Source organism: Jiangella endophytica (assembly GCF_003427025.1).
GTDB classification, from domain to species: Bacteria; Actinomycetota; Actinomycetes; order Jiangellales; family Jiangellaceae; genus Jiangella; species Jiangella endophytica.
In genome coordinates this window covers 1-50841 of record NZ_QVAI01000031.1, presented here as the reverse complement: position 1 = coordinate 50841, position 50841 = coordinate 1, and the positions used below count along the sequence as shown (strand labels likewise).

Annotated in this window: 51 protein-coding genes and 2 pseudogenes; 18 read left to right on the top strand and 35 right to left on the bottom strand. The window is 69.2% G+C overall.

Annotated features, from left to right (window positions below):
* Positions 1-947 (bottom strand): ATP-dependent nuclease (locus DZA62_RS33655; protein WP_116953349.1); only part of this gene is annotated, 947 nt, incomplete at its 3' end.
* Positions 948-1223: 276 nt separating this feature from the next.
* On the opposite strand from DZA62_RS33655, the gene DZA62_RS37370 reads away from it, so the two are divergent.
* Positions 1224-1349, top strand: a complete 126-nt coding sequence (locus DZA62_RS37370; RefSeq protein WP_269813959.1) for a hypothetical protein — start codon at positions 1224-1226, stop codon at positions 1347-1349.
* 388 nt (positions 1350-1737) lie between these two features.
* Here the strand turns inward: DZA62_RS37370 and DZA62_RS33650 are convergent, their stop codons facing one another.
* From DZA62_RS33650 to DZA62_RS33595, 12 genes are all read right to left on the bottom strand, one after another.
* Positions 1738-3006 carry a hypothetical protein gene (locus tag DZA62_RS33650; protein ID WP_116953348.1) on the bottom strand — a complete coding sequence of 423 codons (1269 nt, stop codon included), beginning with the start codon at positions 3004-3006 and terminating at the stop codon, positions 1738-1740.
* Positions 3007-3012: 6 nt separating this feature from the next.
* Positions 3013-3336, bottom strand: coding sequence for a hypothetical protein (locus DZA62_RS33645; RefSeq protein WP_116953347.1), 324 nt, complete (start codon positions 3334-3336; stop codon positions 3013-3015).
* A complete protein-coding gene (locus tag DZA62_RS33640; RefSeq protein WP_116953346.1) occupies positions 3333-3929 on the bottom strand; it encodes a hypothetical protein in 597 nt (198 codons plus the stop codon). The genes DZA62_RS33645 and DZA62_RS33640 overlap by 4 nt, the downstream gene beginning before the upstream one ends.
* 27 nt (positions 3930-3956) lie before the next feature.
* Complete coding sequence (locus tag DZA62_RS33635; RefSeq protein ID WP_116953345.1) at positions 3957-4457, bottom strand: single-stranded DNA-binding protein; 501 nt, start codon at positions 4455-4457, stop codon at positions 3957-3959.
* A gap of 70 nt (positions 4458-4527) precedes the next feature.
* Positions 4528-6285 (bottom strand): type IV secretory system conjugative DNA transfer family protein, encoded by a 1758-nt coding sequence (locus DZA62_RS33630; RefSeq protein ID WP_116953344.1) that lies wholly within the window; start codon positions 6283-6285, stop codon positions 4528-4530.
* Complete coding sequence (locus tag DZA62_RS33625) at positions 6282-6755, bottom strand: hypothetical protein (protein ID WP_116953343.1); 474 nt, start codon at positions 6753-6755, stop codon at positions 6282-6284. The genes DZA62_RS33630 and DZA62_RS33625 overlap by 4 nt, the downstream gene beginning before the upstream one ends.
* Before the next feature lie 104 nt (positions 6756-6859).
* On the bottom strand, positions 6860-7330 hold the full coding sequence (locus DZA62_RS33620) for a hypothetical protein (RefSeq protein WP_116953342.1): 471 nt from the start codon (positions 7328-7330) through the stop codon (positions 6860-6862).
* Positions 7327-8814 carry an ATP-binding protein gene (locus DZA62_RS33615; RefSeq protein WP_116953341.1) on the bottom strand — a complete coding sequence of 496 codons (1488 nt, stop codon included), beginning with the start codon at positions 8812-8814 and terminating at the stop codon, positions 7327-7329. Before DZA62_RS33615 ends, DZA62_RS33620 begins: the two co-directional genes overlap by 4 nt.
* Before the next feature lie 4 nt (positions 8815-8818).
* Positions 8819-9247 (bottom strand): hypothetical protein, encoded by a 429-nt coding sequence (locus DZA62_RS33610; protein WP_157988081.1) that lies wholly within the window; start codon positions 9245-9247, stop codon positions 8819-8821.
* A 65-nt stretch (positions 9248-9312) separates the two neighbouring features.
* Complete coding sequence (locus DZA62_RS33605) at positions 9313-10767, bottom strand: SCO6880 family protein (RefSeq protein WP_116953339.1); 1455 nt, start codon at positions 10765-10767, stop codon at positions 9313-9315.
* Positions 10757-12229 (bottom strand): conjugal transfer protein TrbL, encoded by a 1473-nt coding sequence (locus tag DZA62_RS33600; protein ID WP_116953338.1) that lies wholly within the window; start codon positions 12227-12229, stop codon positions 10757-10759. The genes DZA62_RS33605 and DZA62_RS33600 overlap by 11 nt, the downstream gene beginning before the upstream one ends.
* A 16-nt stretch (positions 12230-12245) precedes the next feature.
* On the bottom strand, positions 12246-12563 hold the full coding sequence (locus DZA62_RS33595; protein ID WP_116953354.1) for a DUF6112 family protein: 318 nt from the start codon (positions 12561-12563) through the stop codon (positions 12246-12248).
* Positions 12564-12824: 261 nt separating this feature from the next.
* Between DZA62_RS33595 and DZA62_RS36125 the strand changes: the two genes are divergently transcribed.
* The gene (locus DZA62_RS36125; protein WP_157988080.1) at positions 12825-14132 is read left to right on the top strand and encodes a chymotrypsin family serine protease; all 1308 of its coding nucleotides are present in this window, start codon (positions 12825-12827) and stop codon (positions 14130-14132) included.
* Between the two features lie 271 nt (positions 14133-14403).
* Here DZA62_RS36125 and DZA62_RS33590 read toward each other — a convergent pair whose 3' ends face one another.
* The 6 genes from DZA62_RS33590 to DZA62_RS33565 form a co-directional block, all read right to left on the bottom strand.
* Entirely contained in the window at positions 14404-15582 is a 1179-nt protein-coding gene (locus DZA62_RS33590) for a lytic transglycosylase domain-containing protein (RefSeq protein WP_116953337.1), read from the bottom strand.
* A gap of 10 nt (positions 15583-15592) precedes the next feature.
* Entirely contained in the window at positions 15593-16291 is a 699-nt protein-coding gene (locus DZA62_RS33585) for a hypothetical protein (protein ID WP_116953336.1), read from the bottom strand.
* Positions 16292-16344: 53 nt separating this feature from the next.
* Positions 16345-17229, bottom strand: a complete 885-nt coding sequence (locus tag DZA62_RS33580) for a ParB N-terminal domain-containing protein (RefSeq protein WP_456298832.1) — start codon at positions 17227-17229, stop codon at positions 16345-16347.
* Between the two features lie 124 nt (positions 17230-17353).
* Positions 17354-18046, bottom strand: a complete 693-nt coding sequence (locus tag DZA62_RS33575) for a hypothetical protein (protein ID WP_116953334.1) — start codon at positions 18044-18046, stop codon at positions 17354-17356.
* A gap of 119 nt (positions 18047-18165) precedes the next feature.
* The gene (locus DZA62_RS33570) at positions 18166-18822 is read right to left on the bottom strand and encodes a DUF2637 domain-containing protein (RefSeq protein ID WP_116953333.1); all 657 of its coding nucleotides are present in this window, start codon (positions 18820-18822) and stop codon (positions 18166-18168) included.
* Positions 18819-19739, bottom strand: a complete 921-nt coding sequence (locus DZA62_RS33565) for a bifunctional DNA primase/polymerase (RefSeq protein ID WP_116953353.1) — start codon at positions 19737-19739, stop codon at positions 18819-18821. The genes DZA62_RS33570 and DZA62_RS33565 overlap by 4 nt, the downstream gene beginning before the upstream one ends.
* 498 nt (positions 19740-20237) lie before the next feature.
* Between DZA62_RS33565 and DZA62_RS36120 the strand changes: the two genes are divergently transcribed.
* The 3 genes from DZA62_RS36120 to DZA62_RS33550 all read left to right on the top strand — a co-directional run bounded on the left by DZA62_RS36120 (position 20238) and on the right by DZA62_RS33550 (position 22718).
* A complete protein-coding gene (locus DZA62_RS36120) occupies positions 20238-20408 on the top strand; it encodes a hypothetical protein (protein ID WP_157988079.1) in 171 nt (56 codons plus the stop codon).
* A 649-nt stretch (positions 20409-21057) separates the two neighbouring features.
* Positions 21058-22179 (top strand): tetratricopeptide repeat protein, encoded by a 1122-nt coding sequence (locus tag DZA62_RS33555; RefSeq protein ID WP_408620189.1) that lies wholly within the window; start codon positions 21058-21060, stop codon positions 22177-22179.
* 53 nt (positions 22180-22232) lie between these two features.
* Complete coding sequence (locus DZA62_RS33550) at positions 22233-22718, top strand: SAM-dependent methyltransferase (RefSeq protein ID WP_116953330.1); 486 nt, start codon at positions 22233-22235, stop codon at positions 22716-22718.
* A gap of 4 nt (positions 22719-22722) precedes the next feature.
* Here the strand turns inward: DZA62_RS33550 and DZA62_RS33545 are convergent, their stop codons facing one another.
* The gene (locus tag DZA62_RS33545; RefSeq protein ID WP_157988077.1) at positions 22723-23025 is read right to left on the bottom strand and encodes a helix-turn-helix transcriptional regulator; all 303 of its coding nucleotides are present in this window, start codon (positions 23023-23025) and stop codon (positions 22723-22725) included.
* Between the two features lie 66 nt (positions 23026-23091).
* Between DZA62_RS33545 and DZA62_RS33540 the strand changes: the two genes are divergently transcribed.
* The 3 genes from DZA62_RS33540 to DZA62_RS33530 are packed head-to-tail and all read left to right on the top strand — an operon-like array spanning position 23092 to position 24217.
* The gene (locus tag DZA62_RS33540; protein WP_157988076.1) at positions 23092-23352 is read left to right on the top strand and encodes a hypothetical protein; all 261 of its coding nucleotides are present in this window, start codon (positions 23092-23094) and stop codon (positions 23350-23352) included.
* Positions 23353-23378: 26 nt separating this feature from the next.
* Positions 23379-23936, top strand: coding sequence for a hypothetical protein (locus DZA62_RS33535; protein ID WP_157988075.1), 558 nt, complete (start codon positions 23379-23381; stop codon positions 23934-23936).
* On the top strand, positions 23933-24217 hold the full coding sequence (locus DZA62_RS33530) for a hypothetical protein (RefSeq protein WP_116953326.1): 285 nt from the start codon (positions 23933-23935) through the stop codon (positions 24215-24217). Before DZA62_RS33535 ends, DZA62_RS33530 begins: the two co-directional genes overlap by 4 nt.
* 11 nt (positions 24218-24228) lie before the next feature.
* Here DZA62_RS33530 and DZA62_RS33525 read toward each other — a convergent pair whose 3' ends face one another.
* Positions 24229-25218, bottom strand: a complete 990-nt coding sequence (locus DZA62_RS33525; RefSeq protein WP_232827675.1) for an ArdC-like ssDNA-binding domain-containing protein — start codon at positions 25216-25218, stop codon at positions 24229-24231.
* Positions 25219-25683: 465 nt separating this feature from the next.
* Between DZA62_RS33525 and DZA62_RS33520 the strand changes: the two genes are divergently transcribed.
* Positions 25684-27162 carry a ParB/RepB/Spo0J family partition protein gene (locus DZA62_RS33520; protein ID WP_116953324.1) on the top strand — a complete coding sequence of 493 codons (1479 nt, stop codon included), beginning with the start codon at positions 25684-25686 and terminating at the stop codon, positions 27160-27162.
* A gap of 85 nt (positions 27163-27247) precedes the next feature.
* Here DZA62_RS33520 and DZA62_RS33515 read toward each other — a convergent pair whose 3' ends face one another.
* Positions 27248-27658: a hypothetical protein gene (locus DZA62_RS33515; protein WP_157988074.1), complete on the bottom strand. Its 411-nt coding sequence runs from the start codon at positions 27656-27658 to the stop codon at positions 27248-27250.
* 313 nt (positions 27659-27971) lie between these two features.
* Here DZA62_RS33515 and DZA62_RS36115 point away from each other — a divergent pair, with 313 nt between their 5' ends.
* From DZA62_RS36115 to DZA62_RS33500, 4 genes are all read left to right on the top strand, one after another.
* The gene (locus DZA62_RS36115) at positions 27972-28358 is read left to right on the top strand and encodes a hypothetical protein (RefSeq protein WP_157988073.1); all 387 of its coding nucleotides are present in this window, start codon (positions 27972-27974) and stop codon (positions 28356-28358) included.
* Positions 28306-31824: a MobF family relaxase gene (gene mobF, locus DZA62_RS33510; RefSeq protein ID WP_116953352.1), complete on the top strand. Its 3519-nt coding sequence runs from the start codon at positions 28306-28308 to the stop codon at positions 31822-31824. The genes DZA62_RS36115 and mobF overlap by 53 nt, the downstream gene beginning before the upstream one ends.
* Positions 31825-31939: 115 nt before the next feature.
* Positions 31940-32572: a DNA/RNA non-specific endonuclease gene (locus DZA62_RS33505; RefSeq protein WP_198664486.1), complete on the top strand. Its 633-nt coding sequence runs from the start codon at positions 31940-31942 to the stop codon at positions 32570-32572.
* 121 nt (positions 32573-32693) lie between these two features.
* Positions 32694-33152, top strand: coding sequence for a hypothetical protein (locus tag DZA62_RS33500; protein ID WP_116953321.1), 459 nt, complete (start codon positions 32694-32696; stop codon positions 33150-33152).
* A gap of 7 nt (positions 33153-33159) precedes the next feature.
* On the opposite strand, the gene DZA62_RS33495 is transcribed toward DZA62_RS33500, so the two are convergent.
* Complete coding sequence (locus tag DZA62_RS33495; RefSeq protein WP_116953320.1) at positions 33160-33948, bottom strand: hypothetical protein; 789 nt, start codon at positions 33946-33948, stop codon at positions 33160-33162.
* Positions 33949-34226: 278 nt separating this feature from the next.
* Between DZA62_RS33495 and DZA62_RS33490 the strand changes: the two genes are divergently transcribed.
* Positions 34227-34850, top strand: coding sequence for a hypothetical protein (locus DZA62_RS33490; protein WP_198664485.1), 624 nt, complete (start codon positions 34227-34229; stop codon positions 34848-34850).
* 174 nt (positions 34851-35024) lie between these two features.
* Here the strand turns inward: DZA62_RS33490 and DZA62_RS33485 are convergent, their stop codons facing one another.
* From DZA62_RS33485 to DZA62_RS36110, 5 genes and pseudogenes are all read right to left on the bottom strand, one after another.
* A complete protein-coding gene (locus DZA62_RS33485; RefSeq protein WP_116953318.1) occupies positions 35025-35471 on the bottom strand; it encodes a hypothetical protein in 447 nt (148 codons plus the stop codon).
* A 699-nt stretch (positions 35472-36170) separates the two neighbouring features.
* On the bottom strand, positions 36171-36683 hold the full coding sequence (locus DZA62_RS33480) for a hypothetical protein (protein ID WP_157988071.1): 513 nt from the start codon (positions 36681-36683) through the stop codon (positions 36171-36173).
* A gap of 305 nt (positions 36684-36988) precedes the next feature.
* Positions 36989-37323 (bottom strand): annotated as a pseudogene (locus tag DZA62_RS33475) (transposase); the annotation flags it as partial.
* A gap of 75 nt (positions 37324-37398) precedes the next feature.
* Entirely contained in the window at positions 37399-38097 is a 699-nt protein-coding gene (locus tag DZA62_RS33470) for an NADPH-dependent F420 reductase (protein ID WP_116953316.1), read from the bottom strand.
* A 319-nt stretch (positions 38098-38416) separates the two neighbouring features.
* The gene (locus DZA62_RS36110; RefSeq protein ID WP_157988070.1) at positions 38417-38563 is read right to left on the bottom strand and encodes a hypothetical protein; all 147 of its coding nucleotides are present in this window, start codon (positions 38561-38563) and stop codon (positions 38417-38419) included.
* A gap of 84 nt (positions 38564-38647) precedes the next feature.
* Between DZA62_RS36110 and DZA62_RS33465 the strand changes: the two genes are divergently transcribed.
* Positions 38648-39697: an LLM class flavin-dependent oxidoreductase gene (locus DZA62_RS33465; RefSeq protein ID WP_116953315.1), complete on the top strand. Its 1050-nt coding sequence runs from the start codon at positions 38648-38650 to the stop codon at positions 39695-39697.
* Positions 39698-40029: 332 nt separating this feature from the next.
* Here the strand turns inward: DZA62_RS33465 and DZA62_RS33460 are convergent, their stop codons facing one another.
* From DZA62_RS33460 to DZA62_RS33430, 7 genes are read right to left on the bottom strand one after another with little or no spacing between them, the layout of a single operon-like run.
* Positions 40030-40968: a quinone oxidoreductase family protein gene (locus DZA62_RS33460; protein ID WP_116953314.1), complete on the bottom strand. Its 939-nt coding sequence runs from the start codon at positions 40966-40968 to the stop codon at positions 40030-40032.
* Entirely contained in the window at positions 40959-41579 is a 621-nt protein-coding gene (locus DZA62_RS33455; protein ID WP_408620187.1) for a flavin reductase family protein, read from the bottom strand. Before DZA62_RS33455 ends, DZA62_RS33460 begins: the two co-directional genes overlap by 10 nt.
* 50 nt (positions 41580-41629) lie before the next feature.
* A complete protein-coding gene (locus tag DZA62_RS33450) occupies positions 41630-43036 on the bottom strand; it encodes an LLM class flavin-dependent oxidoreductase (protein WP_198664482.1) in 1407 nt (468 codons plus the stop codon).
* A gap of 2 nt (positions 43037-43038) precedes the next feature.
* Positions 43039-44784: a dipeptide ABC transporter ATP-binding protein gene (locus DZA62_RS33445; protein ID WP_198664481.1), complete on the bottom strand. Its 1746-nt coding sequence runs from the start codon at positions 44782-44784 to the stop codon at positions 43039-43041.
* Positions 44781-45686, bottom strand: a complete 906-nt coding sequence (locus tag DZA62_RS33440) for an ABC transporter permease (protein ID WP_116953311.1) — start codon at positions 45684-45686, stop codon at positions 44781-44783. Before DZA62_RS33440 ends, DZA62_RS33445 begins: the two co-directional genes overlap by 4 nt.
* 2 nt (positions 45687-45688) lie before the next feature.
* Positions 45689-46642, bottom strand: a complete 954-nt coding sequence (locus tag DZA62_RS33435) for an ABC transporter permease (protein WP_116953310.1) — start codon at positions 46640-46642, stop codon at positions 45689-45691.
* 22 nt (positions 46643-46664) lie between these two features.
* Positions 46665-48290 carry an ABC transporter substrate-binding protein gene (locus DZA62_RS33430; protein ID WP_198664480.1) on the bottom strand — a complete coding sequence of 542 codons (1626 nt, stop codon included), beginning with the start codon at positions 48288-48290 and terminating at the stop codon, positions 46665-46667.
* Between the two features lie 325 nt (positions 48291-48615).
* Here DZA62_RS33430 and DZA62_RS33425 point away from each other — a divergent pair, with 325 nt between their 5' ends.
* From DZA62_RS33425 to DZA62_RS33415, 3 genes and pseudogenes are all read left to right on the top strand, one after another.
* The gene (locus DZA62_RS33425; protein WP_232827673.1) at positions 48616-49035 is read left to right on the top strand and encodes a winged helix-turn-helix transcriptional regulator; all 420 of its coding nucleotides are present in this window, start codon (positions 48616-48618) and stop codon (positions 49033-49035) included.
* Between the two features lie 281 nt (positions 49036-49316).
* Positions 49317-50549 carry an acyl-CoA dehydrogenase family protein gene (locus DZA62_RS33420; RefSeq protein ID WP_116953307.1) on the top strand — a complete coding sequence of 411 codons (1233 nt, stop codon included), beginning with the start codon at positions 49317-49319 and terminating at the stop codon, positions 50547-50549.
* Positions 50542-50841, top strand: a pseudogene (locus DZA62_RS33415) (nitrilotriacetate monooxygenase); the annotation flags it as partial. The gene DZA62_RS33420 and the pseudogene DZA62_RS33415, both read left to right, overlap by 8 nt.

Sequence of the window (50841 nt, the reverse complement as noted above, 5' to 3'; positions counted from 1 at the left end):
GCTTGACCGGTGACGTCGCTGCGGCGCGCCTGCTGCCGCAGGAAGTCCAGGAGCACCAGTTGTAGCTGTGGGTGCAGGTGGGCCTCTGGTTCCTCCACAAGCAGGACGGTCAGGTCGCTGTCGTGTCGGCGGGTCAACTGCAGCACGATCATGGAGATGTAGAGCAGATTGGCGTAGCCGAGGCCGGTGGACGCGATATCGCCGATGGCGATGTCGCGCTCGGCAAGCTGTAGTCGCAGGAGCCGCGCGATGCGGCGCAGCTCAACTTCGCGACGGTTGAGTTCGAGCCGGTGCTGCCGGTTGGGAGGGGTGGTCTGGGTGAAGAAGGTCTCGATCGAGTGCCGCACCTCCTCGGCGAGAGGATGGCGTGCGACGGTGTCAAAGGCGGTGTTGGCGCTGTCTATAAAGTTGGTCTTTTTCTCCGCGTCGCTGCCAATCAGGATCTGGAGGACTTCGTGGAGTTGGGCTTGATCGCCGCTGTCGATGTCGCGTACAGCGTCCCGTAGGGGTGGGAGGTACACGTGCGCGATGCGGCGCCGAAGGTTGGGCTCGGGGTCTTCGCCGAACGTCTCGCCGACGCTCCAGCTCAGCATGCTGCGCCGTGGCGTATCCGGCGCGGTTGCGAAGGAGGCGGTGTAGATAAGGTCGTCGTGGTTATCGACCAGCTGCGCGAGGTAGATGGCCTTCTCGGGCTCGGTGAGCTCTGAGTAGCGGGCCGTGATGGAGACTGGGGATCCTTCGACTGCGTGATGATTGAGGTCTCTGTCGGGCGAGAACCACGCGGTCGTGCGCCCCGAAGCCGGGTAGGTGGCCAGTCGGAGTGCGTCGATGATGGCGCTCTTGCCGGAGGCGTTCTCGCCGACCAGGACCGTGAGATCTGCGGTCAGTTCGACCGAGGTACTACGGCAGGCACGGAAGTTGGTCAGCTGCAGGGCAGCGAGTCGCATTAGACCCCCCGGTCGTGTTGCCGGCCGGGAATGCCCGATTGCCGGCCTTCAATTGTATGGCCCGTCTGATGCGTCGCGAGACGCGCCACGCCCCTCGTCGGGCTAGCGGAAAGCGGAAAACGGTCCCGTGCCGCAATGCTCGAATTGCGGCAGATCCCAGTGTTGGCACTCGCGTCAATCTGGGCGGAGCTGACGCTCCACTGGCGGCGGGGTTCGCGGCTGCATGAGTCCGTGCCGCTACACCCCGGCTACGTAGGCGGTTAGGAAGTGCACGCCGTGGCGGTCGAGGTTGCCGCGGGCGCGGTCGTAGTACTCGGTAGTGCGAGGATCGGCGGGCCGGGCGAGTATCTGGACGTCGCGGAGCGGTACGCCGGCGTCAAGAGCGTGGTGATGGCGGCGTGACGAGGTGAATGGGGGCTGATGTGCCTGGAGATGCTGGCGGCCTTTTGCGATCCGGGCGACCATCCGTAAGCATCGCGGCGGTCGATCGGGTTGCCCGAGTTCGGCCGTAGAACGAGAGGTCCCTCTGTGCGTTCGCCTCGGCAGGCCTCGAGAACCCGAAGTACAGGTGCGGTCAGCGGCATGGCAGCGGGCTTATCGCCCTTGCCGACGATGTGCAGCACTCTGGGCGGAATGACGGGCCGCCGGGACGAGCTGGCCGTGGTGTTGCAGGCGGGCACGACGCCGTAGGGAGTCGGCCTGTGGATGTGAGTAGCCGTCTTGGGCGCTGAACGCGGTTGTCCTTGCGACGGTTCACTCCTGCCCCTTCGCCCAGGTCGTGTTGCTCCTGCTACCGAGTCGCGTCCAGGTGGGCAGGGCGGGGGTCCGCAGGTGGGCGAGCGGTAGCCGGCGGCCCCGCGAGGACGTGCCGGGGCGCTCGCACGGTGGCTGCTGGCTGCTCGGTAGGTGGTAGCGCATGTGCCAGTTGTTCTGCTTGCTGGACAGCGCGTTGTGCTGCTTCGACGATGCGGGGCTCGGTGGTGTCGGACGTCAGTCGCCATGGGTGGCGGCCGCCTTTGAGGTACTGGTACCACTGGCCTTCGCTGACGTGATGGTGGATGACCTCGTGCAGGGCGTGGACGATGTCGAGAGCGGGGTGGATGGCGAGGTAGGCGGCTGCCCGTTCGGCTTGGGTGGCTTCGTGTGGGCCGTCGAGGAAGCGCCAGCAATCGTGCAGAAGCTGCAGTTGTTGGCGGGGCCGGTCGTCGCCGGGTGCGCTGGAGCGGACTCTTTCGGCCAGCCGGCTCAGCCTGGCCAGGGAGGTGGCGAGCGGGCGTAGCTGCGGCTGCGCTGGGCTGTAGAGGGTGTCGGTCTTGATGAGGCGGCCGATGGTGAGCAGTGCTTGGGCCTGGCTGCGGGCGACGGCGCGGACCGTGGCGGGTTCGAGGCGGTGTGCGGTGCGCAGCAGGTAGGCGAGCCGGGCCGTACCGCCGGAGAGGTCGGCGGCTGACCGGATGCGCAGGAGCAACTGGTGACTGCGTGACGGCAGCGGCGCCGGGTCGGTGTCGAGCGCTCCGGGTGGTGCGAGCCGGCGGACCTGGTCGGCGGCGAGGGCGAGGGCGGCTGCTTGGTCCATCGCTGCGGGGTGGTCTCGTGCGGCGTCCTGCTCCAGGTGGGCGATGGCTTCGGCGATGGCTGCGACGTCGGTGATGATCGGCCAGGCGCCGGTTCCGTGCGGGTGCGCTTGGGGGTAGACCATCTCCCATTCGTGCTCGGTGAGGACTGCGTGGCGGTGGACCTCTCGCCAGGAGCGCCCGGCGTCGGTCGTCGTCGCGTAGTCGATCCATCCCGTGCCCGGGCCGGCGGTGTCGGCGAGGCGGTGCACCTCGGTGCGTAGTACGTGCTGGAGGGTCGCGACGGTGCGTGAGCTGAGGTCAGCGGTCGGTGTATCGCCGAGCGGCGTGAAGGTGACGTCGCGGAGGATTCGCCAGCAGAGTTGCCGGACGGCGATCCGCGCGGCGTCGACGACCTCGAGTTCCTGCCGGTCGACGGAGGACGGGGTGGTCAGGAGGTGTGCCAGGTGTTCGGAGAGCCGTTGGACGTCCGCTTCGTAGGCCATCGCGCGTCATCCCGATCGGCGGCGGGTGAGGACCCGGACGGCATGGGCGATGCGCAGGCGTTCCCCGACCGACACCTCTGCGGCGCCAGCGGCGGCGCTCAGCGTATTCAGGATGTGCGGCAGCACCGCCGGCAGCGGGGTTGGCGTGCGGTCGTGGATCGGCTGTGAATAGGGCGAGGTGATGTCGGTGAGGATGTCCAGTGCCTCGCCCGCGGTGAGCCGGTCGTCGAGTTCGTGATCGGCAGCGGGGTCTCCCAGGTGGCGTTCGGCCGCCCGGAGCCAACTGCACGCCTCCTGCAGCGGCTCAGGCAGGTCAGCGTCGCTGGTCATGGCTGGACTTCGTCGTCGAGGAAGGCGGCTTCGGCTTGTCTGCGCCGGTTGACGTCGTCGAGGACGTGGCGGACGAAGTCGTCTTCGCGGTGGGTGATGCGGGATTCAGCTTCGATCGGTGGCGGGTCTTCGCCGGGCCAGCTGGTCTGGCGGGTGGGGCGGTCGCGGTCGAGGCGAGTGCCGGAGACGGCGACCCACTCGTGCAGGCGCTGCCGGGTGGCGGCGAACTCGGCCATCCAGACCAGTGGTGCGGACGGGTCCTGGTACGGGTCGTAGGCGGCGAGCCAGCGCTGGTGCAGCGCGGACAGCTCCCAGACGAGTTCGGGGTGGCGGTGCCAGTACGGCGGGAGGATCGCGGCGCTGAGCCCGAACTCGCGTCGGAGCCAGTGCACCCACTGGTTGAGGGCGAGCCATTCCTGTTCGGCCTCGTCGGCGCTGAGCGTCCGCCAGTTCAGTGGCTGCGCCGGGGCCGGTGACTCCGGCGGTGCGCCGGCATGGTCTGTCGGGCCGGCGGAGACGTCGTCCGGGTCGCCGAAGACGAAGTCGCCCGGGATCGGGTCGGGTCGGTTGTCGGGGTCGGTCGGTTCGGGCATGGCTCTCCTCGGGGCGTCGTTGTCGCTCTAGCGGCCTAGGCCGTCGGCGGAGGGCGCCGGCGGGGGTGGGGGTGGGGGTGAGGGTGGGGCTTGTGGCGGCGAAGCTGGTGCCTGGGCGGGTGCGGAACGGTTCTGGAGGTCGGGGCCGGATGCGGCTGCGTCGCGCTCGGTGTTGCGGGGTCGTCGATGGACCTCGTAGGTGGTCGTGTTCGGGTCGTGCATGAGCCGGTAGGCGACGAACTGCTCCGCCTTCTTGGGCTGGCCGTCGACGGTCCGGTCGTATTGGCGGAGGTATCCGATGGCAGCGAATTCGTCGCCCTTCTGGAACCGCTCGTGGGAGAGTTCGGCGGCGCGGTCGAACTGGACCAGGTCGTGGTAAGTCGGTGGCAGTCGGTTGAGCCTGCCGCTGGGCAGCGATTGGAAGTGGTTGATGCCGATGCGGATGTACAGGCGTGGTTTGCCGTCTGCGTTGTAGGTGAGGTCGGGGTCTGAGGCGATGAATCCGTAGATGCCCTCGTAGCGCTTCACGCCGTTGCCTCCTGCGTGTCGACGGGAGCGGATCGGTCGCTCGTCAGGTGGGGCGCCTCGACCGGAGGAGTCAGGAGGGCCGGAGGAGGTTCTCGACGGCGGCGCGGTCGCGGGCCAGCTGCTTTCCGTCGGGGCGGCTGGTCCATGGCCGGAGCCTGGTGATGATCGGCGGCGTGGTGCGCAGCAGCACGACGGCGGTGCCGAACGGCAGCATGCGCAGCATGTCCGCGGACATCACCGGCATGCGCCGGACGGAGCGTTGGGTGGAGCGTCCGCCGCCGCGTTCGACGGTGATGGATTCGGTGTGCTCGTCTCGTTCCCCGAGCAGCGCGGAGAGGTCCTGCAGTTCGCGGCTGTCGGACCCGCCACCGAGGATGATCTTGACGATCGCGGAGTCCCAGATGGCGGCGGCGTTGTGGTCGCCCCAGTTCTCCCGCGCCCGGGCCATGGACTGCAGGACGGGCATGGTGGTGATGCCGGTGCCGCCGCCGTCGGCCATGAGGGTCGGCAGTGACGGGAGTGGTGCGCGGTTGCCGATCTCGTCGAGGGCGAGCAGCAGCGGCGGGTCGAGCCGGGCTCCGGGGGAGCGGGCGGCGAGGCGGCGGGCGGTCTGGGTGAGGTCTTCGACGAAGGCGGCGACCAGAGCGGCCGATGCGTTGGCTCCGGCGCCGGTGGCGAGCAGGTAGAGCGTGCCGCGGTCGCGGAGGAAGGCTTCGGGGTCGAAGGACTCGCCGGGCCGTGGGCTGACGGCGTCGAGCACGCCGGGGTCGGCGAGCGGTGCCATGGCGAGCGAGACGCCTTGCCAGATGGAGTCGCGGGTGCGGGGATCGGCGGACAGCATGGCGTCGAGGGAGTCGGCCCAGCCGTCGGCCGCCGCGGGGTTGGTCTGCAGGATTCGCACGGCGTCACCGGCGGCGACCGGGTTGAGCGCCCATCGGTAGAGGGTGGCGGTGTCGCGGCCGTCCAGCGCTGCGGCGTGCAGCAGGGCCTGCAGGGCGGCGGTGGTCTTGCCCTGCCAGAAGTCGCCGGAGGTGACGGTGGAGAAGTTGGTCGCCGTGGCGAGTCCGCCGGCGCGGATCATCGCGGTGAGCGCGTCGTCGCAGCCGCGCACGGGTGACCAGCGCAGCCCGGCCGGCAGCCCGGGCACGAGCCGTTCGGGGTCGAAGACGGCGACCGGGCCGCTGCGTTCGCGGGCCCGCAGGGTGGCGGTGACGTTATCCGGCCGGGTGGAGGTCGTGAGGACGGCGCCGGGCGCGTCGAGGATGGCGGAAATGACGATGTTGACGCCCTTGCCCGAGCGTGGTGGCCCGATCAGCAGGATCGAGTCCTCGACGGTGACCCAGACGTCCTGGCCGCGGCTGGTGCCGATCCGGTAGCCGACGTCGGCGGGTCGCGGGTGCTGAACCGATGGGCGGAGCACGGCTGCTCGTCTACGCAGGGCCGCCGCCGAGGCGGCCTGTGTGACGTCGGAGCGCGTCGCCCCGCCGGGCAGCCGGGAGAGCCGAGCCCGAACCGAGCTGGGCCGGGCGCGAACCATCCGCCACACCGCAACGGCCCCGACGCCGACCATGGCCACTGCCGCGGCCACCACAGCCCAGTAGAGCCCGGCACTCAGCCCCGGACTGCCGTAGGCGTCGTCGACCTCGAGCGGACGCCGCAGGGCAGCCACCGCGCCGGCGAGCCCGGCATCGGGCTGCGGACGGCCGGTGATGGCGGCGGTGATGCTCGCAGCGCCGCGGAGCAGCCCGAGTCCGGCTGCGGACGCGGCGAGGAGTCCGAGCCCAAGATTCGTCAACGCGTCATCGGTCGTGCCGGCCCGGCCGGTCATCGCGGGCCGACGACGAACGTCGTCCCGGAGACGCGACCGAACAGCAGGAGCTCCATGCCGCCGGCCAGCTCTCTGGTGGTGCTCAGAGTGACGACGCCGTTGTCGTTGGCTGTCTCGGTGCGCTCGACGACGGCGATGACGACCTGCTCACCGGGCAGGAATCCGCGATGATGCACCGCGAAGGCAGCCTGGTCGGTACGCGACGGCCGCGGATCGGGTCCGTGCGGTGATGGGTCGATGATGTCGGAGTGGACGCCGCCGCCGGGGTCGGTCACGTCGACCCGGACCGGGCCACCCGCCACGTCGATGGTCGCCGCGATTCTCTGGCCGAGCTCCGCCCTCGACACTGGAGAGCCGGCGACGGGCTCGCCGTCGAGCGTGAGCGTGAAGCCGTCGTCGTCCGGGGTGACTGTGAGCCGGGGGAGCACGACCGGTGCCGTGGACGGGGTCCGGCTGCGTCGCCAGCTCATGTCGCGCTCATCGCGCTGGGTCGTCTGTGGTGTCTCACGTCCGCTAGGTAGTCGCGGCCGACCGTGAGGTCGGCGAGCGTTGCAGGCCCCGCAGGACACGGGCGTCAGCGGCCGATGTCTGGCGGTGGTCGGCGGGTGGCAGCGTCGGCACCGTGCGGGGGCGTCGGCGGCGTCTGCTGTGGACGGAGCTTCGTGCGCGGCCGGGCTGGTGGAGCGTGCCCGGCGTTGAACTCGACGAGCGCGAGCGCGAGGGCCGCATCGAGGGCCGCGACCGTCGCCTCGGCGCTCTCGACCGGCACGTTGAGCGCTCGCGCCACCTGGTCAGCCGTCAGTTCACGGCGTCCCGGCCCGGTGACCGTGGCCCCGTCGCTAGTCGCTGCGAATCGCACGAAACCGCGCCCCTTCACCGGGTAGGCGTAGATCGAGACCGTGTCCATCTCCCAGGCGGTTCCCGTTCCGTGGAAGCGGAAGTCGTCCCAGCCGACGTGCTCGGGTTCGAAGCCGGGCAACTCCTCCACCGCGTCGAGAGCCCTCACCACCGGTGCGTCCCAGGGCGACACCTGCCGCCGGTTCACGGCGCACCCGCATCGCGGCCGGGCACCATGCGTGCGGTTGTGTCGAACAGCGCGAGCTCGCTGGGATGCAGCTGGTGCTGGACGACGAACGCGCGGTCCTTGATCCGCCACAGACCCTGCCCGGTGCCGAGCGACGGCAGTAGTCGTTGCTCGGTCCCGGTCAGCCCGAGCAGTGTTCCGGTGACGCCGAGCTGGTCGGACTCCTGTCGGTAGATGATCCGCGTCTCCGCGTTCGCCAGCAGCGACGTGGCGAGCGCCCGGGCCGCGCTGCCGGCGTCGCCGACGGTGTCCAGGTCGGACAGCTTGTGGAACACGAGCATGTTGGCGATGCCGTAGTGGCGGGCGAGCCGCCAGTGCGCATCCATCCGCCGTAGCAACGCCGGGTGCGACATCAGCCGCCAGGCCTCGTCGTAGACGACCCAGCGCTGCCCACCGGCCGGGTCGAGCAGTGCCGATTCCATCCAGGCGGACGCGCACGTCATCAGCACCGAGAGCAGTGTGGCGTTCTCCGTGACTCGGGACAGGTCGAGGGAGATCATCGGCAGCGACGGGTCGAACGCGATCGTCGAGGGGCCGTCGAACAGGCCGGCGAGGTCTCCGGCGACGAGCCGGCGCAGCGCGTGGCCGACGTGCCGGCCGTCGTCGGCGAGGCGCGCGTCGCCGGCCGGATCGGGTGACAGGATCCGGTCGACCACCATTGGCAGCACCGGCACGTCCGATGCGGCTACAGCGGACGTCAGCGCGGCATCGACAGCGGTGTGCTCCAGTGGCGTCAGTGGCCGGGCGAGAACGGTCTCCGCGAGGGCGCCGAGCAGGTCCCGGCGGCGCGCACCGACGGTGCTGCGCCATTCCTCGTCGGACAGATCGGTTGGCCGGTGGCCGTGATCGAGCGGGTTGAGCCGGGTGCTGAGCCCGTGCCCGAGCCGGATGGCCCGGCCTCCGACGGCTTCGGCGACCGGTGAGTGTTCGCCCTTGGGGTCGCCGGGGACGTAGACGCGGCGGCCGAACGCGATCGACCGCGTGTAGAGGCTCTTGGCGAGCGACGACTTCCCGGACCCGACGATGCCGGCGAGCACGACGTTGGGTGCGGTGATGACACCGCGGGCGTAGAGCACCCAGGGGTCGTAGGCGACGGCGGCACCCGAATAGAGGTCCTGCCCGACGACGACACCGTCGGACCCGAGTCCGCTCTCGGCGAGGAACGGATACGCCGCCCCCAGCGTGGCGGAGGTGTCCTGGTGCCGGGGTATCCGCAGGCGCCGGTTGGTCCGCAGCGCGAGCGGTCCGGGATCGCCGGAGCGGGGGAGCAACGGGGTCGATTCGTGGTCGTCGTTCCAGTAGTCGTCAGCGCCGGCGCTGTGGGCTTCCTCCTGTTGCCGCCGCAGCTGGGTCGACGCGGTGCGGCGTGACCGGCGCTGCGCGCGTCGCTCACCCGCCGGCCGGATGAGGGGAGTGGTGAAGAGTCGTCGCTGATCGTCAGCCATGGAGTCAGCGCCCGAGGCCGTCGGACTGGGTCCGCGCCGAGACCTGGTCGTGCGTCGCGACGGAGGATGGGGTGGGCCGATCGGGGCCCTGCGCCCAGAGGATCCGTCCGTTGCGGTTCCAGCCCTTGTCGACGTGAGCGCCGGCACGGGCGACGGACAGAGCAGCGAACCGCAGATCGTCGGCGACCTGCCGCGATGTCTCCGCGCCGCCCGGTGGGGGCGCATCGATTGCGTAGGCCCGGTCAGCGTTGCGTTCGTGCCAGGCAGCGAGCTGGTCCAGCGATTGCCGCAGCGACCAGAGGGTGGAGGACAGCGCGCCGAGCACGCGGTAGGTAGCCTCCGGGCTGTCCATGTCCTGGGTGAGGTGGGCGAGAGCACGGGCCGCCTCGGCCGCTTCGAGTGGGTCTGCGACGGCTGCGTTGTAGCTGGGCACGGAGCTGCTCCTCGTGATCACGGTTGGATGGACTGGTCACGTGGAAGGTGCGGCGCACCGGCCGGTCAGATGGGCCGGCATAAGGGGAGCGCCGCAGCGGCGAAGGCCTGAGCCTGCTGGCCGACCAGGCGGCGGGTCTCGCAGGAGGCCTGGACGGCGGCCTGCTCCAGTTGCGCGACGACTGATTCGAGTTCGTCGACGGTGGGTGCCGAGAGGGCGATGAGCCCGGTGTAGCGCAGCATGCCGTGACCGGCGACCAGGTCGGATTCCTGCTGCAGGACGTCGTGGTACTCCGCGGTCTGCTGGGCGTCCTCGATCTGCCCCAGGCGGGCACGCTGAGTCGCGTCGGAGACGTACTCGGTGCGCCGCTTACGGATGTCGCGGGCGGCACGGTCCGTGCGCAGTGGGTCGCACAGCAACGTGACGCTGCGGCGCACGCCGCTGGTCAGCAGGACAGGGTGGAGGAAACCGGGGAAGACCTGGGTACGCGGCCATTCGGAGATCCACAGGACGGCGTGATGGGCGCTGTCGGAGCGGAGCCGGTCCCAGGTCTCCTCGACAGCAAGCGGCCCTGCTGTGGTGAGGTCGCGGCCGATGTCACTCGTGCGCTGGAGGGCGGTACTGACGGCCGGGTCGTATGCCGTGCGAAGCGCGACGGCGAGATCACCCGGGGTGAACCACGGCGACGGGGTGAGGTCTGCGGACCGCAGTGCCGTGATCAGCGTGGCCATCTCCTGGCGCAGGACGTGCGCCGCGCCACGCAGACCACCGCCGGCCGAGCGGATCTCGCGCGCCGCGGCCTTGAGGTCCAGCGCGAGGGACACGGTCGTGACGTGCTGCTCACCGACGGGACCGGCCCGCTCGACCAGCTCCGTGTAGGTCTGGGCGACCCAGGAACCGTCGTCGACGCCGTGCTCACGCCACCAGGCGGTGAGCCCGGCGCCGGCGTCCGGCAGTGTCCGCTCGAGCACTTGGAGCCGGGCGATCCGGCCGGATCGGCAGCAGGTTGCGAGGACCCGGCTCCAGCCGGCGACCCGGCGCTGCTGGTCCGCCGGATCCAGCAGGACGAACGACGGATGCTTCACCTCGAGCACGACGGTGAGCGTCGCGGCATGCGGGTCGTGCACCATGACCGCGCCGGACTCCGGGTCGTCATAGTGGCGCAGCGCCGCCCCGTCACCCGGCAGCGCGAGCGTGCCCGCCGGTCGCGGCTTGACGATCCGGCGGCGGTAGCCGAGCTGGCGGACGACGGTGCGCAGCAGCCAGTGCCCAGTCAGAGGGAGCCACTCGACGAGTTTGCGGCCGCCGAGCGGAACCCAGGTGAGCAGGCCGAGACTGATGAGGAACGGGGAGCTGAGCACGAGGCCGGTACCGCCGGCAATGTAGAGGCTCACCACGCCGATGGCGATGCCCAGCGAGACGGTGACCAGCTGCGTCGCGGAGAGGCCGAGCAGGACGCCGCGCCGGGTCAGCCGCGAGAACTTGACAGCGACGAGGTCCGTGCCAGCGTCAGCCGCCATTCTGTGCTCCACCGTCCGAGGGCTTCGGCTCCGGTCTCACCGGCGGCGTCTGCGGGGTCGGTGTCGGCGGCTGCGCCGGTGGCGCCTGGTCAGGAGCCGGGAGGGACGTCGTGGATGACGGCGTCGGATCCGCGCCGGGGCGCGATGGTTCTGGACCGCTGTCCGGCGCCTTCTCATGCGGCCCGTCTGCCGGCGCCGCGCGATCTCGGTGACCCGAGGGTGGCTCCGTCTGATCCGTGCGCTCGGGCCCGGCAGCGGCGGGCTCGGAGCCGCCGTGGCTGCGAGGGGCCTTCCCAGCGGCGGCCCCTTCGCCACCGTCCGCCTGCTCGGCCTGCGCGGCGGGACCCGCCTTCGACAGTGCGGCGCCGGCCGCCGCAGTTGCACTCGCCGGCGGGACCATCGCGGCCGACGCGCCCGCCGGACGTGCCGTCGTCGCAGTCGCAGCTCCCGGTCCCGGTGCGCCGCCGGACCTGCCGGCTCCACCAGCCGCCGCCGGGCCACCGACGACCGTCTCCAGACCACCAAGCTGCTGAGCGGACATCGGAGCGGGACGCCCGACCGCGGCCTTCGACTCCTGCTCGGCCGACACCGCGTGATGCAGGTCGATGCCCATGAAGCTGATGAACCGGTACGTCATGTACGGGGCGAAGGCGGCGATGAACATCAGCACGATGCCGGCGATCGGATCGGCGATCGAGGCCAGATCGAAGTCCAGCGGCGACGACACCTGCGCCGTCGCCACCAGGAACACCAGCACGATGATCAGCTTGGACACGATCAGCGCCAGCACGAACGTCGCCCAGCGCCCGATCCAGCCGCGGGTCGCATCCCACGACGCTCCCGACAGCGCCAGCGGCGCTACCACGATCGCCACGAGCAGCAGCGCCTTACGGATGAGCAGCGTGCCCCAGACGATCGCCGCACCAGCGACCGCCATCCCGCCCAGCACGATCGTCAGGATCGCCCCGACGCCGGGTGCAGCCACGTTGATCGCCGTCAGGCCGAGCGCCATGGCAGCGATCCGCTCGCCCATCTCCTCCATCGTCGTCCCGGTCGCGTGCACGATCCCCACGCACAGCTGGTCGACGATCTCCAGCAGCATCGCCGTCAGCGTGATCACGACGAACGAACCCAGGACCGACTTCGCCAACCCCAGCACCGCCCGCTGCAAGGCGCCCGGCTCGCGACGGATCAGCCCGGAGACCACCTGCAGAAAGAAGAAGATCAGCATCACGAAGATCGCGACACCGAACACCACGTTGTAGACCGCGACGTACTGCTCCGATGTCAGATCGACGAGCGTCGTCGTGTCGAAGATCGCCCACACACTCTCGAACATCCACGCCGCGGCACCACCGACGGCTTGGGCCAGCCAGTTGAACGGCGCCGCGACCAGAGCGCCGGCCGCCTCACCGCCCAGATTGCAGACTTCCGCGATCACCGGGACGTCGCAGATACTCATCTCCGCACCGCCCGCATCAGGAGATGCCCTGCCCGACGTCCCAGAAGAAATTCACGAGCGTGACTGCGGCGCCGCACAGGATCGCCGCGCCACACGCCACCAGGACACCGGTCTTCCCACGGCTGGCCAGGTGGGGGTTCGACGAGTTCGCGCCGAACCCCCAGATCACCGCCGCGACGATCAGCGCCAGCACCGACAGGATCAACCCGATCGTCATCCCCGCGCCGACGATGTCCCGCAGCGCGGCGATCCCGGGTAGCCCATCGTCGTTCGGAGAAATGTCAACGAATGACAGTGGCTGCAACGGTGTGACCGATTGCTTGCTGTGATGCATGCACGAGAGGTGGGTGCGCCGCACCGCGGTTCGCTACAGATCGACACACGATCAGCCTCGGACACGCGGCTCGAACGCAGGAAGGACCCGGGGCGAGGCTGCCCGCCCGACCGCCGAGCGGCCCTGCCGCGGATTATAGATCATCCCTACTTAGGATGCGAGTGGGACAAATCCGGCCACATGATGATCAAGGGGTTGACATATCCAAGTACGTGATATGACACTCCTTGCATAGGTCTGGACTGACATGGGGGGGTCTGTGTGATTCCGTTGAAGAAGCGTCTCATCGGTGCGGCCATTGCTCTTGTAGTGCCGCTTACGGCGGCCGTGGCGATTCCCCAGGCCTCGGGCTCCAGCGTTTCTGAAGATGATTGGGAGCGCCTCGTGGTGGCGCCGTCATCCTCAGTGAAGGTCAGTGCCGGGCAAGAGCAATTGTCAATCTTCGAAGACGCGAGTGCGATGCTGGATGACCACATGGAAATCTGGGGCAAGAATCATTTCGATCCAGACGGTACGGTGGTTGTGAACGTAACGGCCGGGTGGGAGCGCGTCGTCGGTGAGGACCTCAACGAGCTCGTCACCAACGCCTCGGCGCCGATTCGGATCCGTGAGGTCGACCATAGTAGCCAGGAGCTAATGCGAGAGGTGCTGGATCCGCGACTGCCGAAGATGGATTTCGCTGGCGCATCGGTGGTCGGCGCCACGGTGGATCCTGAAGAGAACAGGCTCATCATCAGTCTCACTGAGGTAGATGAAGACTCGGTTAATGCTGCTCGGGTCGTGTTTGGCGACGACGTCCGCTTTCGGCAGGGGCAACGTTTTGAGCCCACCTTGGGCCCTGACAGGTGGAAGGATCGCTATCCGTACAGCGGGGGCGCTGGCTACGCGCCGCTGAATTTCCCCTATAGCGAAGCGAGCTGCACCAGTGGGTTCGCGATGCGTCGAGTGAGTAACAACGTGCAGTATATGCTCACGGCGGGCCACTGTATCGGCACAAGCGGACCGGCGTCATACAATGCCGCCTACAGCCTGGTCGGCGACGGCTCTGTATGGGCGAACCTGCTGGGCTCTGCTAGTGGGGCGACGAACACGCTAAACTCGAGCGGTGCGTCATGGGCTATCAATGGCCACTACTACGGGGATCTGACGGTTTGGCCAATTGATGCTGGTGACCCAACAATTTTTTGGGGCGGCAGGCGAGCCACGGCGTACAGCACGATCAAGTCTTTCAATACGGACTTTCCCTCGACGACTGAAACGAATCTGTGTCTAAGTGGTGCCAATGGCGGAAACAACTGCGGTTGGGACGTCGTCGATGTGGATGTTTCGGCGACTATCGGTGGTGCCTGGGTGTATCCACTGGTGCATGTCGCCGACTCTTCCGGGCCGTGCGTATTTATTGGGGATAGCGGCGGTCCATGGATCAAGGGTGTGTCCGGGGGGTCCCGTGCGGTCGGAATCCAGAGTGGTGCGACACGTCCGAATCAGCCGACCGGGCCATGCGAGGCCGTGTTTACGTCGATCCATACCGCATACGGCCTTTGGGGAATTGTCCCGCTCACGGGCTGACTGAAGCGCCGTTAAGTCGACGACGATCTTCCTGCGATCGAACCGCGCAGATGTCTGGACGGTCCGCACGCGAATGGCGGACGTTTCCGCAGCGTGCGGGCCGTCTCTGGCGTTGTCCGTGGTGAGTAGCAGTCACTGTTGCCGGGAATAGAGTGCAGGGCGAGCGGAGCGCCGTCCGCCGGGTCCCGATCGCGCGCATGGGGAAGACGGAGCAACGGTATCGCGGCGTGCACGAGGTTCGGCGACCAGCCGACTTTGCCTTTCATCTTGTTCAGAAGACCGTGATGTGGAGGTGGTCGTAGTGGCCGCCGGTGGGGGAGTTGGGGTCGTGCATGCCGCCGCCGTCGTAGGGGCGCCAGCCTTCGTCGTCGCGGGCGAGTGACCAGATGAGGCCTTGCCAGATGAGGTATTCGACCCGGAGGGCAGCAGCGTGCTGCTGGAGCCAGGTAGCCATGAGCCAGCCCTCGGCGACCTGAACGTCGGTGGGAAACGTGCCGATCTGATTGCCGAAGGTGACGTCGCAGGCGCGCCCGACGGGGTGTTCGGAGCTGGTGCCGGGGCGTGGTGACCAGCAGGCCCAGCCGGTCTCGGGGAATGCGCGTCTGGTCTCGGCGATCAGATGCAGCAGCTGGCGGGTGATGAGCCCGGAGCTGGTCGGATCGGGGATGAAGCCGCCCGGGACGCCGGCGAACGGCGCCGGCGGTGGCGGCAACTCGCCCACCGACCCGGGAGCGTCCGGCTTGCACACCTCGCCGCCGGGTGGTGACGCCTCCGGTGTGGCCGAGGTAGCGCGAGTCGGCGCGGGCGCCGCCGGCGTGGCCCACTCCCGCATCCGCTCCCGGACGTTGTCCAGGTACTCCCGAGTGACGGCCGGGATGTCGGGGTAGGTGGAGAGCCGGCCGGGGCCGGCGTTGTGGGCGATGACGAGCGCTTCGAGTTCGGTGAGCTCGACCGTCGACGGCCAGTCCGGGTGGGCGGCGCGGGTCGCTCGGACGTCGTCGAGGAGGTCGCAGAGGTAGCGGGCGCCGTACTCGGCGTGGGTCTCCGGTTCGCGGATGTCCCAGATGCCGTTGCCGTTGCGGTCGGTGTCCCAGTCGCCGTAGACGGTGCGCCAGATGTGCTGGTTGATCTGGAACAGTCCCCAGGTGCCGCCGTTGACGTCCATGGCGAAGACGTCTGGCCGGAACGAGGACTCCTGTGCCATGACCGCGGCCACCCAGGTCTCGGGCAGGTCGGCACATGCCTGGGTGGCGATCGCGATCCAGGGGCGGGCGGCATCGGGCACGGGTGCGTCGTCGGCGAGGTCGCCGGACGGGCTGCCCGGAGGCTCGGCGCAGCCCCCGGCGGACTGGCCGGCGGGGTTCATGAGCGCTGCGACGGCGAGCAGCCCGATCGTCGGGGCCAGCAGCACGAGCCCGGCCGCCAGAGCGAGCAAGGTCTTCTTCAGCATGGGCGGGTTGTCAGAGCGGGTTGTCGAGTTCGGACAGCCGCAGCAGGTAGCAGCGCTCGTCGAACCGCGGCGGGCAGCCGACGAAGACCGTGAACGTCACCTTCTCCCGTGTGGCGTCCTGTTGGCCGTCCCAGACGCCTTCGCGGTGACGGAAGGCGCGGACGGTCACGGCGGTGGTCCCTTCGGGAATCTGGCCGCGCGACTCGGCAACGATCTGGCCCCACGAGCTGGGCACCTGGATGCCGTAGACCTCGAGCCACTGCCTGGTCTCGTACTGGCGCAGCTGGCGCCAGACGTCGTCGGCCGGCAGGTAGGTCGCGACGTCCGTGAGGAGGCCGCTGGTCTCGACGCCGGACGGGTCGGAGTCGGCGATCAGGACGTTGGCGTAGTCGCGCGGGGTGAGCCCTGACATCGTGTCCCACGTGAACAGCGCGTTCGCGACCTCGCGGGCGTAGGGCACGGCATCGCCGGTCTCCGGCAGGACCGGAAGATCCGGCGCCGCCTGCGGCGAGTCGGTCGGATCACCGGTCGCGGGGGTCTGGGGGAGCGGTCCTACCGGATCGAGCGTCGCCGGCGGCCCGGCCTCCGGCTCGGGGTCGCCGGCCAGCCCGTACAGGCCGACGACCACGACGGCGGCGAGTGCCATAACGCCGGCGATGGCGGCGACGAGCCGGCGGCGTGCGGTCCAGTGCTGGGGGCTGGTGATCACCTGGGTGTCTCCTCGATGAGGGGTGCGTCTGAGGGTTCACCCGGGAGGTGCGCTCAGCCGCCCGCCTCGGAATCCCGCTGTTCTCGTGCGGTGATCGCCTCGCCCATGAACTGCTGGGTCGCCACCCAGGACGACGTCAGGAGCTCCCACTGCTCGTCGCTCAGGTGCTCGGCGACGGTGCGTGGGTCGACGAGGTCCCACCAGCCGTAGTGCTTCCTCACACCGGCCGTGAACCGCTTCACGAGGGCGGCGGCCTCGGCTGTGGCGCGGCTGCTCACCTGCCCCGCCGCCTTGCGGACGCGTTCGGTCGCCCGTTTCGCGGCCTGAGCAGCGGCCTGCGGATGGCGCAGGCCCGCCAGCCGGTCGAGCTCGTCTCTCGCGGCGTCGCGCGCCGCCGCGGGCTGAGTGTCGTCGTTCGCGGCCTGTTCGAGTTCATGGCGTCCCTGGGCGGTCGTGATGGCCAGATAGCGGCCGTTGACCTTGCCGTCGACGTTGATCCCGGCGAGACCGTCCTCGACCTGCGCCCGTAGCCAGGCGGGCGTGGTGTCGTCGTCGACCAGGCGCTGCAGCTCGAGGACCTGGTCGAGCATGCCGTGCGAGTCGCGGCCGGTGATCGCGCGGGCTGCCTGGACCCGGGCGTCCAACGGTTCCGTCGAATCGACGGAACCGGTGGAGCCACTCTTCGGGGCGCCGAAACGCGTGCTCGCCTGGCGCCGGCCGGCTTCCTCGGCGTAGAGCACTTTGAGCTCGCCGTAGAGCGTGGCGGCCTCGATCGGGTTGAGCCCCTTGCGCAGGCTGTTCTCGTCGCGCACGGCGAGCGCGCGCTGCAGATCGTCAGACACCTTCGCAGCCACCCACACGTCCACCTCGCGCCACCCGAGCCGACGCACCGCTTCGAGCCGCCGCAGACCGGAGATCAGCCAGCCGGCCTTGCTCACGACGATCGGGTGCAGCAGGCCGACGGTCCTGATCGACTCCGCGAGCCCGTCGACATCGCCGAGATCCGTCCGGTAGGCGCGGCCGACCTGGATCCCGTCGACGGCGTGCCGCAGGACGTACCCGTCAGCCATCGCCGGGCTCGTCTCGGATCCGCCGGGCCAGCTCTACCAGCTCGACGTCGGCCAGTAGGTCGGTGAGCGTGTCTCCGAGCAACACCCGTTCCAGCACTCCCAGTTGCCCGGCGGGCGCGGCCCCGGGGCGCGAGCCGATGAGGAGCCCGAGCAGTCGTGTCCACGCGCGTTGCCGCAGTCCCAAGCGCAGGCGGATCACGCCGTCGCGGCGCAGCACGTCTCGCGCCGACTCCTGTGATCCCAGGTCGGCCGTGCGTGAAGCGACGTACTCCACCGCCCAGCGGGCGTCGTGGTGATTCCACCCGGCGACCACGAGGAGTGCCGCGATCGTGGCGACAAGACGATCGATGCCGTCGCCGCGACCCTCCTCGCCGTCGGTGGAGATCACGTCGTACAGGAACTCTTCGTGCTCGCCGGCGCGGACCGGTGCTTCGCTGGGACGGAACTTGGGTCGGCGTGCCTTTTCCGGAGAGATCAACAACCGCTCGCCATACGCTTCGGCCTGCATCGACAGTTCCACCGCCCGGGTCACCACGCCCCACGGGTCGTCGGCGGTGCGGGCGGAGCGGCCGCGCATCGCCAGCCACGCGGCATGGGCAGCGTCCTCCGGTGGCCTCCTCCAGGCGCGGGCCACCGGCGTGTACCGGCGCGCGGCGACCCTCATCAACACCTCGACGGCGGGCATCTGCCATCCCTCCGGCCCGAGCCGATCGATGACCGTCAGGACGGCTCGTAGTCCTTCTGGCGTGCTGATGAACTGCTCGACGTCCGCCTCGAGCGAGGCCGATCCTGTGTTCTGACTTCTCATACGCGTGCTCCCTCCCTGGCGGTGAGGTGCACCAGCGCTCCCGATTCCTCTGGGCCGGGTGTCTCGGGTCGGTTGAGCCATCGGCCGACCGTCGAGGGATGCACGCCGAGCTCGGCGGCGATCCCGCGGTACGAGCCGCCGTCGGCGCGCAGGCGACGTGCCGCTTGCCTCGGGTCGGCCGCTAGCTCTGGGGAGACACGCTCGAACGTCGCCGGGCCGGACCGGGTGCGCCGCGTGAGCTCGACGGTCAGGTGGGTGATCGCCAGGAGGACGAGCGGCGGCACTGCCGAGACCGCGGCGGCCACCACCGGCGGCACCGACGCCTCGGCTGACACCACCGCATCGACCGAGTTCGCCGTCACCGAGACAGCTGCGCCTGCCAGCAGCAACGACCACGGATACCGGGTGGCCTTGCGCCCGTGCTCGTGCAGCGCGACCACCGAGATCGTCGCGACGACGATGATGCCGTCGACGATGAGCGGCCACGCCCAGGCCTGGCTGCTGTCGATCCCCGACCGGCGCGCGAGATCGGTGAGCGAGGTGAAGGACAACCAGAACGCACCCAGCGCGATCGCCACCGTGCCCGCCACGGCGGTACCGGCCACCCAGCCCGGAACCGCCTCGGGTTCAGCGCCGTCGTCGGCCGCCGTCATCGGCCGACGCCTTCGCGTGCGTCCGGCGTAACGGGGGCGGCGGCCCCGCTGATCGAGCGTGGTAGCCGGATCCCGTAGGCGAGGCCGTCATCGATCGTCCGCTCACTCTCCCTGGCCGTCCAGCCCTCGACGCCGACGTGTACGGCTGCGGCCTGCAGCAGCGCTTGCCGTGCGGTAATCGCGTCGAGTTCGCCGCCGCCCACCAGGCGGCCGAAGGTCCGCGCCGCCCTGAGGACCACGTCGTGGCGATAGCCGGGCTGGGCCGACTCCACGTCTGCGGTCACGCTCGCCACGATCGCCTGGACATACCTGCCGGCCTGGGTGGCCGAGAGTCGTAGCGGTGGCCCCGGCGTCGGTGGGGGAGGCGGGGTGAGGGCGCGGACGAGCCAAGCAGGCGGCTCAGCGACCGGACGCTCGAGCGCCAGGTCGTACGATCCGCCCGCGCGCGACGAACCCGCGCCGACGACGCAGCCTCCGCGGCCGCGGGTATCGATCCGCCAGCCCAGTGTGCCGATGGTCGTCCGATGCGCGCCGCCGCCCGGCGCCCGGAAGTACAGGTGCCGGCCACCGCTCGGCGTGGTGACCGTATAGGTGTCCGTCGGCGGTTCGGCGCCGGCATCAGCCGCGAGCATCGCCAGGACGTCGGATCCATGCTGGGCGCCTCTGAACCGCATGGGCGCCGTTGCTCCGTGTGCCGGATCGAGGTCGACCACGAGCAGCCCAGATTCGCCGGTCGCGATGCCGATGTTCCAGCGATCGGCGGCGCGCCACCAAGAGCGGAGCTGCTCATGATCCGTCGTCGCGAGTTGCTGCCATCGTTCGAACGCCGGACGCTTGCCGCCGCTTCTGATCGGGAAGACCCTCCACCCCCGATCGGCTGCCGCCAGGGCAGCGTCGAGGAACGGGTTGTCGGACATGCCTCGGACCTCCTCCGTCGCAGGCACACTCAGTTCCTGTGGCCCTCTGACCAGGAGGTACGCCAACCGATCCGCGCCGCCGACCTGCTGCGACACGAGCACACGCCCCCGCGGCCGCGTCGTCCAGCGCTTGACCGACCGCCCGACGCTACCTATAGTCATCGGCTGCCGGGTGCGATGACTTCGCCGCCCTGCAATTCAGCTGGCGCCCGAAGCCGGCGGGCGCTCTCTGCGCCGCCGCCATCGGGGCCACCTTCAAACGTCTCCCTCAGCGCGCCTCGCTCCAATGAATCCGCACTGCACCGGTGTGGAACCGGTCGACGTGCGCGCGGCTCGGATGATCCGGGCGTGGCCACTGATGAGGGGTGGCCCTGGGATCGCCGGTACACCGGCGGTGCCACGGTGGTTCATTGGGCCTGCACACGCTTAGGCGCAGGATCGGATTCGAACGTGGGGTGCACAGGACCCGCTCATCGCCGATTCGGCTGGAGAGTGACCATGTTGCGTCGCGATACCGAATACGTGCTGCTGTGGAATGCGCAGGCACACTGCTGGCTGGCTCGTCCCGTCGAGCGTGACGGCGACCGGCTGCGGCCGGTCGGCGTCGCGGCCGCCGTCGCACTGCCGGTCTGGGACGGCCGGTACACCGAAGCTGGGCCGGACGAGTGAACCTCGGTCCGGCTCCGCGGCGGTTCGCCCTGCAACGCCATCGTGACCGCTCCGGCGTTTCCGGCGTCGGTGTCGTCGCCTTCGGCACGTGGTACCCGAGCGGAGAGGCGACCTTGGCCTGGTGCAGCGGCGCGGTCCGCTCCGTGACCGTCTTCGCGTCTGTGGGCGACATCGAGCGGATCCATGGACATGGAGGCGATTCGGAGATCGTCTGGCTCGACCCGCCGACGCCCGACGACCACGTGACGTCGTGATGCCTTGTGCCGATCTGACGCGCCGCGTACTGTGGCTCAGTTCACTACCTCAGTGACCGAGTGTCACGGTGTAAGCGTGGTGTCAGATGACTGTGCAGCGTTGGACCGGGGTCGAGACGAGGGCACTGCGGCATGCCCTCCGCATGAGCGTGCGCGCATTCGCCGAGCACCTCGGGGTTGCGATCCGCACGGTGTCGAAGTGGGAGAGCCGTGGCGCCGACATCACTCTGACTCCGGACAATCAGGAGTTGCTCGACGTCGCGTTGAGCAGGTCCGTGCTGGATGCCCGCGATCGCTTCGCCGAGTTGGTCGAACCCGTGGGCGGCGTGCCGCCGGCGGCCGGGTCGACGCCGTCCGTGGTCGTCCCCGTCCTCGTCGAAGGCCGCGTCGTGCTGATGCCGGCCGATCCAGGGCTGCTCAGTAGTCTGCCGGTGTCGGCGGACGAGACGGCGAACGTTGGGAGCATCGACGTGGAGATCGAGCGCAGGCAGGCGCTGGGTGCCCTTGCGCTCGGTGCCGCTGCCGTCGCCCTTCCCGGCGCCGGGCGCGGCATGCTCGGAGGGCCATCGGGCCGGTCACGGATCGGCAAGGGCGAGGTCGACGCCGTCCTCGACATGGTCGGCCTGTTCTCCCGGATGGATCAGCGGCGGGGCGGCGGGCACGCGCGTTCGGCCGCAGTCCAGTACTTCACCGCCCAGGTCGCGCCCCTCCTCGACGGCACCTTCCACGATGATCGAGTGCGGAGCGCGATGTTCTCGGCGGCCGGCGAACTCGCCTATCTCGCCGGATGGATGGCCTTCGACGCGGGCGACCACGACGTCGCCTGGCGCGACTTCCGTACCGCGGTGCAGCTGGCCGGCGAAGCCGACGACGCACCGCTGGCTGGACACGTGCTGCGAGCGATGGCCCATCAGGCCGTCGATCTCGGCCAGCCCTCACGCGCCCTGCAGTTGGCGGGCGGTTCTGTCGACGGCGAGCGGTACGCGATGGCCGCCCCACGCGAGCGCGCCCTGCTGGGCGTCGTCCATGCGCGAGCGCTGGCCAGTGCTGGTCGAGATGCCGAGGCGGCGACGGCATTGAACCGCGCCGAGGACGACCTTGCCGCCGCCGGATCCCGTGACGCCGAGCCGGCCCGGGTGTTCTTCTTCGGCGAGGCAAGCCTGGCGCACGAGACCGCCTGCACGCTCCGTGACCTCGGCGACCTGGCCGGCGCGGAACAGCAGTTCGCCCGAAGCGTGCGCACGCGGAAGGCGAGCGCGTTCACACGGACTCATGCGGTCACGCTCGGATACCTCGGCTCGGTGCAGTTGCGCCAGGGCGACGTCGACGCCGCGTTCGAGACCTGGGCGTCGTCTCTGGACGCGATGGACGGTGTGGACTCCGGCAGAACCCGGCAGGTCGTCCTCGACATGCGCACGTCCCTAGCCCCGTACCGCCGAGCGAAGGCGCCCGCGGCCCGTGACCTGGACGCCCGGGCGACGGACTACCTCGATACGGTGAGCGAGTCGGTGTCCTGACCGGCCAGCGCCGGCCGTTGCCGGCGCTTCGTTTGCTCGCGGGAAGGGTGTCCATGACGGAGTCGTACGAGGTCGTCCCCGTTGCGCACGTCGTCGGCGGGCGGGTCGAGCCGACCGACGACTATTGGGGTGGCACTCGCTCGATCATCCGGATCGACGGCTCGCGGTTCACCACCGACGCCGTCAAAGGGCTGGACGACTTCTCGCACCTCGAAGTGGTGTTCCGCTTCCACCTCACAGACCCGGCGGACCTCAACCTCGGCGCGCGGCGCCCTCGTGACAACCCGGACTGGCCGGAGGTCGGCACGTTCGGGCACCGCAACATGCGCCGCCTCAACTGGCTTGGCGTCTCCCGGTGCCGGCTCATCCAGGTGGACGGCCTCGATCTGCATGTCGAAGATCTCGACGCCATCGACGGGACACCGGTTCTGGACATCAAGCCGTGGTTCGCCGTCATGGGGCCGCGCGGCCAGGTCAGCGAACCCGAATGGCCGTCGGTGATGCTTGCCGACTACTACGCGGTACCGGGCGAGCGCTGATCGCTCACCTTCCGCGCCATCCCTTGCCGGGCCTCTCGGCCTTCCACGCGTCGATCTCGCTGACCAGCCACAAGGGTGAACGACCGACGTAGCGAGTCGGTTTGGGCATCGTGCCGCGACTTGCCCAGGCGCTGATGGTGTCTTGCTCGACGCCGAGGTACGTGGCGAGCTCCGCTCGGTCCATGTACTCGAGTCCGTCGATCGTGATCGGCACCCACCGAGCATGGCAGGCAAGCTGGGGCTTGCCTCGTGTGCGTGTCAGACGTAGCGTGACTGGTGGTGCCAGGGGATCGATGACGTCGGTCATGGAGTGTGAGGACCTCCTCAGGAGGATTGAGTGGTGGTGCCGAAGCTCGCGTAGAGGTGTCGCGCGGTGAGCGGTAGCAGACCGCCAGAACGGATGGGCAAGGAGCAGTTCGTGGCCTGGGATCAGCCGGTCGGAGGCGATGACGGCGCGCAGATCTTCGTGCTCAACGAGGCGGAGGATCTGCTGGTCGCCAGCGGCGCGGTCGGGGCGCCTGTCCTGGACGTCGCGGACTGGGACGCCGTCCTGACCTCGCTCGGATTCACGCGCACGTCGTCGTGGACCCGGTATCGCAGGTCCATGCGTTGCACAGCCGAGCTCGCGAGCTGATCCGCACGAAGCAACGGAGGAGATCCGTGGTCAGCACACATCGAGAAGAAGAGCGTCGCGACATCATCGTGCGCCAGCCGTTCATCAGTGACGACGTCGGCGAGATCATCGCCTGGCGCGACGGCGAGGGTCCGACCATCGCCATCCACCTCGAACCCGAGGACTCCGGCCAGCGGGCGGACGTCTCCCTCACCCCGAGCGAGGCCCGCGCACTGGCCCGGCAGCTGACGGAGATCGCCGACACTGCGCAGCGGGCCGGCTGGACCCCGGCGCTACTCGCCGACGCCCGGGAGCGGTACCTGCCTGGACTGTCCGACGAGCAGATCATCGAACGGCTCGACGCGCTCACCGAACGGCTCGGCGGGCTCGTGCTCGGCTTTCGCGGCAACATCGACTGGCGGGCCGGGCGCATCCTCGTCGCCGAGACCGGCAACCAGCTGCTCGACCGAGCCGCCGGCGCCGTCGACGCCGCCGAACAACACCTGTCCAGTTACCAGCAGGCCGTCGACCAGCTCAGCAGCGTCAAGAGCGAGCTCGACCACGTTCGCCACTTCTTCACCCACGAGAGCGAGCTGCCCCGATGACCGCCACCACGTCCAACCAGGAATGCGCCCTCAAGTGGTGCAACGAGGCCGGCGAGCACCGCACGCACCGGCAGTACGTCACGTCGGTGGTGGCCGGTCGTGGCCGGTGGATGCTGGGCGTGAACCTCGTCGAGTCCGAGACCGGGCGACGTCAGATCGAACTGACGGCCGTTCCCCGGCACGGTCCGTCGGTGGTGCTGGACCTCCAGCCGGACGAGGCCGAAGCCATCGGGGACTCGCTCGTCGAGGCCGCGACGCGGCAGGCGCATGCCTCCGCCTAGGAGCTGAGAGGTCAGCGCGCAGCGGGCGGCGTGCGGGACTGCGCGCCGCCGGGCTCGGGGACGCCGGTGGGCTGATGGACGCCGCCCGCCGGCGTTTCGTTGTTCTGCGGCGTGGCCGAGGAGCCAGGGGAGCCGAGCCCGGGCGGCAGGCCGTCACCGGTCGGCGGATCGGGGAGCTGGTCGAGGATCGCGAGCGCGGTTCTCCGGACACGCTCGCCGGTCGCGCGGACGACCTGCAGGGGTTCAGCGTCGGCGACCGTATCGGACCAGGTGGAGACGTACGGCACGGAGTACTCGGCGGTGTCGAGGCCGTAACTGGCGCCGATCATCATCGCCACCGACTCGGCCTCGACTTCGGCGATGCCGCGGTGTGCGACATTGCTCGTTCCATCCGGGCTGGCATGCAGGACGACATGGGCCAGTTCGTGCGCCAGCGTCTTGACGGCGGTCGCCTCGTCGAGATCGGCCCGAACCTGAACCGTCCTGTTCCGGATGTCCGTGCGGCCGTTGACGCCGTCGATGGCTGCGGCGTCCACCCGGCTGGGGGCGTAGCCGGCCGTCTCGACCTGAGCAGCGAGCCCATCCCAGAGCCCCTCCGGCGCCTGCCCGGACAGCAGCCGCGGCGCCGGCTGCTCCGGGATCGGTTCGCCGGAGGTCTGACTGACGTCCCAGACGTAGGCAGGCTTGACGCCGACGACCTTGGTCCGGACGACCTCACCAGGTCGGGCCTTCTCGCCGAAGTCGAGCGGGCGCCAGGAGTCCGCATCGAGGGGGTTGGTGGTGGCGAAGCGGCGGGTCACGGGCGCGAGGATCGCGTACCCCGACTGTCCGCCGTTGACAGACCTGCCGAGATGCTGCCACTGCCTGAAGCCCGCGACGAAGGTTGGTATCGGCTCAGGGACCCGGCCTTCGAGGTACGCCTGCATGTGCTGGACGTAGATCAGCAGGGTGTTGCCGAACGACCGCGACCGGAACTTCGCGGCGAACTGGATCGCGCGCATCCAGTCCTCACCGGTGACCAGGCCCTCGACCGCGCCCTCGAGCTTGGCGCTGTACTCGGCCAGGCGTGCTTCGCGCGCTGCCGCCCGCTCCTTGCTTGTTGCCATGTCGCCGTCTCCCAGGTGTCGAGCGGGCGATCCCTGTCGACGGAGAGGTGGGCGAGCAGGTCCGGAACCCCTGGCAGCGGATCAACCTGAGCCACGGCCCCAGGGCTGAAGCGCCCGGCGTTGAGGGGCCTGGAGTGCCTTTCGGCTGTGAGATTGTGCGGGTCATTCCCTTCTGCGCAAGGCCTCCGCAGCACATTTCCGCCCGAGTGAACCTGCCCCCGTGAGCAGCGGAAATATCCTGCTCCGGTCTTGCCCATTCATCCCTGACCCGCTGACCGGCAGCTGCCGAAAGGCAAGTGGGGTCCGAACACAGGACAAGCACCAGGTGCGTCCCGGACCTCGCGCGAAGGGAGACCGGCGATGTCCATCGTCACCCATGCTGCCGAGACCACCGAAGCCGTCGAGCCCCAGAGCGGCCAGCCGATCGTGCCCGCCCTCGTGATGCTCGATCCTCATGAGGTCGAGCCGGAGGAGAACATCCGCTGGAACGTCGATCTGGACAAGGCGTTCGTCGCCAGCGTCCGCCAGCACGGCGTGCTCGTGCCCGTGCTGGCTCGGACCGGCAGCGACGGCAAGATCCTCATTCGCGACGGACGACGCCGTCTCATGGCGGCCCGCGAGACCGAGCACAAACTGCCCGCCTTCGTCGTCGACGTCAGCGACGAGAAGACCGCGCGGATCATCGAGCAGTACGTCACCAACTTCCACCGGCGTGCCCTGTCCACGGCCGAGGAGGCTGTCGCTTGGCAGCAGCTCGCCCTTGAAGGCATGAGCGCGGCCACGATCGCCCGTAGGACCGGGACGAAGCGCGCGACTGTCGAGGCCGGACTCACAGTTGCCAGGCATGAGGCGGCCAGCCAGGCCGTGGCCGACTACGACATCACACTGGAGCAGGCGGCCGTCTTGATCCGGTTGGAGGAGGACCCGGAGGCGGTCGAGCAACTGCGCAAGGTCGCCAAGTCCGATCCTGCCCGGTTCGACCACAGGGCACAGGAGCTTCTGGACGCGAGGGAGAGGAAGGATGAGCTCGCGAGGCTGCGCGCCGATTACGAGGCCAAGGGCGTCACCGTCGTCGACTGGCCTTCCTGGAACGACACGAATGTGGCGTTCCTCGACCGGCTCAGGACTGCCGACGGCGAACGGGTGACCGAGGAGACTCACGCGGGCACGCCTGGTTACGCGGTCGCGGTCGGTGAGAGCTGGCGTGGAGTCAGCGCCGAGCCTGTCATCGTGGCGTGGAGCGAGCACGGGCTGCGCCACGTCGATGCTCAAGGGAAGACTGCTCGCGGCCCGATGACCGAGGAAGAGAAGGAAGGCCGCCGCGTCGTAGTCGCCAACAATCGGGCCTGGGCGTCAGCCGAGAAGGTCCGGCGCGCCTGGATCCGCAAGCTGCTGGGCCGTAAGAAGCTGCCGACGGACGCAGTGGCGTTCTCGGTCAGCGTGCTGGTGGAGGAATCCTTCGCCATCGAGCGTGCGGTCAGCAAGGGCCATCCGATGGCGGGGGCTCTGCTCGGTGCCGAGGTAGGAACAGCCAGTGAATACCTGGCGCGGATGGTTGCGGAGTCGCGCAGCAAGACCGTGCACGTCCTTCTGGCCGTTGCGCTTGGGGCACTCGAATCCTCGATCGAGCGGTCGACCTGGCGGAATCCCTCCGGCAGGTCTCGCCGCTACCTGATGCAACTGGCGGCGTGGGGCTACACCCTCTCCGACGTCGAGCAGCTCGCGATCGCCGAGACGGAGCCTGTTGGCCAGGACGATCGCGTCGTCGAGGCACCAATAGCTGAGCCCACGACGACCGTCGACGCGACCTCAGCCGTGATCGGCGAACCAGTGGAGTAGCCGTCACGCTCAAGGCGTGGGCCCAGGACCCGGACGGCGGGTGCTGGGCCCATCGCTGTGCGCATGGCTTCCTGGCCCGCAACCGTCAGATCCGGCGGCGGCATTTCGTGCACTGCGGCTGGACGGTCCCCGGTTCCTTCCGAGCGGTGGCACGAAGCGGCCTTCCGTCGACTGACAGGACGAGCTTCACCGTGCGGCTCGAACTGCATGCCGCCGGGCCGCGACCATCCGCCGTCACAGGGCCGGGTGGCAACGCGTGACGCCGGCCGGCGGCGTCTTCCGCGAGCAGCGGCCGGTCGATGCGAGTGACCAGATCGACGGAGCCGGCTTGCCTGGACACGACCCGGACGTCGGCGAGCCGCTTCACCAAGGTGCCGCCGAAGAACCCGTCTTTGGCGAGGTGGTCGGACATCGCCCCGGCCAGCACGTCTGATCCCGAGTCGTCCGGGAACTCCAGGACTGCACACCGCTCGAGCGGACACTTCAATCGGATCACAAGTTGAGAATAGAACACATGTTCGATAATCGGAACGTGTTAGCCCATCCCACGGTCGGCTTGGAGTACTACACACGTCTTGCATTTGCCCGACGGGGCCTGGCGGCCCCGGGTGAGGCCGGCCGCCGGCGCGGCCGCGTCGCCGCAGTGTCGCTTTGCTGTCGCGTGCTGCGACAGAGCCGTCGCGGTAGGCTAGGGGCCTCTTCCAGGTCGGTGTACTTCTACGTTGCAGGACGCTCCTTCGGGGCGACGGAACCGGCCATCCGCATGATCCATGGGTGCCGTGTGCGCCTGCGACGTCGGAGGCTGCAACGTGAATCTTCTCGTCCATCTCGGTACCGCTGTCTACACCTGGTCGCAGGCGTTCCCGATCAACCGTCTCGTGCGACGACTCCGCCGTCGGCCCACTCTCCGGTCCGGCGGTGTGGCTGCGGTTCTGGCCGCTACCTTCTTCGCCGTCGGCGTCGTGTGTGTCCTGGTCGTGGAGTCGGGCGGGCCTGGCTGGCTGAACCTCGTCGTCCTGCTGACGTGCTGGAACGGCCTCAAGCTCGGCGCCAACGCGATCCTGGCGATCACCCGGAGCCTCGGCCGAGCAAGCGCTGATCGTCGCTACGCACCTGTGGTCGGTGACGGTGTCGATGCGCGTGATGAGCGCGGGCGCGGGGTATCGCTACCTGCTGACGTCGGTAGCGGCCGGTGACGGCGACCGGTCGCTGTCGACTCCGCTGACCCGGTACTACCAGGAGAAGGGCACCCCGCCCGGCTACTGGATCGGGACCGGGGTGAGCGGCCTGGGCGACGGTTCGCTGACGCCTGGCGACGTCGTGACGGAGCAGCAGTTGCGCCGCCTGCTGGGTAGGGGTCACGACCCGCTGACGAACGAGCCGCTGGGTCGGGCGTACTTCCAGTTCAAGCCACTCGCCGAACGCATCGCCATCCGGACGGCCGCCCTGGCTCCTGGGCTCTCACCCGAACAGCGCGACAAGCGCATCAAGGAGCTCACGGCAGAGGAGAAGGCGCGCTCGAGCCCGCGGACGGTGGCCGGCTATGACTACACGTTCTCGGTGCCGAAGTCGGTCTCGGTGCTCTGGGCGCTCGCCGATGTCGGGACCCAGGCACTGATCGTGCAGGCGCACCACGCCGCCGTCGCCGATGTGATCGAGCTGCTGGAGCGTGACGTCGCGATGACACGCACAGGTACCGATGGCGTCGCGCAGGTCGAGACCCGCGGCGTCGTTGCGACGGGGTTCGACCACTACGACTCCAGAGCCTCGGACCCGCAGCTGCACACGCACGTCGTCATCGCCAATCGTGTGCAGGGCCGCGACGGTGTGTGGCGCACCTTGGACGGCCGGCCGATGCATGCGGCGGTCGTTGCCCTGTCCGAGCACTACAACGCCGTCCTGGCCGACACGCTCACCCGCGACCTCGGCATCGAGTGGGAGCGCCGCGATCGTGGACGGGACCGCAACCCGGCCTGGGAGATCGCCGGCGTGGGCGACGACCTGGTGCAGGAGTTCTCCTCGCGGGCCGCGGACATCGAGGTGGAGAAGGACCGGCTCATCGCCGAGTACGTCAAGTCGCACGGCCGGCGCCCTTCACCACGGACGGTGTTGCGGCTGCGACAGCAGGCGACACTGGCGACGCGCCCTGACAAGGAGGTGCGATCGCTCGCCGAGCTGACCGAGCTGTGGCGCACCCGTGCGGAGCCGCTCCTCGACGCCGCTCCGGTGGCCTGGGCAGTGGACCTCCTCGCCGCGGGGAACGGGCGCGCCGTCCTGCGCGTCGACGACCTCCCTCGGGACGTGGCGGAGCAACTGGCGGCCGTCGTCGTCGAGCGGGTGGGGGACCGGCGGCCGACCTGGCGGCGGTGGAACCTCCACGCCGAGGCCTCCCGGCAGCTGATGCACCTGCGATTCGCGACGACAAGCGACCGGGAGGCCGTCATCGGGTTGGTCGTCGACACCGCCGAGCAGGCGTCACTGCGTCTGACGCCGCCGGAGCTGGCGTCGACGCCGGAGGCGTTCCAACGCGCCGATGGGTCGAGCGTGTTCCGGCCCAAGCACGGCGCGGTGTACTCCTCGGCGGCCGTGTTCGATGCCGAGGATCGGCTCTTGGGGCTGGCCGACGCCCGTACTGCGCCGACCGTCGATCTGGAGGTGGTCGCTCGTGCCGTCGGTCACCACGACGGTGGGGTCGTGCTTGCCGCGGACCAGGTGCTCGCGGTGGAGAAGATCGCCACCTCCGCACGCGTCGTCGACGTGCTGGTCGGGCCGGCCGGCACGGGAAAGACGACGACGCTCAGCGGGCTGCGCCGAGCCTGGGAGGCACAGACAAGCGCCGGCCGCGTCGTCGGTCTCGCGCCGTCAGCCACGGCGGCCGAGGTCCTCGCCGCTGATCTCGGTGTCGAGACCGAGACGACGGCGAAGTGGCTGCACGAGCACCGGCATGGACGGTGGGATCTGCGTCCGGGCCAGCTCGTCGTTCTCGACGAGGCGTCGCTGGCCGGGACGTTCGCGCTCGACGCCATCGCCACGCACGTGGCCGAGGCCGGCGCGAAGCTGGTGCTGGTGGGGGACTGGGCTCAGCTCGATGCCGTCGACACCAGTGGGGCGTTCGGGCTACTGGCGCGTTCACGCGACGACGCGCCGCGGCTCACCGACGCGCGCCGGTTCGTCCACCGGTGGGAGAAGTCGGCGTCGCTCAGCCTCCGGCTGGGTCGGTCCAGCGTCGTCGCCGTCTACGAGAAGCACGGGCGGGTAGCCGGCGGCGATCACGACGAGATGCTCGAGGCCGCCTACCGGGCCTGGCAGGCCGACCAGGACGCCGGGCGCATCACGTCGCTCATCACCGAGGACAGCGAGACCGTCGCGGCGCTCAACGCGCGCGCTCGCAACGACCGCGTCCTCGCCGGCCTCGTCGCCGATACCGGCACCACGCTGGCCGACGGCAACCGCGCCGGCCAAGGCGACATCGTCATCACCCGCCGCAACGAGCGCAGGCTCAGCACCGGCCGAGGCTGGGTGAAGAACGGCGACCGCTGGGTCGTCACTGCCTGCCACCTCGACGGCGCCGTCTCGCTGCGCCGTGCTGGCAGTACCTGGCACGGGACCGTCACGCTCCCAGCCTGGTACGTCGCCGAGCACCTCGACCTCGGCTACGCGATCACCACCCACCGCGCCGAAGGCAGCACCGTCGACACCGCTCACGTCATCGTCGGCTCCAGCTCCATGACCAGAGAGGCGCTCTACGTCGCGATGACACGCGGCCGGCACAGCAACATCGCCTACGTCGCAACCGACCGCATCCATCTGGAAGACCACCAGAAGGCAGGCATCGAGGAGCCGACGGCGGGAGACATCCTGCGCGCCGTCCTGAAACACAGCGGCAGCGAGCTCTCCGCGCACGAGACCCTCACCGCCGAACAGGACCACTGGAGCAGCCTCGCCCAACTCGCCGCGGAGTACGAGACCATCGCCGAGCACGCCCAGAGCGACCACGTCGCCACCATGCTTTCCGACGCCGGGCTCGATGAGGACCAGCTAGAGGCGGTCGTCAGCAGCGAGGCGTTCGGGTCGCTCGTGAGCACGCTGCGCCGGGCGTGGGCAGCAGGCTTCAACCCGGCCGTGGTGACACGGCAAGCGGTGCTCTCCGGGCGCCTGGACGAGGTCGACGACCTCACGACGATCCTGCGGTATCGCGTGCGACGGCTCACCGAGGCCAGTCGTGCCCCACGGGTCATGCCCGGACGGCAGCGCCTCATCGTCGGCCTCATCCCGCGGGTTGCCGGCCTGATCGCCGACGACGTCGCCGCTGCTCTTGCCGAGCTGGACGGACTCATCGAGCACCGGGCGGACGCCCTTGCCGCGGCCGCGCTCTCCGACGATCAGGAGTGGGTGCGTCGATGCGGCCGCCGCCCGCACGAGCCGGCCGCGGATCGAGCCTGGACCGACTGCGTTCGCGTGATCGCCGCCTACCGCGACCTCCGTGGCATCACCGACGATCACCCCACTGGCCCGAGGCCCACCGACGACCGCGAACTCATCGACTTCCACCGCGCGGAGCGCGCCTTCCGCGAGGCGCGCGCATTGCCGAGCGCACCGGATCGTGCTGCCGGTGTCGATCTCCATACGCCCGGCACCGACGCGGCGCCGCGCTCGACATGAGATCCTGATGCGACCGAGCAGGGGCGGTGGTCGTGTGAGTGATCGACCTATCCGGGACGGCGCGGACGGGCTGCGGCAGGTGCGCGACGAAGCCGTACCTCGCGAGGTCGACAGCGTGATCGACATCCTGACCGGCGACGCGGAGAACCTACGCCGCCTGGTCGAGCGCGCCACCCGACGAACACTCGCCCAGGACGCGGCAACCAAGCTCGATCCGGTCGTGCGCGACATGCTCACCGACGTCCGCAAACTCGGCGACGAGCTCGGCTCGGTCCTGTCGGGGGCGATCGACGAGCTGGAACAGGTGATCCGCCGGGCCGACGGCGAGGCGGCGCCGGCCTCGACGATTACCCCTTCCGCGGAGCTTCCGCCCCAGCGGCTACCCGTCATCCACATGTCGAGCACCAGCCGGGCCGATGCTGCGATCCGGCGGAACCCGCCGCCCAACCACGTCATCGTCGTCGACGACCAAGCGGTCGTGTACACCACGGACGAACAACGCCGGGTGGTCATCACCGAGGCGACACTGACGGGCTCGGCACCCGGGAAGCGGAACAAGTACGCGCAGCGGACGCTGACGGGGAAGCTCGAAGGCGACGATGCCGGCCATCTGATCGCCAGGATGCTCGGCGGCATCGGCGACAAGCTCAACCTCGTCCCGATGAGCCAGACGTTGAACCGGGAAGAGTTCGCGGCCTGGAACGCCGCTGGGACCGCGCCGTCCGCCGCGGCAAGTCCGTCGACCTGAAGCTCAAGTTGGCCTTCGAGGAGGATTCTCGGCGGCCGGTCTGGATCAGCGTCTATTACAAGATCGAGGGCGAGAAGAGCCGTAAGGTGACGCTCTACAACGACCCGCCGGAGGAGACATCGTGAGCATCCCCGATCAGCCGCTGGAGAAGGCGGTTGGAGAAGCCATGATCGCTGCGGAGGAGGTGCCGAGCGGGTGGAAGGCACTGACGCTTGACGTCACGGCCGCCGGCGACCTGATCGAGAGCGGCTTCCAGGCGGCGATGCCCGACGGCAGCACTGAGGACGTCGAAGCCCCGGACGACGCCAACCACGCCGTCCGGGCACTGCGCAAGGCCATGTACACGCCGGGCTTGGGCACGTGGTGGAATGCCACGTTCACCGTCGATGCCGGCAGCACAGTGGTCAGGGCCACCTACGACTATGACAACCCGCCGTTGGGGGGCATGGTCGACGACGACGATCCCGACGCCGGAGGCGACGCCGACGAGGCGCTGATGCTCAAGGACCACCGGCTGTTCCCCCGTGACGCGGACCATCTGCCGGTCTGGCACCCGGCCCGCGCTGGCACGTCCTCCTGAGCCCAGCTCAGAGGACGATGCCCGGATCTGGGCGATCCACGCCGTTCGGTGACTGCTCCATCGGCATGAACCGGGCGCGCCGTGGGGGAGGGTCCTGGCGGGCGGCAGGGAACGCGGCCGACGCCAGCCCGTTGTCGGAGAACGGTGACGTGCCGACGACCACGACCAGTTCGGAGGCGTCCTGCGTGTTCCGGGCCGGGTAGACGCCGGGCTCGAGGCGCAGGTGGGCCTCGGCGGCTCGCCCCTCGTAGCGCGGCGGCGTACCGAGCGGGTCGCGGGGATGGGGGATCACGACCTCTGGATCGGCGAGTTCGGCGACATCGTGGGCGACTGCGATGTCTGCGGCGTGACCGATATCGGCGGCGAGAATGTCGGGTGCTCGGCGCATGACCTCTCGCGCGACCTCGACCGCCAGGAGGTCGGCCTCGAGCCCGCTGACGTCGTTCGCCGATTCGCGGTCTGCGGTCGCGACGGAGCCCGTCACGGCCACCGTCGTCCGCAACTCCTCGACGTTGCGGTGCGCGATGTCGATCAACCAGTCGGGGTAGTCGCCGATCATGCCGAGGCTTGGCCCTTGTCCCTCGGCGACCTTGGCCAGTGACCAGGCGATCGCCTGCAGGGCGTCCGCGCTCGTCACGTCCGTGTTCGGCGGGCCGTACATGGGGCCGGACGCAGACGAACCCGAGGTGTCGCCATCGATGGACTCTGCCGTCCACCGGAACCGGGTGCGGGCACCGCTCACCGACAACCTCTCCTCTCCGTCGTAGCGCACCCACAGGTGCAGATCGCCCGTCACGGCATGCGATTCTCGTGCACCGACCAAGCCCATCGATACTCCTTCGACGCTGTCGTCCTTGCCACCACAGGTGGGTCGGCGCGGCCAGCACCGGTGCTTCGTCGGTCGGGAGGCGTAGGTTGAGCCGGTGAACGTGGCCGAGCTCCGAGCGCTGTTCGATGCCGAGGGCGTCGATCCGGACTGCTACTGCCTGGACGGCGGGCTTCCGAACGAGGCCTGCGACCAGCTCAGGGCCATGGTCCTGCGCGAGCGACGACCCGGCGCCGTCGCTGAGAGCCATGCTGGCTGCCACGATGCTCGATGCAGTGCAGCCGACGGCCGCGACTGCCCGTGCGATCCAAGCCCAGGGTGTCGCCGGTGAGCATGTGTCCTGGCCTTCGGGGAGGATCGGCGGTATGGGGGAGCTGTTCTCTGGCGAGGTGTTGGTGCACTACGGCTTCGCGCATCTGCTGACCAACGGCGCCGAGGAGCCGGGCATGCCCGATGCGGCTCGGCGAGGGCAGAGGAACGGCCTGGCCGGGGCGGCGGTCGCGCATCAGGTGTACCTCGTCACCGGGCTGCACACCGGGTCGGTGGTCTTCACTGTCGCGTGGTTACCCGCCGAGCCGCCGCTGGACGACGAGTGGGACGAGGTCGTCGAGGTCTCGCTCGACGTCGCCGAGACGATGGCGGCGATCAGGAGCTTCGACGACTGGCACCCGCTGACGCTGCCTGCCACCGGGCCGCACCGGGTCCGCTACAGCGCCGCGGGTTTCGAGGCTGGGCGGCAGGTCGACACCGCGCGCCCCGGCCCGGATCGGTATCTTCTGCAGCTCTGGCCGGCGCCCCCGGCACCCGACCGGATCGTCCGCCAGACCAGCGCGAACGCCGCGTACTGGCACGACGTCGCCTGGAAGAACTGACCGGACTTCCTCACTAACATGCCCGCAGGTCGGCGGCGTGTCGGCTCGTCATTCGCCGTGACGCCACTGGACGCATCCATGACCCAGCCACTCGCGCCACGCTTCCGCTGATCGAGGTCGCCGCGGGCGGGACGATCATCGCGCCACTGGCCCGGCTTTGGCGCGACGGGATAACTACCGCGCCGGCGAGAGTCGGATGAGCCAGCGTTCTAGGCCGGTAGCGCCGTAGGTGTGAGTCTGCCTGGAGCGTTCTCGCCCGGTCACCCAGGCCTCGACGCGGTAGCGGATCGGTTCGATGGGAATCCGAGGGGGTCCGATGATGGGGACGCTGATGTCGTTGGTGATGGCAAGCGATTGCTGCTCGAACTCGGTGGCGTCGAGCTCGTCGGCGCCGTACTCAGTCGACGTCCAGCCGTCCGGGGGCTCCGGGGTGGAGTCCCAGATCTCGATGCGCACGTCGGCGGCGTGGTCGGATGCTCCACTGGTGAACAGGCATATACCGGTGCCGCACACCAGCACGTCGGTCGTCGAAACGTTGTAGATGTCGATGTCGCCGTCGCCCATGAGACCGAAGCTGCGGTAGGTCGTCATCACCTGGTGTTCGACCGCGGTGACGAGCATCGTCGACTATCCCCTTGGTGTTGGCGGGCATGGCTCGGTGTGGTCCAGCCCGTCGCTGCGCCGGACCACACCGAGCCTAGAGGTTGCGGCTCAGGATGGGCGCGTCGTTGTCTCAGCGACGCGCTCGGCAGGGGCCATGACGGTGCCGCCTTGTGGTTGGATGCGCGCTTCGGTCCAGCGTTCGACGATCCCGGCAAGGTAGTTGGCTTCGGAGTCTGCGGTCGCGCACAACTGGGGCAGGGTCGCTCCGGGGGCGAGGGGACGACCTTCATCCCGTCCGAGCTGAGTCCGGCTTGGCACGATCCTGGATCACAGTCCGTGACGGCGTCATCGACCTTGCTCGCTCCCGCCGTCCCAGCGCACGACGAGCACTCTGGTCACTGGGACCAGCGACTGTCCGGTGGTGAGCTCGGCACATGGAACACGATCTGTGAGCGAGCAGCAAAGGAGCCGGCGCCCGCGTCCGGCGGGCGGCTGCGAAACCGCGGGCGCCCGTCGTGGCCGGCTGGACCGCCGTCTTAGGATGCTTCAACACGTCCGACCGAGAGAGACGACGTCTGGCCACGCCGCCACGGGGCGCCCCCTCGCCCGTCGACGCGGCCGAGGGGCGCTCCGTCAGGGCCGGCCGGCGGCGATCACGAGTCTTTCGTCGTACGGCAGGCTGTCGCAGCGGACCCCTGACGGTGTTCACCGTCGAGCTCAGCAGGGATCGACATACCAGACATCCCTCCAGGCAATCGGATAGATCTCGTTGTCCGCACGAAGGGCCCAGTAGAGCGCGTGACTCTTGTATCTGAACGCGGCCACGGCGTTGCCAGTCTGGTGGTTGATGACCGCGCCAGCATCCATGAAGTTCCAAATGGAGCGCTCGGGGCATTCCCGGAGCCAATAGACGGTGTGGCGGCCATCGCCTTGGCCTGCGGCGAGACAGAGATAGCCGAGTGGGCACGACTCAAGGCGGCTCTGGCGCTGGGAGCCGTTCTGATCGTGCCAAACGAACTCCGTCGCGCTATAGAACGGACTCAGTCCCGGCGTCCACGAACTCGAGCCCACCTCGCCTGCCGTCGGGCTACCCTCCAGTTGATTCAGATCGGCCGCCTCTGCAGGCGGCGCCGCCAGCGACAAGAGCGACAACAGAATCACGGCAAGGATTCCGCGGATCACCGGAATCCGGGGTCGAGCGACCGAGGCGCCGGCGTCGATTGAAAGCACTGACTTGCTCCTTTGCTCAGCGGTTTCACCGCTTCCGGGACCTGCCGTGTCACCTGGCCACGGCGGTGTCCACTCGTCGATGTGGTGCGAGCATGTCCGGCAGCGTCTTCATCGCGTCTTCATCGCGCTTTCACCTGCGCGTGGAGCTTGAGCAGGATGTCGACGGTGGCGAGCTAGGCGAGCGTTTCGCATCGCCTCGACTCCCGGCTGATCCGGCGGTGACCTGTTCGCGATTCGGCTAGCTGGGCCCAGGTCAGGATGGTGGATGGTCTTGGAGCCGGGTCGGCGCGGCGCGCCGTCGTGGGCTGGCGGGCTAGGTGGCGCTTCAGGCAGCGTCGGATCTCTTTGGTGGTGCGGCCTTCGGCTCTGCGTCGCTGGACGTAGGCGCGGACTTGCGGGTGTGGGTCATGCGGGTGAGGACGGCGATGCGCAGGGCTCGGTTCAGGCGTCTGTCTCCGTCGCGGTTGAGGCGGTGGCGCACGGTGTTCCCGGAGAATGCGGGGATGGGGTTCACCCCGGCCAGGGTGGCGAACGCGGCCTCGGAGCGTACCCGGCCGTGATGCGACCAGGCGGTCAGGCAGATGGCGGCGGTCACCGGGCCGATGTCGGTCTTGTCGAGCATGAGCGCGGCCTGGCTGGTCTGGATGAGTGCGGTCATGCGGGCAGCCCGGGCTTCTCTCTTTATCAGATGGACCTCCCTGGCCGACTCCTGGCGTCAGGTGACAATGCGCTCCGCGCGACGCAGGTTGCGGATGAGCTGCTCGCGGCTCTGCCCGTCGATGCTGTCGCTCCACATCGGCGTGCCAGGGGCACTGCGCCACGATTCGCTCAGGGGACTGTTGTCGACAGTGTCGAACCCGAGCTCGTCGTGGATACGGGTGGCGAGTTCGACGGCCTCTGGATGGTCGCTGGAGACGACCAGGGCCTTTCGGTCAGGGTCGTGGGCGGGCCTGGCCAGTCGGACCAAGGCCGGCAGCGCGTCGCTGGCGACACGAATTGGCAGGCGCGCGTGGAATTGGATGTGTGAGAGTGCCTTCGCGACCTTCGAGGTTGGGAGCTGCTCCTGACGCAACTCATGAATCGTCTTGAGGCCCGCATCGACCTCAGGGTAGTTCCCGTCGCGCCAGACCATGTAGTTGTTGTTGTCGAGAACGACCTTCCCCGCGAGTTCGTTGACCGGCAGCTTGTCGCCCGGTCGATACGGGAACGCGATGATCGCAAAGTCGGCTGCGGCTGCGGCTGCGGCCTCCGCCGCGCTGGCGGCGTGCGCCCTCGGGCCCAGCTCGCCGACGAGATCCTTCAACGTCTCTGGTCTCCGCGAGTTGGCGATGACGATGTCGTGGCCCAAAGTGATCGCCGCGCGGGCAAGCGTGCTTCCGGCCTGGCCAGCGCCAAGAATGCCGATGATCGTCACGACAGCTTTCTCCTTGCGTTTCTGGGGGCGGAAAGGACGCGCTTGCGCGTGACGACGGCAATGCGTGGCGAAGTGTCGTTGTCATTCCGGGTAGGGCTTCTGTCGAGTTGCGCCGATGATCAGGTGACCGTCGAACGTGTCCTCTTGCGACTGGTGAGCCGGACGGTTCGTTGGTGACGGTATAAGCGACGACACCCGGCCACCAGAGTTCCCTCAAGCCTGGGGATGACCAGGGCCCCTTGCCAGACGGTCACCGCCAAATGGAGCCGTTGCAGACGCGGTGAGAGTTGCGATGTACCCGCGGGGGCGTACCTGCAGGCTACTCGTAGGCCTCGCGTTCGGTGGACTTCGCCTCCTCTTCGGTCGAGCCCACGACGAACCGGAACGACGACGTGATCAGTGGCGGTGTGGCCCCGTCGGCCTTTGCGGCGAGCTCGTGGACGGTTCGGTAGAACTCTCGGGTCATCTCTTCCTTCCGGGAGGTCGGTCCTGCGTCTCGTGATACAAGTAGCCTCTTGAATTCCTACTGAAGTTATAGGAAATTGGTTGCATGGCTGGCCTTCGCATCGGCTTCGCGGTCAACATCAGGACGACAGCGCGGGGCGCCGTTGGCGTCCACCGCGTGTACGAGGACGTGTTGGACACGATCGTCCACGCCGAGAGAGCGGGACTCGACAGCGCCTGGATCGGCCAGCACCACTTCGACAACACCGACGGGCCGTTCCCGTCGCCGCTGGTGTTTCTCGCGGCGGCGGCGCAGCGCACCGACCGGATTGTCCTTGGCACCGGCATCACGACGTTGCCGTTCGAGGACCCGCTCCGGCTCGCCGAGGACGCCGCCGTGCTGGACGCACTGGCCCCGGGCCGGATCCAGCTCGGACTCGGCACCGGTGGCGCGAATCTCGACGGGTTCCGTGCTTTCGGGCTGGAACCGGAGCGGCGGCATGCGATCTTCGCGGAGAAGGTCCAGCGGCTGCACCACGTCCTCGATGGCGCGCCACTGGACGACCGGGGCGACGGACCACGGCTGTTCCCTTCCGGAGATGGCATCCGGGCGGCGCTGTGGCAGGCGGCGACCAGCGTCGACGGTGCCCGCGCGGCGGCCCGCGCCGGCGACGGGCTCCAGCAGGGCGCGTTCTTCGACCCTGCCGATGCGGGTCAGCGTCCGAAGGTCGAGGCGTACCTCGACGAGTGGGTGGCCGCCGGGCGCGCCGGCTCGCCGCGGGTGGCAATCTTCCGGTTCGTCTACTCGGGCAGCAGTAAGGAGGCTGTCGTTGATGAGGTCGAGCCGGTGCTAGGGTCGCGGCTGACGCTGCTGGCCGAGCGGGCGGCGCGCAGCGGGAACGAGTCGTTGCGGGGGCTGACCGTCCGCGACTATCTGGACCTGGTGCCGTTCTACGGTTCATCGGACGATATCGCCGAGCGTGTCCGGGCCGATCCGGCAATCGCGGCTGGTGCGACCGATTTCGTAGCGAACTTCTCCCACGCCGGCGAATTCGATGCCGATGACGTGCGGGCACGCATCGACGTCCTGGCCGGCAGGATCGGACCGGCGATCGGTTGGCGCCCTGCGCGGGAGGTTCGGGACGCGGTGGGATGACGGCCGTTGTGTGCGCTTCGTGGTGCGCGCGAGCTCTATAGCTCGCCTGCGAGGGCTCGGCCGGCGACCGCGGATCGATCAGCGGCATGCCGCGCGGCCCCATGCGTGCGCGGAGGGTCCACGTCCTGAGCGGCGAGCTATCGGTCGGTGACGAGCAGGTGTTGCCGTCGGGATCCTGGACGGTGAACTAGAGGCAGACTTTGGGCGACCCCTGGGCCGCGCTCGGGCGGCAGCCGTGCCCTTCGAGGCTCGATCGTGTCCGTTCGAGGTCGGGTCGCGGTGAAGGCGCAGGTCGCGCGTGTCAGGCCCGGCGCGGCCCGGACCCCGCTGGCTCACGGGATGAGTGCCACCTTCCCGCCTGGATGCCCGGTACGGACGAGCTCCAGTGCTTGGACGGCTTCGCTGAGCGGGAAGGTCCGCGCGACCGGCACGATCAGCCGGCCGGCGGCGGCCCAGTCCAGCAGGCGCTGCCTGACGTCGTCGCGGAAGGCCGCGCTGTCCGGTTGCGCGCCGTTGATCGACGGGATGCCCAGGGATCGGCTGTGTTCCGAAGCGACGATCGTGACGGTGCGGCGGCGATCGGGGACGAGCTCGACGGACGTGTCGATGGCCTCCTGGGTGCCGACGGTGTCGAGGGCGGCCGCCACGCCGTCCGGGGCCGATGCCCGGACGCGCTCGACGATGCCGGGGCCGTAGCGGATGGGCACCGCGCCGAATTCCCGGAGCAGGTCGAAGTTGTGCTCGCTCGCCGTGCCGACGACCGACGCGCCGATGATCCGCGCCTGCTGGAGCAGGCTGACGCCGACGGCTCCGGAGGCACCGTGCACCAGGATCGTCTGGCCGGCCGTCACACCGGTGACGTGCAGCATCTGCGCGGCCGTGGCCCCGGCGAGCAACAGGTTCGCCGCCTCGGGGAAGTCGAGTGCGTCGGGTTTGGCGAAGACATCGTGAGCCGGCACGGTCAGCCGGGAGGAGTACCCGCCCGTGACCCGGAACGCGACGACGGGATCGCCGATCGCTGCATCACCGGAGGCGATGGCCGTGTCCGGGCCGAGTGCTGCCAGCACGCCGGCCACCTCGTAACCGATCCGCAGCGGCAGCGGGCGGTCGGTCCCGCGGCCGGCGGAGAGGTGCTTGTGGTCCGCCGGGTTGACCCCGGCCGCCCGCACGTCGATCGTCACCTCACCGGCCGCGGGAGCGGCGACCTCGGTCTCGACCAGGCTGAGGACGTCGAGATCACCGAAGTCGCCGGCGATCCAGCTCACTGCCATGCGAGGCCTCCATCGTCGGTACGGCTGTTCGGGAGAGTGGTGTAGGTGCCGGCGTGGTAGACGAGTGGCAGGTGGTCGCGGACGGTGACGGCGCCGACCACTCGGGCGACGACGAGGTGGTGGTCGCCCACCGGGAGCCGGTGATCGACCTCGGCACGAAGATAGCGGGGCGCATCGTCGAGCACCGGCTCGCCCGTGGACAGTCGCGACCACCGCGTCGGGGCGGCGAATCTGTCGATGCCGCTGGTCGCGAAGCGTTGGGCGAGTTGCTCCTGGTCCGCGGCCAGGAAGTGGACGAGGACGCTGTCCGCGGCGGCGACCGTCGGCCAGCTCGAGGCGGTGCTGGCCAGGCCGAAGGAGACCAGCGGCGGGTCGAGCGACAGCGACGCCAGCGACGTGGCGGTGAAGCCCGAGGGGCCTCGGCCTGCGTCGGCGGTGATGACGACCACTCCGGCAGCGTGTCGTCGGAAGGCCGCCTTGTAGGCATCCGCGTCGACACCCGCTGGCGGTTGCGGCGGCGCCGGCGTGGGACGTGGCGAGACGTGGGCCGACGCCGTCCGGGCCGTGGCACGGTGGTCGCAGTCGACGCGGACTCGCTGCCCGTTGGCGATGGTCGATCGGCGATCGGACATGGCAGGACTCCCGGGGTCGTGTGGCGTGGTCATGCGAGCAACGTCGGCGCCGACGATGGCCGCCCGGCGAAGGCGCCGCGGTAGCGGCTGGCGGGGTGGTCGTCGGGGAGGAGCGGGCTCGCGTTCTCGAAGACGGACTCGCGGAAGGTCCGGCCCGGGATCCGGTCGCGGATCCTTCCGCGGCGAGCCAGTTCGGGAATGACGTGGTCGGCGAGGTCGCGGTAGCTCTCGATCGGCAGTGCGCCGGAGATGTTGAATCCGTCGATGTTGGCGTCGTCGGCGAGAGCCTCCAGTGCGGATGCGACCGACGCACCATCGCCGACGAGGGCGTTTCCGTAGACGAACCCATCGTCGGGCGCGAGCACCTTGCGCAGCGTCCACTCCTCGCCCGGCGCGTCCTTGGTGAGACTGGCCAGGATCGACCGGTTGCTCTCGGTCTCGATGTAGGACAGCGGAGCGTCCAGGTCGTACTCGCTCCAGTCGATGCCGGTGACCGCGGAGAAGTGGGTCAGAGCGCCCTCGACGCTGCGGTAGCGCTGCAGGTCGCGCAGCTTGCTCCGAGCGGCGGCGTCGGACTCTGCCGTGACGACGGTGACCGAGGCGAGGAACTTGATCGAGTCCGGTTCACGTCCCTCCTCGGCGGCAAGTCGCTTGATCTCGGTGACGTTTCGGCGCAGCGCCGCGGCGGTGTGCCCGGCGACGAAGACGACCTCGGCGTTGCGGGCGGCGAACCGGCGCCCCCGCGGCGACGATCCGGCCTGGAAGATCAGCGGAGTCCGCTGGATCGACGGCTCGGAGAGGTGGGCACTGGGCACGGAGTAGTACGGACCGCTGTGGCCGATCGCGTGTACCTTCGCCGGGTCGGCGTAGATGCCCTTCACCGGGTCGCGCAGAACGGCGCCGTCGTCCCACGAGCCCTCCCAGAGTTTGTACGCCACGTCGACGAAGTCCTGGGCGATCTCGTAGCGCTCGTCGTGCGGGACCTGCCGCTCATGGCCGAGGTTGCGCGCGGCACTGTCCAGCTGCGACGTCACGATGTTCCACCCGATGCGGCCGTCGGTCAGGTGATCGAGTGTGGTGAACTTCCGGGCCAGCAGGTAGGGCTGCTCGTAGGTGGTGGAGACGGTGACGGCGACGCCCAGGCTCCGCGTGACGGTGGCGATGGCCGACACGATGAGCAGCGGGTCGTCGAGCGGCGTCTGCACCGCGTCGACGAGGGCTGGGTCGGCGGTCTTCCGGTAGGAGTCCAGTTGGCCGAGCGCGTCGGCGAGGAACAGCGCGTCGAAGCCTCCGGCCTCGAGCACGGTGGCGAGCTCCGTCCAGTACCGGACGTCGGTGTAGCGCGGCACATCGGCGGTCTGCGCCCGCCACAGCCCGAACGCGATGTGCCCGGGGGTGCTCATCTCCGTCGCGTTGAGGATCAGCTTCTTCGGCATGCTCACGGCTCCCGGTCGATGGGCAGGACGGCGCCGAGCAACGCCTTCGTGACGGGGTGGCGTTCGGCTGCGGCGAGTTCGGTGGCGTCGAACGTTTCGAGCAGCGCGCCGTTGTCGAGGACGCCGATGCGGTCGCAGAGGAACTCGATGATCGCGAGGTTGTGCCCGATGAACAGGTAGGTGAGATCGAGTTCGTCCTTGAGGTCCAGCAGCAGGTTGAGGATGGTCGCCTGGGTCGAGACGTCGAGCGCTGACGTGGGTTCGTCGAGGATCAGCAGGTCGGGCTCCAGTGCCAGCGCGCGGGCGATGCCGATGCGCTGACGTTGGCCGCCGGAGAGTTCGTGCGGAAAGCGCGATGCGTAGGAGTCCGGGAGGTTCACGAGCCCGAGCACCTCGCGGACCCGGGCCGCGGCCGCCTTGCGGGAGGCGGCCTTGCCGAAGCGCAGGAGTGGCCGGACGATCTGCTCGCCGACCCGGATCCGGGGATTCAGAGAGCTGGTCGCGTCCTGGAACACGAACTGGAAGCGGGGCCGGAGCTCGCGAAGCCTCCGCTTGGACAGATTGGCGATCTCGTGTCCGTCGAACGCGATGGTCCCGCTCGTCACGGGGTGCAACCCGCCGATCAGCCGGGCGAGCGTCGACTTGCCCGAGCCCGACTCGCCGATGAGACCGAAGACCTCGCCGCGGCGGATGCTCAGCGAGACCTCGTCCACGGCGCTGAACCGGCGCCGGGGGAGCCCGGTGCCGAGCCCGCCGATGACGAACTCCTTGCTGACGTCGTTCAGGCGCAGGAGGTCGCCGGCTCGCGGGACGGTGTCGCGGCCTACGTCCCTGCGGCGCGTGGCCGGCGGCAGGCTATCGAGCGGTCCGAGCCGGTTGACCAGGCCGAGTTCGCGGAGGTGTAACCGGGCACCGATCTCGGGGACGGCCGCGATCAGCGATCGGCTGTACTCGTGGCTCGGGTCGGACAGCACCCGGTCGCGCTCGTCCAGTTCGACGATCCGGCCGGCTCGCATGACCGCGACCCGATCGGCGATGTACGAGACGACGCCGAAGTCGTGGGTGATGATGAGCAGGGAGCTCCCGGTCTCGGTGGTCACGCTCTTCAGCAGGTCGAGGATCTGCTGCTGGATGACCGCGTCGAGCGAGGTGGTGGGCTCGTCCGCGATCAGCAGCGCGGGCTGGGAGAGGCTGGCCAGGGCCAGCATCACCCGCTGGCGCATGCCGCCGCTGAGCTCGTGCGGGTAGGCGTTGAGGACGCGGTCGGCGTCGCCGATGCCGACGTGGCCCAGCCAGGTCCGCGCCGTCTCCTCCTGCTGGCGCCGGGTGGTCTCCGGCCGGTGCAGGCCGATGATCTCGCGGAGCTGGTTGCCGATCTTGAAGGACGGGTCGAGCGACGAGAGCGGATTCTGGAAGATCATCCCGATCCGCGAGCCCCGGAACCTGACTGCTGTGGGCCGGCCCTGGGCGAGGATCTCGTCGCCCTGCAGGGCGATCGAGCCGGAGGCGACCCGCGCGTTGCCGGGCAGCAGCCCGATGATCGCCGACGCGGTGACCGTCTTGCCCGATCCGGACTCACCGACCAGAGCGAACGTCTCGCCCTCGGCGATGTCGAAGGCGATGCCGTCGACGGCGCGGTGGACCTCTCCGTCCACCTGGAACTCGACGGCGAGGTCGCGGACGGACAGCAGCGGCGGCGTGGCGGAGGCGGCCGGCTCCGCCGTGGTGAGCGAGGCGACGTCGGTCACGGGCGGGCCTTCCTCTGATGCGGGTCGAACACGTCGCGCAGCCCGTCGCCGAGCCAGTTGAAGGCGAGCGCGACGAGCAGGACGGCCAGTCCGGGCAGCAGGGCCACGTAGATGTTGCCCGAGATGATCACCTTGGCTCCCTCGGAGATCATGCGGCCCCAGTCCGCGGTGGGCGGCTGCACGCCGATGCCCAGTGCGCTCAGACTGGAGGAGAACACGATCATGCCGCCGACCAGGCCGGTCCCGTAGACCACGATCTGGCTGACGACGTTGGGCAGCACCTCGCGGAAGAGGATCGAGGGCAGCCCGGCGCCGAGCGACTCGGCCGCCTCGATGTACTCGCGCCCGCGCTGCTGCTTGACCTCGGTGAAGACCACCCGGGTCACGTACGGCACCGCGGCGAAGATGATCGACAGGATGACCACGAACGCGCCGGGGTCGAAGACCAGCGCGAACACCACCGCGATGATGATGACCGGGAAGGCGAACATGACGTCGATCGTGCGCATGATCAGGCCGGCCATTTTGTCGCCGGAGAACCCGGCGACGAGCGCCAACGCGCTGCCGATGACCGTCGCGGCGAACGACGCGATGAACGCCACCAGCAGCGACGTCCGGCCGCCCCAGATCAGCCGGCTGAGGATGTCGCGACCTTGGTCGTCGGTCCCCAGCAGGTGCCCGTCGCTGCCCAGCGGGAGGTACTTGTTCGCCCCGTCCGCCTGGAGCGGATCGTAGGGTGCGATCCACGGTGCGAGCAGCGCGACGAGCACCAGGACGGCGATGATGACGACGGCGATGGTGACCTGGGTGTTGCGGCGGCGCCGCGAGCGGGGTCGCCGCCGCGGCGCCTGTGCCGGCCTGACGGGGGTCGCGCCATCGGCCTCTCGTTCCAGTAGCGCCATGGTCAGGCCCTCCTGAGTCGCGGGTTGAGCACGTCGACGACGACGTCGGTCAGCAGGTTCACGACGAGGTAGCACATAGCGACAAGTACGACACCGCCCTGGATGAGCACGTAGTCCTTGCCGTACACCGCGTTCAGCAGCTGGGTGCCGATGCCCGGCCAGTTGAAGACGCTCTCGACGAAGATCACCCCGGTGATGAGGGTTCCGATCTCCAGCCCGGTGATGTTGACGATCGGCGCGAGGATGTTGCGGCCGATGTGCTTGCCGACGATCCGGCGTCGCGGCAGGCCCTGCGACTCGAACGTCCGGACGTAGTCCGAATTCGACTCCTGGACGATGCCCAGCCGGGTAAACCGTGCGAGGACGAGCATCGCGATCAGAGCAGCCGAGAATCCCGGCAGCACGAGGTGGGCGACGAGGTCGCCGAACCCGCCCCCGCCCCGCGACTCCATGCCGCTCACCGGGAGCCATTGCAGGCGCAGCGCGAAGATCCAGATCAGGACCAGGCCGAACCAGTACACCGACAGGTTGCTGCCCACCTGCACGACCAGCATCGACAGGCGGTCGAGGAGGCGGCCGTGGTTGAGACCTGCCACCGCTCCGATCAGGACGCCGAACACGACGCAGATGGCCACGCCGGCGACCGTGAGGATCAGCGTGTTGACGAAGGCCGGCCACAAGATCGAGAAGACCTCCCTGCCCTGGGCGATGGAGTTCCCGCCGCCGGCCGTGAACAGGTCGCCGACCCAGTTCAGGTACTGGCGCCAGACGGGCAGATCCAGGCCGTAGGACAGCTTGATGGCGTCGATCTGCTCCGCGGTGTGGGTGCGGACGAACTGCGCCTCGATCGGGTCTCCGGGAGTCAGGTGGCCAAGGACGAAGGTCAGCACTGACACCACGACGAGCACGGGGACCACGTTCACCAGACGCCAGGAGATGTGCTTGAGCGTGCCCATGATCGCGTCGCCTCGCTCCGGCTCAGTCCTCGAGCCAGACCTTCGTCAGGTCGTACCAGTTCGTGGCCGGCCAGACGAAGCCCCGGACGTTGGGACCGAGCGCGTAGTACCGCGTGTGGGTGACCAGCGGCACGGTCAGTGCCTTCTCTCGCAGGAGGGCGTCGGCCGCCTGCCAGTTGGCGATCCGCCCGGCCGGGTCGGTGGTGCGCGACGCCTCGTCGATGGCCGCGACCAGTTCGGGAGCCTGCGTGGCGACGTCGAAGCCACGCCGTGCGATGCCGGTGTTGACCGCGTAGTAGAGCCACTCGGCGTAGGTGCCGCCGTACTCGGAGATGTCGAAGCCGTCGCCCGGTTCCGGTGCGACCGCCCGGGCGCCGTAGCTGGGCCGGTCGAGCGACACAAGGTCGGCCTCGACCCCGATCTCCTTGTAGTGGCTCTGCAGCCACTCGGCCTGGGCCTGGTTCGCGACGTCGATGACGATGGTGAAGGTGAGCGGATTGGACTCGTCGAAGCCCGCTTCGGCGAGCAGCTCCCTGGCCCGGTCCGGGTCGTACTCGAAGTCCCGTGCGTCGGGGTCGTACGCCTCGTTGCCGGGGTGCAGGGACGAGTACACCGCGAGTGCGTCGCCGTTGTAGACCTCGTCGACGAACCGCTGCCGGTCGAGTCCGAGAATCAGCGCCTGGCGCACTCGCTCGTCCTGCAAGTCCTCGTTCTGGAAGTTGAAGCTCAGATACAGGTAGGCGGCGCCGGTACCTTCCGGCACCTGGAACCCCTGCTGCTCCAGCGTTCCCACGTCGTCGGGCTGGACGTAGCTGATGAGGTCGACCTCGCCGCTGATCAGTGCCGCCAGCCGGGTCTGGTTGTTCGGGATGATGCGGAACACCAGCTCGTCCAGGTACGGCTCCTCACCCCAGTAGTCCGGGTTCTTCTCCAGCACGATCCGGTCACCGACCGTGCGGGAGACGAAGCGGTACGGGCCTGTCCCCGACGGCTGGTCGGCGAACGCGTCGTTGCCGACCTCTTCCCACACCGCCGGGTTGCCGATCGGCAGCGTCGACATCGCCTGGGCGAGTCCGCGCGGGAAGCCAGGCTGGGGAGTGGAGAACTCGAACTCGTACGTGTACTCGTCCACCACTCGGGCGTCGGCGAGCGTGCCGAGCCACTGGAGCAGCCGAGGCTGACTCTGGTCGTCGAAGTACTCGTACGTCTCGTCCCACACACGGCGGACGTTCAGATGCAGCGCGTCGGCGTCGAACGGCGAGCCGTCGTGGAACGTGACGCCCTCACGCAGCGTGAACGTCCACACCGTGGCGTCCGCGTTGGACTCCCACGCCGTCGCCAGGCCCGGCACCAGCTCGGTGGGCCCTTCGGTGTCGGTCAGGTCCTCGTTGACCAGCGACTCGAAGATGTTGCGAGAGACCCGGAAGGTCTCCCAGAACGCCTGGCGGTGCGGGTCCAGAGCCAATGGCTCCAGGTACAGGCCCACCACCAGCGAGCCACCCGCCTGTGGTGTCCCGTCGCCTTGGGCCGCATCGCCGCCGTTGGACTCGCCGCCGCCGGCGGAACCGCCGCACGCGGCCAGCACCAGCGCGCACGCGAGCGCGAGTATGGCCGGGACCACTGAACGGCGACCTCTGGTGATTCTCACGGTGGTGTTCCTTCCGGCGATGACGCATGGAGGTGCCGCGGGCCGGCCGTGTGACGACACGGTGGTGCGGCACGGGTGGCGTCGGCCGTGATGCCGACGGACGACGAGCTGGGATCTGGGAGAGTGCTCCGCTTGCGGGAGGATCCAGGTGTCAACGACAGCGGGTGCTGGCCACGCGCATGTAGTCGACCACCCGGCGGATGGTGAGCTCGACGGACGCGGCAGCCATATCCACATAATTCCTATGGATAAGGTAGGTAATCAACCGACGTCTCGGATTCCGAGATGCCGATTCCGTGATTCAAGTGGCGTTGGGGAGGTCCGGGTGACGCAGACGGCCGCCGCGCGACGTGCCGAGGCCCGTCGCGTCTACAACGCGAATCTCCTTGAGTGTCCGGGCCACCAGTTGCTGGCTGCGCTCAGCGACAAGTGGGTGACGCTCGTGGTGAGCGCGCTCGGCGACGGCGCCCTGTGGTGCAACGAGCTCGTGAGAGTCGTTGCGGGCGCCAGTCAGAGGATGTTCACCAAAGCCCTGCAGCGGCTCGAGCGCGACGGCATCGGCGCCAGGATGGTGGCGCCGGCCGTTCCGGTGCGGGTCGACTACGCGCTCACCGATCTCGGTGTCCGCCTGCTGCCCCTCCAGTGGGCCGTCAAGGACTGGGCCGAGGCGAACATCGACGAGGTTCTCGCCGCGCATGGACGTTACGACGAGGCCGTGGCCGCAGGCGTAGCCGACGCCCACTGAGGCGATGCTCTGATCGCCGTCCGCGGATCTCAGGATCCAAGACGCGGATTGATTACCTACCTTAACTATAGGAATTATGTGGATATGGCTGCCGCGTCCGTCGAACTCACCATCCGCCGGGTGGTCGACTACATGCGCGTGGCCAGCACCCGCTGTCGCTGACCACGATCTCGGCCGGGCGCGACACGCCCGGCGCCATCGTCCTCTCGCGTGCGCCGCGCTCTCTCCTCCTGAATCAACGAGCCGTCGCGCCGTGCCCGCAACGAAGGGTTGGCCCCGTCATGTCCGCTCCCACATCGTCGCTGGAGCCCGCGACCGCGCAGATCAGCGAGCTCCGGCAGCTGTTCCAGCCGATCTTCGACAAGGTGTCCGAAGGGAACCTCGAACGCGAGAAGGGTCGCGTGTTCGCGTTCGAACAGGTCCGCTGGCTGGCCGACGCGAAGTTCGGGACGCTCCGCGTCCCCGAACGACTCGGCGGGTTCGGCGCCTCCCTGACACAGACCTTTCAACTGCTGCGCGACCTCGGGGCGGCTGATCCGAACGTCGCGCACGTGTGGCGCAACCACCTCGCCTTCGTCGAGGACCGGCTGAACGCGCCGCCGTCGGAGTCGACGGACACCTGGATTGCGCGATTCCTGGCCGGTGAGATCGTCGGCGGCGGCTGGACCGAGGCGAACAACGGCACCTACGCGAACATCAAGACGAGGATCGAACGCGACGGCGAGCACTGGGTGCTGACCGGCGCCAAGTACTACGCCACCGGGAGCCTCTTCGCCGACTGGCTCGACGTGATCGGGCTCGGCCCCGACGACACTCTGGTGACGGCGCTGGTCCGAGCCGACCAGCCCGGTGTCGAACTCGTGGACGACTGGAAGGGCTTCGGACAGAAGACGACATCGAGCGGCAGCGCCACCTATACCCGCGCGAGGGTGGAACCGGAGGACCTGTTCCCGGCCACCGAGCGGTTCAGCTACCAGGGTCTCTTCTACCAGGCCGCGCTGCTCGCGGTACTGGCCGGGATCACGCGCGCAACGCTGCGCGACGGCGTGACCTCGTTGCGCAACCGCAAGCGCACCTATCGCCATGCCGTCACCCAGACCGTCGCCGAGGACCCGCAGCTGCTCGAGGTCGTCGGCCGGGTGTCGGCGTCGTCGTTCGCCGCCGATGCTGCCCTGGACGCCGCGACCGCCAGTCTCGACGACATCGCCGACGCTCATCGCCGCGGCGATGAGGAGGCGGGCCAGCTCCGGCTCGTGGACGGACACATCGCGGTGGCACGGGCACAACTGGTCATCGTCGACGCTGCTCTGACGGCGACCACGATCGTGTTCGACGCACTCGGCGCGTCCGGCGTCTCCGAGGACCTGCTGCTCGACCGCCACTGGCGCAACGCACGCACGCTCGCCTCGCACAACCCGCGGGTCTACAAGGAGCGCGTCATCGGCGACTGGCACGTCAACGCGGCCGATCCCGTCGAGGTGTTCGAGAACAAGGGCGGTGGCCAGGGTGAGTGACCACGTGATCCTCGGCGTGAACGTGCTCGTCCTCGGCTATCTGCCGGCGGCCTGGCAGAGCGAACGGCTGGAGAAGGACTCGTTCGTCGACGACACGTACTGGCGGCACATCGGCCGGACGGCCGAGCGGGGCACGCTCGACGCGTTGTTCCTGGCCGACGGACCGGCGTTGGGGAATCCGTCGTACGACGCCAACCCGGCTCATCTGGAGCCGGCGGTCAACTGGGCCCATGTGGCGGCGGTGACCGAACACGTCGGCCTGATCGTGACGGCGTCGACGACACTGAACGAT

Bases quoted from the DNA above. Each gene is read 5' to 3' on its own strand.
- DZA62_RS36110 (WP_157988070.1), bottom strand. From the start codon at position 38,563: ATGACCCGAGAGTTCTACCGAACCGTCCACGAGCTCGCCGCAAAGGCC.
- DZA62_RS33435 (WP_116953310.1), bottom strand. From the start codon at position 46,642: ATGGGCACGCTCAAGCACATCTCCTGGCGTCTGGTGAACGTGGTCCCC.
- DZA62_RS33595 (WP_116953354.1), bottom strand. From the start codon at position 12,563: ATGCATCACAGCAAGCAATCGGTCACACCGTTGCAGCCACTGTCATTC.
- DZA62_RS33450 (WP_198664482.1), bottom strand. From the start codon at position 43,036: ATGCCGAAGAAGCTGATCCTCAACGCGACGGAGATGAGCACCCCCGGG.
- DZA62_RS33570 (WP_116953333.1), bottom strand. From the start codon at position 18,822: ATGACGGCGGCCGACGACGGCGCTGAACCCGAGGCGGTTCCGGGCTGG.
- DZA62_RS33420 (WP_116953307.1), top strand. From the start codon at position 49,317: ATGTCCGCTCCCACATCGTCGCTGGAGCCCGCGACCGCGCAGATCAGC.
- DZA62_RS33625 (WP_116953343.1), bottom strand. From the start codon at position 6,755: ATGAGCTGGCGACGCAGCCGGACCCCGTCCACGGCACCGGTCGTGCTC.
- DZA62_RS33460 (WP_116953314.1), bottom strand. From the start codon at position 40,968: ATGGCAGTGAGCTGGATCGCCGGCGACTTCGGTGATCTCGACGTCCTC.
- DZA62_RS33645 (WP_116953347.1), bottom strand. From the start codon at position 3,336: ATGACCAGCGACGCTGACCTGCCTGAGCCGCTGCAGGAGGCGTGCAGT.
- DZA62_RS36120 (WP_157988079.1), top strand. From the start codon at position 20,238: ATGTTGCGTCGCGATACCGAATACGTGCTGCTGTGGAATGCGCAGGCA.
- DZA62_RS33640 (WP_116953346.1), bottom strand. From the start codon at position 3,929: ATGCCCGAACCGACCGACCCCGACAACCGACCCGACCCGATCCCGGGC.
- DZA62_RS33520 (WP_116953324.1), top strand. From the start codon at position 25,684: ATGTCCATCGTCACCCATGCTGCCGAGACCACCGAAGCCGTCGAGCCC.
- DZA62_RS33555 (WP_408620189.1), top strand. From the start codon at position 21,058: ATGCCGGCCGATCCAGGGCTGCTCAGTAGTCTGCCGGTGTCGGCGGAC.
- mobF (WP_116953352.1), top strand. From the start codon at position 28,306: ATGAGCGCGGGCGCGGGGTATCGCTACCTGCTGACGTCGGTAGCGGCC.
- DZA62_RS33615 (WP_116953341.1), bottom strand. From the start codon at position 8,814: ATGGCTGACGATCAGCGACGACTCTTCACCACTCCCCTCATCCGGCCG.
- DZA62_RS33440 (WP_116953311.1), bottom strand. From the start codon at position 45,686: ATGGCGCTACTGGAACGAGAGGCCGATGGCGCGACCCCCGTCAGGCCG.
- DZA62_RS33630 (WP_116953344.1), bottom strand. From the start codon at position 6,285: ATGACCGGCCGGGCCGGCACGACCGATGACGCGTTGACGAATCTTGGG.
- DZA62_RS33600 (WP_116953338.1), bottom strand. From the start codon at position 12,229: ATGAGTATCTGCGACGTCCCGGTGATCGCGGAAGTCTGCAATCTGGGC.
- DZA62_RS33550 (WP_116953330.1), top strand. From the start codon at position 22,233: ATGACGGAGTCGTACGAGGTCGTCCCCGTTGCGCACGTCGTCGGCGGG.
- DZA62_RS33485 (WP_116953318.1), bottom strand. From the start codon at position 35,471: ATGCTCGTCACCGCGGTCGAACACCAGGTGATGACGACCTACCGCAGC.
- DZA62_RS33605 (WP_116953339.1), bottom strand. From the start codon at position 10,767: ATGGCGGCTGACGCTGGCACGGACCTCGTCGCTGTCAAGTTCTCGCGG.
- DZA62_RS33525 (WP_232827675.1), bottom strand. From the start codon at position 25,218: ATGCGCGCGATCCAGTTCGCCGCGAAGTTCCGGTCGCGGTCGTTCGGC.
- DZA62_RS33545 (WP_157988077.1), bottom strand. From the start codon at position 23,025: ATGACCGACGTCATCGATCCCCTGGCACCACCAGTCACGCTACGTCTG.
- DZA62_RS33575 (WP_116953334.1), bottom strand. From the start codon at position 18,046: ATGCCCGCCGTCGAGGTGTTGATGAGGGTCGCCGCGCGCCGGTACACG.
- DZA62_RS33565 (WP_116953353.1), bottom strand. From the start codon at position 19,739: ATGTCCGACAACCCGTTCCTCGACGCTGCCCTGGCGGCAGCCGATCGG.
- DZA62_RS33490 (WP_198664485.1), top strand. From the start codon at position 34,227: ATGCTGGCTGCCACGATGCTCGATGCAGTGCAGCCGACGGCCGCGACT.
- DZA62_RS33650 (WP_116953348.1), bottom strand. From the start codon at position 3,006: ATGGCCTACGAAGCGGACGTCCAACGGCTCTCCGAACACCTGGCACAC.
- DZA62_RS33530 (WP_116953326.1), top strand. From the start codon at position 23,933: ATGACCGCCACCACGTCCAACCAGGAATGCGCCCTCAAGTGGTGCAAC.
- DZA62_RS33465 (WP_116953315.1), top strand. From the start codon at position 38,648: ATGGCTGGCCTTCGCATCGGCTTCGCGGTCAACATCAGGACGACAGCG.
- DZA62_RS33590 (WP_116953337.1), bottom strand. From the start codon at position 15,582: ATGCTGAAGAAGACCTTGCTCGCTCTGGCGGCCGGGCTCGTGCTGCTG.